This is a genomic window from Derxia lacustris, from assembly GCF_002105195.1.
In the GTDB taxonomy this organism is placed as follows: domain Bacteria; phylum Pseudomonadota; class Gammaproteobacteria; order Burkholderiales; family Burkholderiaceae_E; genus Derxia; species Derxia lacustris.
Genome location: NZ_MUHU01000002.1, coordinates 568467 through 626137 on the forward strand (window position 1 = coordinate 568467; position 57671 = coordinate 626137).

Sequence of the window (57671 nt, forward strand, 5' to 3'; positions counted from 1 at the left end):
TGTCGAGCACTGCGATCGTCGGCTTGGCGGCGGCGGTGTCGGCGTTGGGATACTCGGGCGCGCAGGCGCAGATCAGGTACTGGTGGTTCAGGAACGAGCCGCCGAACGCGCCTTCGAAGAAGTTGTCGGCCAGCACGTACTGCTGCGCCAGCTTGTAGAGCGCCGAGCCGCTGTAGTCGAAGTGGCCCATCGTCAGACCGCCGGCATCGGCCCAGGCGGCGAACATGTCGTTCTTGCCGCCATCGATCTCCATCTGGTTCTCGAAGAAGCGGTGATACAGGTCGCGGGTGACGGTGGAAGTCGTCAGCGTGGCATTGGCCGTGGCCTTGAAGGCGGTCTCGACCTGGAACGGCTGGTTGGCCAGGCCGGCGCTCTGCGCTGCGGTCACCACCGGCGAGATGCCGGGCGCGGTCACGCCGCCCCAGGTCTGCGGCAGCGTGGCCAGCACCGTCGTGCCGTTGCGGTCCTTCTGCGGCACATAGGCAGCGGTCGGCTTGCCGTTGGCATCGATCACGGCGCTCAGGCCATTGGCGCCCGGGAAGTTGCCGAACAGGTTGTCGAACGAGCGGTTCTCGGCATAGATCACCACGATGTTCTGGACCTTGGCCTTGAGCCCGTCATCGACGCTGGTCGTGGTGTTGTCGCTGTTGCAGGCGCCAAGCGCGAGCAGCGCCGCCAGCGAAATCAGCGTGCGACGCGGGAAGAAAGGGGTGGTCATGTTGGGCAGTCCTGTCGGCATGGGCGGATGAAAAGCGCCGAGCCTGTAGGCCAGCAATGACCGCGCAATGAAGACAGGTTTGCGAAAGGTGCAAGTCACTCCGGCGCTTTTTTCTGTCACGGATGTGAACTAGCTTCGCTGCCATGAAAAAAATCCTGAGCCTGCTATGGCTGCTCGCACTGCTGCCCGCGACTGCGCTGCCGGCGTCGTTCTACGGCACGCCCTTCGAGCGCCAGCCCAGCCCGGCCGAGCTGACCGAGCTGGGGCGCGCGCTGTTCTCGGATGCGCGGCTGTCGGCATCGGGGCGCGTGTCCTGCGCGTCGTGCCATGACCCGGCGCATGCCTACGGTCCGCCCGATGGCCGCGCGGTGCGGCTCGGCGGGGCCGATCTGCGCCAGCCCGGGCTGCGCGCCGTGCCCTCGCTCAGGTATCAGCAGGACACGCCGCCGTTCAGCGAGCATTTCAGCGAATCGGATGGCGACGACAGCGTCGATCAGGGCCCGACCGGCGGCCGCGACTGGGACGGCCGCGCCGCGTCGGCGCATGAGCAGGCGGCCGGGCCGCTGCTGTCGCCGTTCGAGATGGCCAATGCCAGCATGCCGGCGGCGGTGGCGCGGCTGCGGCAGTCGCCCAATGCCGGCCGCATGCGCGCGGCCTTCGGCGCCGGCCTGTTCGACGACGACCGCAAGGCCTGGAATGCGCTGCTGCTGGCGCTGGAGGTATTCCAGCAGAGCCCGCAGGACTTCTATCCCTACAGCAGCAAGTACGACGCGTGGTTGCGCCGGCAGACCGAGCTGAGCCCGGCCGAGCGGCGCGGGCTGGCGCTGTTCGACGATCCGGCCAAGGGCAATTGCGCGCAGTGCCATGTGAGCGCCATCAAGCGCGGCGCGTTCCCGCAGTTCACGGATCGCGGCTTCATCGCCACCGGCGTGCCGCGCAACCGCGCCATTCCGGCCAATGCCGATCCGGGCTACTTCGACCTGGGCCTGTGCGGGCCGCTGCGCACCGACCTGCGAGGCCAGACCGGCTATTGCGGCATGTTCAAGACGCCGACGCTGCGCAACGTGGCGACGCGCAGCGTGTTCTTCCACAACGGCGTGTTCCATCGGCTGGAGGATGCGGTGCGCTTTTATGCCGAGCGCGATGTGCATCCCGAGCGCTTCTATCCGCGCGCGGCCGACGGCAAGCCGCGCAAGTTCGACGACCTGCCGGCGGCCTATGCCGGCAATGTGAACCGCGAGCCGCCGTTCGACCGCAGCGTGGGCCAGCGGCCGGCGCTCACGGCGGCCGAGATCGCGGATGTGGTGGCGTTTCTGCGCACGCTGACCGACGGCTACCGGGCGCCGGCGCGCTGAGGCGGCGGGCGCCGCGCCAGTGCCGCGCCGGCCAGCATCGCCAGCGGCAGCAGCCAGGGCAGTCGCGCGCCCGGGCCGTCGCTGCCGCCGGCCAGCACATCGAAATGCACCGTGGCCAGCGTGGCGATGGCGGCAAAGCTGGCCAGCGACAGCGCGGCGCTGGCCAGCACCACCGGCCGGCGCGGCCGGGCCCGCGCGAAGTGGCACAGCGTGGCCAGCGCCGCCACGCCCATCAGCACGATGATGCCGAGCGTGCCCAGCGCCGACAGCAGCGTGAACAGCGTCAGCACCGGATCGGCGCCGGCCAGCGCAAACAGCCCCACCGCCAGCAGCGCCGAGCCGCTCTGCGCCAGCGAGCCGGCATGCGGACTGCCGTGGCGCGCATGGATGCGGCCCAGCCGCGCCGGCAGCAGCCGGTCGCGGCCCATCGCAAACAGATAGCGCGCCACCGCGTTGTGAAACGCCAGCAGGCTGGCATAGGCGCTGGTCAGGTAGAGCGCGCGCAGCAGCGCCGGCATGGCGCCGCCCATGTAGCGCTCGGCCAGCACAAACAGCAGCTCGGTCGGATCGGGCAGGGCGCGCAAGGCGTCGAGCGTGGCGCCGGCGCCCAGACCGGTCACCACCGCCCAGGCGGCAAAGCCGTAGAAGCCGCCGATCAGCAGCACCGAGCCCCAGGTGGCGAGCGGCACGCTGCGCGCCGGATTGCGCGCCTCCTCGCTGTAGAGCGCGGCCGCTTCAAAGCCCACGAAGCAGGCGAAGCACATCGTCAGCGCCACCGCCGGCGCGCCGGCCAGCGCCAGCGCCGGCGTGAACGGCCGCGCATCGATGCCCTCGGCGCCGCCGGCCCGCACGATGCAGAAGCCGAGCGCCAGCACCGCCAGGTATTCGCCCGCGACCAGCAGGCCGAGCAGCCGCGCCGACAGGTCGACCTGGCGATAGCCGAGCAGCGCGATCGAGCCCCAGGCCGCCAGCGCCGGCAGCCACCAGGGCAGCGCCGGCTCCAGCAGCGGCAGCAGCAGCCCGCGCGCGGCGGCGCCGAACAGGCCGTACAGGCTGATCTGCATGGCGCTATAGCCCAGCAGCGCCAGCAGACCGGTGGCGCCGGCCCAGCGCCGGCCCAGGCCGCGCGCGGCAAAGGCATAGAAGGCGCCGGCCTCGGGCACGTCGAGCGCCATGGCGGTGTAGGCGGTGGCAAACACCAGCAGCACCGCCGTCGCCAGCACGAACATGGCCGGCAGCCCGGGCCCGTTGCCGAACAGCATGGCCACTGGCAGGCCGCCGGCGATCGCCACCAGCGGCCCCGAGGCCGAGATGACGAAGAAGGCGATGGCAAACGGGCCGAGCGTGGCGTGGCGGCGACCGGGGCGGGCGGGAGTGGCGTGGGCGTCCATGGCTGCGCGGGAGCGGAACGGAATGTTCCGGGCCGCGAGCATGGAGCAAGTGCCGCACCGGCCGGGCGCCGGCGGTCGGGTGGACGGATGCGGTCGGTCGGCTTGGCGGCGGTCGGCGGCGGTCGGCGGTCGGCTGCGGTCGGCTGCGGTCGGATCGGCGCAGCGAACGCGCCGATGCCGCGCCGCCTGCCGCAGTTCAGCGCGCCGGCTTGAGCAGGCTGGCGCGCAGCGCGCGGTTGTCGGCCGGCGTGGGCTTGCGGTTGCGCGCGGCGTCGATGTCGGCCGGCGCGATGTCGAAGCCTTCGGGCGCGTCGTTGAGCACGGTGGCCACGTAGCGAAGGATGTCGGCCAGCTCTTCGCTGGAGCGGTTGCCGAATACCGGCATCACGCCGTTGTAGGCGTCGCCGTCGATGCTGCGCAGCGGGCCGTTGAGCCCGCCGACCACCACCTGCGCCAGATAGCCGGCCGCCTGCGGCGCCGCCAGATGCAGCCGCAGCGTGCGCGCCAGCGGCGGCGCCACGCCGGGCACGCCGGCGCCGCCTTCGCCGTGGCAGGCGATGCAGTGGGTGTCGAAGCCGGTCTTGCCGGCGGTCTGCGCCGGGGCGGGCAGGGCGGCCAGGCCAAGGCCGGCGGCGAGGACGAGGGAGCGGAGCGAGGGCATGGTCGGGCTCGATGACGGGAACAGGCGCCCAGCCTAGAAAACCGTCTGCCGCTGCGGTTAGCCGAAATTGGCAGCTGTGCCTGCTTGCCAATTTCGGCTAACGCCGGCCGCCGCGCGGCGCGCATATTGATGGGAATTGCATTCTGAAAATCCGCCGCGCCAATTCGCCCGGGCGCAATTGCATCGATTGTCGCTGCGGATTGATGCAATTCAGTTCAATTCGGCTGCGAGCCGAATTGGCAGCGGGCTTGCGACGGCGGTTTTCCGCGCTTGCCGCTGGCGGTGCCGGCCGGTTTCTCCTGCGGTGCATGCCTGCTTGCGGCTGGTGCGCCAGCATCGACGGAATTGCGCTGGGCGAAATGAATTGCGCCCGGCCAATGCCGATTGAAAGCCGGCCGATGGCTGATGAACGGAATTGCCGATTGGTGCAGTTGTTGCATGTCGATACGCGAATTCATTTCCGTCCGACATCACCGACATTTCCGCCATTGCCGGCGAGGCGCCCATGCCGTTCGACGATTCCGCCCTTTCCGATTGCCTGGTGCGCCACGGCGAATACCAGGAGCCGAACAGCAGCTGCGACTTCGTCGGCTGGCAGCTCGAGTACGACCAGCTCGCCGCCGGCCGCTTCCTGAGCCGGGCGCGCGAGCTGCACGTCGACGGCATCCAGATCTTCACCGAGTCGACCAACGCCTTGCTGGGCGAGCGCGGCTGCGGCCCGGCGGGCGATTTCATCTTCGGCTTTCCGCTTGGCTTTGCCGAAGGCGACGACTGCCTGCTCAACGGTCAGCGCTGGGGCCGGGGCGCGGCGCCGCTGTTTCGCGGCGGGGTCGAGATCGAGGCGGTGCTGCCGCCGATGGACCTGCTGGTGGTGAGCGTGCGGCAGGAGCTGCTGGCCGATTACGCCGAGGTCATGAGCGGCATCGCCACCCGGCACTGGCTGGCCGGCAGCCAGATCGCGGTGTTCGACAACGCGCCGCTGGTGCGCGCCGCCGGCAACGGCATTGCCGCGCTGGCGCAGACGCTGTTCGACGCGCCGGGCCGGCTGGCCGGTGCGCCGGCGCGGCGCCAGGTGCAGCAGGAGGTGCTCGGCGCGCTGCTGCCGATCGTCGAGCAGTCGCTCGGCCTGCCCGAGCTGGCGTCGTCGGACATGAACCGCACCCGGGTCGTGCAGCGGGCGCGCGATTACGCGCTCGGCCATCTCGACGAGCCGCTGCAAATCATCGATGTGTGCCGCGCGCTCGGCGTGTCGCGGCGCACGCTGCAATACAGCTTCGAGCAGGTGCTGGGCATGAATCCGCTCAGCTATCTGCGCACGCTGCGGCTCAACGGCGCGCGGCGCGATCTGCTGGCCGCCGCCGAGCGCGAGGTCAAGGTGAAGGACGTGGTCGAGCGCTGGGGCTTCTGGCATCTGAGCCGCTTCAGCGCCGAATACCGCGAGCTGTTCCACGAGCTGCCATCCGAAACCCTGGCCACCGCGCGCGACCTGCGGGTGCTGGCCCAGGCCGCCTGAGCGGCCCGGCCGGGCGCAGCGGGCCCGGGCGGGCCGGCCGCGCCCGGCGGTTCACCGCTGCGCGAGCGGCCCGCTGCGGCCGAACAGCAGCGCCCGGCCGTCGGATGCGGTCACCAGCGTGGTCAGCGTCGGCCGGTCGTCCCGCTGCGCGTGGCTGAAGCTCGCCCCCGCGTCGTCGCTGGCAAGCGTGTTGCCGTCGAGCGCGCTGGCGCGAATCTTCCGACCACTGGCCACGAGATCGGTGATGGAGCTGCGGATGCCGCTGTCGACCGGCTGCCAGCTGGCGCCGGCATCGGCGCTGCGGTACAGGCTGCCGCGCAGCCCGGCCACCAGCAGCGTGCCGTCGGCCAGCGCGGTGCCGGCCCACAGGCTGCCGCGATAGCCGGTGTCGAGATAGCGCCAGCTGGCGCCGCCGTCGGCGCTCCTGAGCACGCTGCCGCGCTCGGCGGCGATGTAGAGCGCGCCGTTCGGATCGGCGAACAGGCGGTAGAGGTTGCGGTCGGCGCGCCTGGCGCCGTCGGGCGCGGGCAGCGTCACGGTTTCCCAGTGCTGGCCGCCGTCGTCGGTGTGCAGCAGCAGCGACCACAGGCCGCAGGCCCAGCCGCTGCTGGCGCTGGTGAACAGCACCGAGAACAGCGGCTGGTCCACGGCGGTGTCGCGGCGTTGCAGCGTCCAGTGCTCGCCGCCGTCGGCGCTGGCCAACACCACGCCGTCATGGCCCACGGCCCAGCCGTGCTGCGGGTCGGCAAAGCTCACGGCGGTGAGCGTGCTGCGCACCGGCACGGCGGCGGCCTGGCGGTAGCTCTTGCCGTCGTCGTCCGACAGCAGCACCACGCCGCGTTCGCCCACGGCCACGATGCGCGTGCCGGCGCGGGCGCTGCCCAGCAGCAGCGAATGCAGCGCGTCGTCGCTGCGCCGGGCCGGTTGCGGCCGGTCGGCATCGGTTGGCGCGGCATTGGCGCTGCCGGCGCCGGCGGCGCTCGCGCCCGAGACCGGCGCGGCGCCCGCACCGAGGGCCAGCGCGGCGGCAAGGGCGGCGGCCAGGCCGGCGCGGCGGAGTTGGAGAGTCGGTTTCATGCGGGCCTCAATGGTTCATCAGGGCGCTGGCGCGCACCGGCTTGCGGCGCGGGAACAGGCGTTCGAGCCAGACCGCGAGCGCCGGCAGCGCGGTCATCGCCATCACCAGATTGACCACGAACATGAAGGCCAGCAGCTTGCCCATGTCGGCCTGGAACTTGAGCGCCGAGAAGCTCCAGGTGGCGACGCCGATGGCCAGCGTGAGCGCGGTGAAGATCGTGGCCATGCCCACTTCGCGGATCGCCAGCTCCAGCGCCCGGGCGATGTCGGCGCCGGCGGCCAGATGCAGCTGGAGCCGGTTGTAGATGTAGAACGCGTAGTCCACGCCGATGCCGACCGCCAGCACCATCACCGGCAGCGTCGCCACGGTCAGGCCGATGTCGAGTTCCTTCATGAACCAGTAGCCGATGAAGGTGCCCACGGTCAGCGGCAGGCAGCAGGCCAGCACCGCGCGCAGATCGCGATAGGCCAGCAGCACCAGCACCACGATGGCCGCATACACCCACAGCATCATCGGCAGCTCCGACTTCTCGACCTCGTCGTTGATGGCCGCCAGCACGCCGGCATTGCCGGCCGCCAGCCTCACCGTCACGCCGTCCATGCGGTCGTCGGCGCGGAAGGCTTCGGTGGCGGCGATCGCGCGGCGCAGCGTGCCGGCCTTGTGGTCGGTGAGGAAGAGATGCACCGCGCTCATGCTGCAATCCTTGCGCGTGTAGCCGCGGATGCGCGCGATCTCGGTGGCCAGCGCGGCGTAGTTGCCCGGGTCGGCCGGCACCACGTTCATCTTGGGATTGCCCTCGTTGTAGCCCTCGCTGTAGGCGCGCAGCAGGCCCGAGTACGAGGCCACCGACAGCACGCCGGGCAGATGCTCGGTGCGCGCCACGAAGCGGTCCTGGTAGGCGCCGATGGCGCTGTTCTCGCACGAGTCGGCCGGCGCCTCGAACACCACGGTGAGCCAGTCGAGCCCGGTGTCGTAGCCGGCGGCGATGGCCACCGCATCGCGGTTGAAGCGGGCATCGGCGCGCAGTTCGGGCGCGCCCGGCTCCAGGCTGCCGATGACGCGGTCGCGGCTCTGCCAGACCGCCATGCCGAACACTGCCGCCGTCACCGCCAGCACCACTGCCGCCGGCCCCGGCCGACCGATGTGCGACAGCGCTTGCAGCCAGCCGGCGCGCTGCTCGCGCTTGAGCATGGCGCGCTCGGCATAGTCGCGCGTGAAGTGCATCAGCGAGGCGCCGAGCGGCAGCATCACCAGATTGGTGAGGATCTTGTAGCCCACGCCGAGCGAGGCGGTGATGGCCAGCTCGCGCACCATCGGGATCGGAATCATCAGCAGCGTGATGAACGAGACCAGCGCCGTCACCAGCGCCAGCGTGCCCGGCAGCAGCAGGCCGCTGAAGCTGGCGCGCGCGGCGGCGTCGGTGGTCTTGCCGGCGGCGATCTCGCGCACGATGAAGTTGATCTGCTGCACGCCGTGGCTGACGCCGATGGCGAACACCAGAAACGGCACCAGCACGCCGAGCGGATCGAGCCCGTAGCCGATCAGCCGCAGCGTGCCGAACTGCCACACCAGCGAGGCCAGCGAGCAGCCGATCGGCAGCAGCGTGAAGCGCAGCGAATGGCAGTACCAGTACACCGCCGCGCCGGTCAGCAGCAGCGCGATGCCGCAGAACACCAGCACCGAGCGCGCACCGTCGGCGATGTCGCCGATCTGCTTGGCGAAACCGATGATCCGGATCTCGTAGTCGCCATCCTCGAACCTGCTGCGGATGCGGTCTTCGAGCAGCCGGTTGTAGGCGATGTAGTCGAGCTTGTTGCCGGCCGCGTCGAACTCGTTGAGTTCGGCGGTAATCATGGCGCTGGTCTGGTCGTGCGCCACCAGCGTGCCCACATAGCCGCCGGCGCCGGTCGCGCGCTGGATGTCGGCGATGGCGGCGGCATCCAGCCGCTCGGGCGTGACCGTGCCCGGAATCACCGGCTCGGCCCGAAAGCCGTCCTCGGTGATCTCGTTGACGAAGGCGTTCGGCGTCCACAGCGACTGCACGCCGAGCCGCTCCACATTGGGCAGGAAGGTGACCGCCTGGGTCACGTCGAACAGCCGGCGCAGCGCCTGCGGCGTCCAGATGTCGCCGTGGCGCACCTTCACCACGATGTTGAGCCGGTTGGCGCCCAGCACATCGTCGCGATAGGTGTGGAAGGTCTCGATGTACTCGTGACCGGCCGGCATCTGCTTCTCGAAGCCGGCATCCATGCGCAACTGGAGCGCGAACACGGCCATCACCGCCGTGAACGCCACGAACAGCGCCAGCAGCGGCCGGCGCCATGCGAATGCAACTCGCTCGACCGTGTCGAGCAGCCTGGGCAGGGACATGGCGGCGCTCAGAAGTTGCGCGACACGAAGGCGCCGACGAAGTCGCGGTCGGCCAGCGGCTGGTCGAACGAATACTTGCCGCCCCAGTAGGCCGTGTAGTTGATGCCGGCCTGCCAGATCGCCGGGTTCTGGTTGAACAGCAGATAGAAGTTGGCCGACTGCGCGCCCTGCATGAAGGTGGCGGCAAACGTCGGCGTGCGGCCCTTGATGGCGCGGAAATAGGTCACGCCGGGCGTCAGCTGCCAGCCCGGCAGCACCGTGCCGTCATAGGTCAGGTTGAAGTCGACGATGCCGCCATACGAGGTCTTGCTGCCCACGCCGAAGGTGCTGGCGCCGCCGTCGGCCGAGTAGTTCCACAGCCCGGCCGCCGGCAGCTGGGTGACCGTCACGCCGTCGGCCGTGGTGCGCGTGTACTGCGACTTGAGCCCCGGCACCGCAATGCCCACGCCCTCGATCGACAGCGCGCCGCCGTTGGCGCCGACCGCATCGAGCAGCCAGCCGTGATCGGCCGGATTGAGCGACAGCAGCCCGGTGACATGCAGCTGAAGCCGCTTCCGGTCGATCCATTGCTGGCAGTTGCCGGTGGCCGCCAGCGTCACGCCGGCCGCGCCGGGTTCGTAGCAGCCGCCGAGCGCCACCGCATCGCGCGGCCGATAGGACAGCTCGCTGCCCACCGCCCAGTTGCCGAGCGGCAGATTGGCGCTCAGGCCGAACAGCTTGCGGTTCTCCAGAAAGTTCCACTGCGCCTCGCTCTGGCCGTTGACGAAGGCCAGATTGGGCGTCTTGTCGTGATAGTTGAGCATGTAGGCGCCCAGGTTCAGCTGGGTCGATTCGGGCTGCCAGCGCAGCGAGGCGCCGTACTGGCCGTTGTTGCGCGCGCGCCGGTCGGCGGCATAGCCGATGGCGCTGCCCGGCTCGGCGCCGAGCGCGCCGGCCGTCTGCGGATCGAGGCCGACATAGATCGGCACCCGGCCCTTGTTGTAGTTGTCCGACGACGACCAGTAGCTGCCCACCGGCGCAAACCGGCTGCGGTTCCAGCCCAGCTGGTAGTACAGCTCGGCATTCAGGCCGCGCCCCAGGCCGCTCGCCAGGCTCACCATCGGCGCCGGCAGCGACACCTCCTTGAGCTGCACGCCGGGCGTCGACAGGCGCTGGATGTCCATCGCATTGGTGGCATTGATGCCGCCCGGGATGAACAGGCTTTCGCCCCAGTTGATGACCTGGTTGCCGACGCGCACCCGGGCCCGTTCCTCGCCCAGGTTGAAGGTCTGCGAGACCCACAGGTCGAGCAGGCGGGCGTCGTTCACCACCGCATGCCGGCTGTCTTTCGACAGGCCGCTGCGCCGGGTGTCGCCGGCGGTGAAGTCGTGCAGCCAGGTGCCGCGCGCCATCAGCGTGGTGCCGCCGTCCAGCTTGAGCAGCAGCTCATGGTTGCCCTTGAGATAGGTGGTGAAGAAGTCGCCCCTGCGGTAGTTGAGATTGCCGTTGTCGCCATTGCCCCAGCCGTACACGTCGGCGCCGGCGCAATGGCTGGCATCGCCCACCAGCGAGCAGGACGGATCGGTGGCGCGCACACCGCTGCCGAGCGTCACGGTCGAGTCGAGGCTGCCCTTGAAGCCCGCGCCATCGAAGGTGAAGGCGGCGGCCGGAGCGGCCCAGACGGCGGCCACGGCCAGCGCGACCAGGGCCCGGCGCGGTGCCACGGCGAGCGGTTTGCGCGCCACGCGGGCGCAGGCGGGCAGCGTGGCGCGAGCCACGGAGAAATGCGGATTCATGGGAAGGCTCCGGGGCTTGGGTTTCAGCGGTCGCTGATCGCGCGCAGGTTGTCGGCGGTGTAGAAGCCGGGCTTGTAGCGCTCGCCCTTGGCTTCGGTGACCCATTGCAGGTCGCTGCCGGTGCCGGCCGCATGCAGGTCGAACACATAGCGGCCCTCGGCCAGGTTGTATTGCACGAAGCTCTGCACATCGCAGCTGCCGGTTTCGTACACCGGCAGCAGGAAGCCTTCGCGCACCTTCCACAACTTGCCCTGACCGTCGTAGTCGTCGGCCAGCACCATGTTCCAGCTGTCCTCGTCCAGATAGAAGGTGCGCCTGGGCGCGAGATGGCGGGTGCCGGGCTTGACGCTGGCTTCCACCACCCACACCCGGTGCAGCTCATAGCGGCGATGGTTGCTGGCGATGAAGTCGGGGCCGGCCACGTCCTCGAACCTGGCGCTGAAGTCGTTGGCGCCAAAGGAGTTGTAGGGCACGTACAGCTCCTTCTTGCCGGCCAGCTTCCAGTCGAAGCGGTCGAGCGCGCCGTTGAACACCATCGGCTCGTCGAGCGTGTACTGGTTCTCCATGCCCAGCTGCGGCGAGTCGTAGGCATAGCTGGGCATGCGGCGCACGCGGCGCTGGCCCGGGAAGTAATAGAAGGTCTCGTTGGCCGGCTGGTCGAGCCAGGTGGTGATGGCCAGCGCCTGACCGGCCAGCGCGGCCGGCGTGTTGTAGGCGAAGTAGGTGTTGTATTCGACCGTGCCGACCTTGCTGAGCAGGTTGCTGCCCTTGGCGGCCCAGGGGAAGTACAGCGTCTGCTCGGAGCCGGCCTTGATCCATTCGCTGCCGCCCTTGCGCGGCGACACGGCGGTGATGGTGCTCTTCAGCTCCAGCGCCACGCCGCGATAGCGCAGCTTGGCGTTGTACATGGCCTCGACGCCGTTCTGCGGCAGCGGAAACGGGAAGCCGGGCACGACCGCTTCCTTCAGGCTCCAGCCGTCGGCGCCCAGACGGGCCGCGCCGGCGGCATTCCTGGCGGTGTTGGCATCGACGAAGTCGGGCGTGCCGCAGCTGCGATGCGACGGGTAGATGTCCATCCTGTAGCCGGGCAGCTGTCTGACCAGCGCGACCTGGCCGGGCGAGAGCTTGTCGGCGTACTTGTCCACATTGCCGGCGTCGATGCTGAACAGCGGCTTCTCGGCCTTGTACTTGAAGAAGTCCGCCCGCTTCTTGCCGAAGCTCCAGCCGGGCAGCGGCGCTTCGGTGCCAGTGAAGGCCGGAATGCTGCCGTCCTTGCTGGCGGCCTTTTCGGCGCCGGCGGCGGTGAGGTCTTTGCCGAGCCGGTCGGCATCGGCGGCGAAGGCCGTGCCGGCCAGGCCGGCGAGGGTGGCCGCGACGGCGGCGGCGAGGAGCTTGCGGGCGTGCGTCATGTGTCGTTCTCGGAAGAGGGTGCGGCGGATCAGCGGGCGGCGAGGCCCAGGGCTTCGAGCCGGGCCAGCACGCGGTCGCGCGTGGCCGGGATGTCGGCCGGCACGCTGGCGCGCAGCCGGGCGATTTCGGCTTCGGTGTAGGGCGCGGCGTCGGGCGGCATCTGCGCGGCGCTGAAGGCCGGCAGCATCCAGCCCAGCACGGCGGCGATCTCGGCACTGGACAGCGCCGAATTCACCACGCCCGGCACCTGCACCAGATAGGCACGGCCTTCAGGCGTGTGCAGATAGCGGCCGATCTGGCCGCGCATGTCGGGGATGCCGCGATCGGGCCGGCCGGCGCCATCGGCCAGATGGCAGCCGGCGCAGTGCAGCAGGTAGTTGATGCGCGGGCTGTTGCTGCGCCCGGCCGCCTCGTCGGCGGCAGCGGGCGCGGCCGGCAGCGCGCTGGCGAGCAGGACTGCAAGCGCTGTCGCGATGGCGGACCGGGCGCGCATCTCAGCCGCCGTCGGCGATGCCCACTGCCGCCACGACGGTGCAGTGGTACATCGAGTTGGTGTGGGCCATGCACCAGTTGACGTCGTTGTGCGAGCCGAGCCGGTAGCCCGGCTTGTCGCCGAGGTTGTTGTTGCAGCCGCACTTGCCGCAGGCGGTCACGCCGCAGCAGTCGTTGTAGCTGATGAGGTAGTCCTTGCCGTCGTTGGGATTGCGGCAGGTGCCGATCCAGGCCACGGCCGAGGGCTCGGTGCCGGGCGGGCAGCTGTTGATGCCGCCGCCGCAGCAGGTGCACAGAAAGCCGTCGATGGCGCAGTAGCGCCAGTAGTCGCAGCTGGTGGGGTCGTCATGCTTGCCGGCCTTGGCGGCCTGGCGCTCGGCGGCCTTGGCCGAGCGGTCGAAGGGCAGCACCGGCAGCACGAAGGCGCTGCCCACCAGCAGCCTGGCCATGCCGGTGATGGCGCTGCGGCGCGAGGTTTGATGGGCGACGTTGCGCGTGCCCTTGTCGAAGAGTCGGTCGAACCAGTTCATGTCGATTCCTGCGGATGGCGATGGCGGCGCTCAGGCGCGCGCGCCGAGGTAGTCCTGCACCGAGCCCACGCCCAGTTCGCGCGCGGTGAACAGGCTTTCGAGCTGCTCGCGCGAGTTGACGAGACCCTTGGCCTCGATGCGGCCGTCGGCGCCGATCAGCACCGCATAGGGCAGCTTGGAGACGTGGAAGCCCAGGCCCAGCTCGGTCGACAGCACATACGGAAACGCTTGCAGGCTGGCGCGCTGCACGAATTCGAGGTGCTCGGGCTGTTCGCCGTCGGAGGCCAGCACCACGCGGGTGCTGGCGGCTTCGCGCGCAGCGACCGACTTGATGATCGGCAGCAGCTTCTTGCACACCGGGCAGGTCGGCGAGAGGAAGAACAGCAGCGTGGCGCGGCCGGTCGCGGCTTCGTTGCCGATGACCAGATCGCGGCCGTCGAGCGTGCGCAGCGCGTGGCGCGGCGCGGCGTCGCCGACCTTGGGGCCGGCGTCGAGCATGAGTGCGCCCATCGGCGCGATGCGCTCATGGAGGATGCCGATCTGGCGTGCCAGCGCGAGGCTCACGACCACGAGCGCGAGCAGCGCAATCCACAAGATGACGTTGGAAACGAGCAGGGCTTCGGTCATGACGGTCTCCGCAGGGCGGCCAGCAGCGGTTGATTGGCCAGCAGTTGATGGGTGGTGAGGTAGAGCGCGAGCAGCAGCAGGCCGCCGGCGCCGACGGTGAGCGAGTCGATCCAGACCGCGGGGCGCGCCGTGACCGGCAGCGCGGCCAGCCCGAGCAGGGCCAGCAGCACCAGATTGCGCAGCGGCAGCGACCAGCTGAGCCGGCCGCGCTGGCGGGCGGTCGGGCCCCAGCCGCAGCCGCAGTCGATGTCGACATGGCCGCGCAGCAGGTTGGCGACCAGCGCGCCGGTGTAGAGCGCGAACAGCAGCGCGGCCAGCGCCAGGCCGGCGCCGTGGCTGGCGCCAAACAGCAGCGCCGTGCCGGCCGCGATCTCGGCCAGCGGCAGCGCGCGGGCCAGCGGCGCCACCAGGGCATCGGGCAGCAACTGGTGATCGGCCAGGGTGCGGGCAAAGCCGGCACCGTCGATGAGCTTGTGCACCGCGCCGGTCAGCAGCACCAGCGCCACGCCGGTGCCGGCGCAGCCCGCCGCCACGGGGTCGAGGGCCATCATCAGTTCACCCCCACCACGGTCGGCGCCTCGACCACGGCCTTGAGCCGGCCGGTTTCGCGCGGCTTGCCGTCGAGGCCGATGCGCACCAGATCGCCGGTCAGGCCGTCGAGCGCATACAGCCCGGGCACCGCCGTGCGGGTGACGCCGAGCGCGGTGGCGTTGAAGCCGGGCAGGCGTTGCACGCGCTTGCGCGTGGCCAGGTCGTAGACCCAGATTTCCTGCGCCGGATTCTTGTGCGTGCCCTCGGCGCCCTTGGGATGCATGCCGATGTAGAGCCGGTTGGTCGGCGCATGCACGGCATAGAACTGGTAGCCGCCCGGGCGCCAGCCCTGCTTGGCAGCGCTGGCGTCGAGCAGATTCCACGGCGCTTCGCTGGCGCGCGCGGTCTCGCCGGCCACGTCGATGCGCTGCGCCTTGCCGAGGAAGGAGACGAACAGATAGCTGTCGCCGAGCTGTTCGGCGGCGGTGTAGAGCGGATCGACATCGGGATCGAACAGCTTGTCGCTGCGCGCCTGGCGCACCGGCTTGCCGGCCTCGTCGAAGTCGACGGTGAGCATGCGACCGTCGCCGCACAGCGTGGCAAAGCGCCGCTCGACCGATTGCGCCGGGTACAGGCTCCAGCAGCCCGGCGTGGCGATCTCGCCCAGCACGCGGCGCTCGGCCAGATCGACGATGGTCACCGAGGTGGCCGGCGTGGCGTTGTAGACCAGCGCATAGCGGCCGCTGGCGCTGGTGCGCAGCAGATTGCGCACCGCCAGCGATTGCGCATGCTTGGGCGGGATGACGATCTCGGCCTTGCGCGCCAGCGTGGTGGCGTCATAGATGCCGAGCACATCGTTGCGCTCGCCGTGGTCGACCCGCGCGTGATAGGTGGTGGCGAGGTAGATCTCGCTGCGGTCGGGCGACAGCGTGTACAGGCCCGACATGCCGGCGCCGAGCATGCCGGCCAGCTTCATGGTCGCGCCGTCGACGATGAGCAGGCGGCCGTCGGCAATGTGGCTCAGCACCGCGTCGGGCAGAAAAAGGCGCTGCGACGCGTCGGCCGGCAGCCGGGCGGTATCCACCTGCTCGGGCTCGAAAGCCTGGCCCGGCAGTGCGGCGCAACTGATGCTGGCAGCCAGCAGAAGGCGGGCGAGGCGCGCGAGCGCGGGCCTGCCGCCCTGGGATCGGGTTCTTGGCATGGTCTTCCGGTCGGGGAATGTGGCGGACTGCCACGGGATGACCCCAAGCGTAAGAAGCCGTAACCCGCAGGCGTTAGCCGAAATCGGCAGCGGGGTGGCGGGGCGCGTTCATCGGCGCCAGACGCAGCGAGGGCCGGCGCCGATGAACGCGCGCCAGCCCTCGCAACTCACGCAACCTCAGTTGAAGAACTTCGCCGCGCTCACGAACGTGCGGTACACGCCCCACACCAGCGGAACCCCCACCGCCAGCCACGCCAGCACCACCAGCGCCGTGCCGCTCTGGTGAAAGCTCATCGTCACCGCATTGGGCTGCACCGCCACCGCCTTGTCGTGCGCGAGGCGCTTTTCCTCGGCCAGTTCGGCGTCGGTCATGAAGTGCTTGTCGGCCACCGGACGGATCAGCAGGTTGCACACCAGACCGACCATCAGCATGCCGGCCAGGATGGTCATGGTCTGGTTGTAGACCTGCTCGCGCGGAATGCCGAGGCCGAGCTGGTAGTCGCGCATGTAATTCACGACCACCGGCCCGAGGATGCCGGCCGTGGCCCAGGCGGTGAGCAGCCGGCCGTGGATGGCGCCGACCATCTGCGTGCCGAACAGGTCGGCCAGGTAGGCCGGCACCGTGGCAAACCCGCCGCCGTACATGCTCAGGATCACGCAGAACGCCGCCACGAACAGCAGCTTGCTGCCGGCCGCAGCACTCCCCGGCACGCTCAGATAAAGCGCGCCGCCGAGCACGAAGAACACGATGTAGGTGAGCTTGCGGCCCAGCTTGTCCGACAGGCTGGCCCAGAAGAAACGCCCGCCGATGTTGAACAGGCTGAGCAGCGCGGTGAAGCCCGCCGCCACGCCGGCAATCGCCGCGAGCTGACCCTTGTCGAGCTCGCCAAACTTGGCCGGCACGCCGATCAGGCTGCCGCCAAACACCTCCTGCAGCATCGGGCTCGACATGCCGATCACGCCGATGCCGGCCGACACGTTCATGCACAGCACCAGCCACACCAGCCAGAACTGCGGGATGCCCCAGACCTTCTTCACATGCACATGGCCGTGGGTGATGAGCTTCTTGCCGGCGGCGGCAGCGGGCGGCGTCCAGCCGGCCGGCGCCCAGCCGGTGGGCGGCACGCGGTAGCCGAGTGCCCCGCCCATCATGAAGACGAAGTACACGCCGGCCATCACCAGAAAGGTTGGCACCACGCCCGGGTCGGTGGGCGTTGCAAAGGTTTTCATCAGATCGGCCGCGAGCGGCGAGCCGATCATCGCGCCGCCGCCAAAGCCCATGATCGCCATGCCGGTCGCCATGCCGCGCCGGTCCGGGAACCACTTGATGAGCGTGCTCACCGGCGAGATGTAGCCAAGGCCCAGCCCCACGCCGCCGATCACGCCCGAGCCCAGCAGCATCAGCCAGAACTGGTGCAGATGAACGCCGAGCGCCGACACCAGCATGCCGCCGCACCAGCACAGCGCGCTCACCACGCCGGCCTTGCGCGGACCGGCGCGTTCGAGCCAGCCGCCCCAGATCGCCGCCGAGCTGCCGAGCAGCACGAAGAACAGCGTGTAGACCCAGCCTAGGGTGGAAATCTTCCAGTCGCAGCTGGTCGTGAACAGCTCCTGGAAGAAGCCGACTTCCGGCCCGCAGGCGATCGGCGCGGTCATGCCGAGCGCCTTGGACAGCGGCAGCCAGAACACCGAAAAGCCGTAGGCCATGCCGATGCACAGATGGATTGCAAGCGCTGCCGGCGGCACCAGCCAGCGGTTGAAGCCGGGCGCCGCGATGATGCGTTCCTTGCTCAGGAAGCCGGCCTCGCCGTGATGGATGGGCGGCGCGTCGGCGCCTTGGGTGATGGACATGCTGTCTCCTCGCGCATTGGCGGTGTGCGGTCGCTCATGGGCGGCGACCGTCGGGGCCACATCGTGGTGATGGCGCTGGCGGCCGGCAATATGACGACAGGCGCCGGAATATGTGCAGCCGGCTGCCTAAGCAACTTCCCTTGAAAGCGCGCCGTGGGTTTTCAGCGCAGCGAGAAGAACTCGGCCATCAGAAAGCGCTCGAGGTCGGCCTGATCCTGCGGCCGGGCGCTCAGGCTCAGCGTCTTGCCGAGGCGGTGGCTTTCCCAGGTGAAGTCGCCCTTCTCGTAGCGCCGGATGATCTCGATCATCTTGCGGGCGATGGCGGTCTGGATGTCGGGCGCATTGCCGACCGGCACCGTCACCGACTCGCTCCAGTTGCGCTTGAAGTTGCTGTTCCAGCCGCGGAACAGGAATTCGGCCTCGCGGCTGGTCACGCGCGTGACCTGGAACACGCCGCCGGTCTGGTCGACCGGATCGGGCCCGCGCCCGGTGATGCCGGCGAGATTGCGGCGCGCGTTCTCGTTGGCGATCTCGTTGGCGCTGCGTTCGGGCGCCGCCGTTGCGCTGCCGGCCGGCGCGTCGCGCTGGGCGCGGCGGGCCTGGAGCTGGCCGAACATGTCGTCGGCCGGCGTGTTGCTGGCCGGGGTGTCGGGCGGCAGCGGGGGCAGCGGCGGCAAGGGCGGCAGCGGACGCGGATCGGCCGGCACGCGGGTGCGGTCGGCCGGCGCGGGCGCCTGCGGTGCCGGCACGGCGATGATGCGCGGCGCCGGGGCGGGCGCTGGGCGCGGCGTGGGTTTGGGCGCCGGCCTGGGCGGTGCCGACTGGGCCGGCGCCGGTGCGGTCTGGGCCGGTTGCTCGGGGCGCGGCGCGGGCTGGCGCGGCGCCAGGCGGATGGCCATCGGCGCGCTCGCGCCCGAATGCATCTCGGTGCGCAGCGGCTGCTGGGCCGGCAGCCACCACAGCAAAAACACATGCAGCAGCAGCGACAGCGCAATGCCGATCCCGAGCGGATCGAGGCGCCCGAGCCGGCGCCAGCCGTCCGCATGCGGATCGCCGGGCGGGATCAGGCCGAAGTCGGTGGCTGTCGTCATCGCCGGGGCTGCCTCAGACCGCGTGCTGCTCCAGCTTCCAGGACGCGCCGGCGTATTGACCGAGCGTGGCCTTGAGCCAGGGCAGCGTGGCTTGCAGCTGCGCATGCAGCGTCCACGGCGGGTTGATGACGAACATGCCGCTGCCGAGCAGGCCGTAGCCGTCCTCGCCCGGCGGCGACACGGTCAGCTCGGCGTGCAGCCAGCCCTTGGGCGCGAGCCGCTTGAGGCGGTCGGGCAGCATCACCGTGTCGCGCCGCTTGAGCTTGGGATACCAGACCAGATAGGTGCCGATCGGGAAGCGGACCATCGCGTCCTTGAGCGTGGTGACGACGGCGTCGTAGTCCTTGCGCAGCTCGTAGGGCGGGTCGATCAGCACGCAGGCGCGCTTGCTCGGCGGCGGCAGCTGGCTCTTGAGGCTCTCGAAGCCGTCGGCCTTCTTCACCTCGGTGTGCTTCTCGCCCTTGAACATGGTCGTGAGCAGGCGGTTGTCGGTCGGATGCAGCTCGTACAGGCGCAGCCGGTCCTGTTCGCGCAGCAGCATGTGGGCGATGGCCGGCGAGCCGGGATAGTTGGCGAGCGCGCCGGGGCCGTTGAACTGGCGCACCACGGCGAGGTAGTCGGCCACCGGCTCGGGCAGGTCGTCGCGGGTCCAGAGGCGGCCGATGCCGTCCTTGTATTCGCCGTGCTTCTGCGCCTCGCCCGAGGCGAGCGAGTAGGCGCCGGCGCCGGCATGGGTGTCGACGAGCCAGTAGGGGGTGTCCTTCTGCGCCAGGTACTGCATGACCTGGACGAGCACGAGGTGCTTGAGCACGTCGGCGTGATTGCCCGCATGGAAGGCGTGGCGATAGGCGAGCATGGGCGGGGCCGGGATTGCGTAGGAAGCCCGGGAATGTAACCGCTCGGGGCTTGCAGACTGATTGCCGCGGGTGACGAGTGGTTGCGCGGCGCGGCCGCTGGTCAGCCGGCGTCGGCGAACAGGTCGAGCGTCCGGCCGCGCGGCGCCGATTCCTCGCGCGCTTGCAGCTCGGCCGCCTCGGCCAGCGGCACCAGTCCGGCCACGCGCACGCCCAGCAGCCGGATGCGCCGTTCCAGCGGCACGCGCTTGAGGCATTCCCCGGCGGCGCGGCGGATCGCCTTCGCATCGGCGACCGGCAGCGGCAGGCTGGCATCGCGGGTGACGGTGCGGAAATCGTCGTAGCGCAGCTTGAGTCCGATGGTCCTGCCCGCGTAGCCCTTGCGCAGCAGGTCGTCGGCCACCCGCTCGCAGAGCCGCGTGAAGATGCCGCCGAGCAGTTCGCGGTCGGCGCGCGGATGCAGGTCGCGCTCGAAGGTGGTTTCGCGGCTGATCGACTTGGGCTCGCTTTCGGTCACTACGGGCCGGTCGTCGCGGCCGTGGGCCACGGCATGCAGCCACAGGCCATAGCTGCGGCCGAAGCGCTCGACCAGATCGGCGACGTCGTGCCGCGCCAGATCGCCGACGCTGACGATGCCGATGGCCTCCAGCCGCGCCGCCGCCTTGGGCCCGATGCCGTTCACGCGCCGCGCCGGCAGCGGCCAGATGCGCGCCGGGATGTCGTCGAGCGTGAGCACGGTCAGGCCGTCGGGCTTGTCGAATTCGCTCGCCAGCTTGCTCAGCAGCTTGTTGGGCGTGAGGCCGACCGAGCAGCTGAGGCCGCCGGTGGCGTCGCGCACGGCGTCCTTCAGGCGCTGGCCGAGTTCGCGGGCGCGCGCCCAGCGGTCGGGGCCGCTGCCGGTCAGCTCGGTGAGGTCGAGGTAGATCTCGTCGATGCCGCGGTCTTCCATCTGCGGCGCGATGGCGGCGACGGCGGCCTTGAACAGCCGCGAATGGCGCCGGTACTGGTCGAAGTCGGTCGGCAGCAGGATGGCGTCGGGCGCGAGGGCGGCGGCTTTCATCATGCCGAGCGCCGAATGCACGCCGAGCGCGCGCGCCTCGTAGGTGGCGGTGGTGACGACGCCGCGCCCGACGTAGCCGCGCAGGCGCTGGAATTCGCGCCGGAGGCGGCCGTCGGGCAGGGCGGTTTCGCGCGGCGCGTGGTCGCGGCCGCCGCCCACCACCACCGGCAGGCCGCGCAGCTCGGGATAGCGCAGCAGCTCGACGGATGCGTAGAAGGCATCCATGTCGAGATGGGCGATGACGCGGTCGGCGGGCATGGCGCGCAGCTTACGGCCGGCTGCTGCCAGGGGATGTCAGCAGCCGGTGCGCTGCCGGTGCCTGGGCTTCAGTGCGCGACCAGCGTCTGCGCGCCGGTCCAGTGCGCGCCGGCGGCGAGCTTGACCGGCTTGCCGATGCTGGCCGACTCGATGCACAGGAAGCGCGCATAGCCGCCGGCTTCCAGGTCGCTCAGCGCCGCGCCCTTGACCGCGCCCGGGTTCCACACCACCGCGTCGCTGAAGCCGTCGCTCAGCACATGCAGGTCGCCGCCCTGTTCGCGCAGCGTGAGCGAGCGCGGCGCGTTGAGATAGATGCGGTCGACCTCGCCGCTGATTTCCACCGCGCCCAGGCCCTCGGTGCGCAGCGCGCCGCCGTCGGCGGTATCGCGGTATTGCAGGCCGTCCAGGCCCATCACCTGCACCAGCGCGATGTCGGACACGCGCAGATAGGTGTGCAGCGCGGCGGTAAAGGTGAACGACTTGGCGCCGGTATTGCGCACGCCCAGCGTCACCGCCAGCCGGTCGCCCGACAGCCGCACCGACAGCGTGGCGGCGAAGGGATGCGGCCACAGCGCATGCGTGGCCTGCTCCTGCGTGAGCGAGAAATGGGCGGCGGCCGCGCCGTCCTCCAGCTGTTCGCTGCGCTCGAACTTCCATTGCGCGGTGCGCGCAAAGCCGTGCTTGGGCAGCGGACCTTCGCCCGAAAACTGCGGAAAGATCACCGGAATGCCGCCACGGATCGCGGCGCCGGCGGCGAAATCGGCCTTGGCGCTCAGAAACAGCCGCTCGCTGCCGCCGGCCGGCGTCCACGAGAGCACATGCGCGCCCTGCTGGGCGATGCGGCAGCGCGCACCGTCGGCCGTCGCCAGCTCGATCGCCGGCAGGGCGAGGTGGGGCGCGGGGGCGACGGGGGTCGGCTTGGTCATGATTACGCTCGCATGCGAAGGGTAGGAAACGGGCGCCGATTGTGCCGCCCGGCTCGCGATAATCGATGAATGTTTATCGACACGCATTGCCATCTCGACGCGGCCGAATTCACGCCCGACCGCGACTCGGTCGCCGCCGCCGCACGCGCCGCCGGCGTGGGCTGGATGGTGATTCCGGCCATCGGGCGGGTGAATTTTGCCGGCGTGCGCGAACTGTCGGCACGCACGCCGGGCAGCGTCTATGCCCTCGGCATCCATCCGCTGTTCGCGGCGGCGGCCGGGCCCGACGACATTGCCGTGCTGCGCGCCGAGGTGCAGGCGGCGCTCGGCGATCCGCGCTTTGTCGGCATCGGCGAGATCGGGCTCGACCGCTTCGAGCCGGCGGCGCTGGCGGCATTCGACACGCAGCTGGCGGTGTTTCGGGCGCAGTTGCGCATCGCGGCCGACTTCGGGCTGCCGGTGCTGCTGCACATCCGGCGCGCCCAGGATCAGGTGCTGCGCGAGCTGCGCCGCATCGCGCCGGCCGGCGGCATTGCGCATGCGTTCAACGGCAGCCTTCAGCAGGCCGAGGCCTTCGCGAAGCTGGATTTGCGGCTGGGCATGGGCGGCGAGCTGACTTTCGAGCGCGCGCTGCGCATCCGGCGCATCGCCACCGAGATGCCGCTCGACCGGCTGGTGCTGGAGACCGACGCGCCCGACATCGCGCCGAGCTGGATCCGGCCCGGCCGCAATCTGCCGGCAGCGACGGCGCGGATCGGCGCGGTGCTGGCCGGACTGCGCGGGCTGAGCGTGGCGGCGCTGGCGGCCGCGACCACCGCCAATGCGCGCGCCGCGTTGCCCCGGCTGGCGGCGGCGATGGATGGGGCGGCGGTCTGGGCGGTCGATCCGGCCGCGCCCGCAGGCGGCCTGCCGCCCACCGCGCCATGACCGTCGCGCTCGCGCTCGCGTTTGCGGCGGGCGTCGCGCTGTTGCAGATGCGGCCAACGCTTGGCCCCGGCTGGCTCGGGCCGGCGAGCGCCGCCTTCGCGCTGGCGCTGCTGCTGCTGGCGCTGCAACCCGGCTGGCGCAGCGGCCGGTGCCGCTCCGCGCTGCTGGCGCTCGCCATCGCGGCCGCGTTTGCGCTTGGCCACGGCTGGGCCGACTGGCGCGCCGAGCGCCGCATCGCGCGCGGTCTGGCGCCCGAGCTGGAGCAGCGCGATCTCGACATCGTCGGAGCAGTGGCCGGGCTGCCGGCGGCCGCGCAATCCATCGGTGCCGACGGCCTGCGCTTCGAGTTCGTGATCGACCACGGCACGCTCGACGGCCGGCCGGTGACGCTGCCGCAGCGCGTGTCGCTGGCCTGGTACGGCAGCGAGCGCCGCGCCGATCCGGTGACCGTGCCGGCGCTCACGCCCGGCGAGCGCTGGCAGCTGCGGGTGCGGCTGCGCCGGCCGCATGCGCGGCTCAATCCCGACGGCCCCGATCTGGACTACTGGATGCTGGAGCAGGACCTGCGCGCCGTCGGCAGCGTGCGCAATGCCGCCGGCGCCAACCGCCGGCTGCCCGGCCGCAGCGCCGATCCGGGCCTGGCGGTGGACCGGGTGCGGCAGGCGGTCAACGCCCACATCGCGCGCACGCTCGGCAGCGCCGAATACGCCGGCGTGATCGCGGCGCTGGTCACCGGCGACCAGCGCGCCATCGGTGGAGAGTGACAAATAACTCGTGAACTGACTTCCCTAGGGAAAAGGCTTTGCGGCCCTCCGAAAGTGACAAATAACTCGTGAACTGAAAATTTTCGAGGCAAACAAAAATTGACAAATATGTCGTGAACTGAAGGCGTTCGGTTGAGCCATGCTGCGCTGCACAAGGCTGTTTGGCGCATGTTTGGACAGTCTCGTGCCTGAATGAAATTGCCGCTACAGTTGATGAATGAAGACAACTACTGACGGTTTGTCATTCAAACGCTTGCTCGCTGATTGGCCGCGTGGAGCGCCGCAGACCACCGCCCAGCTCGCGAGGCAGGGCGTCACCGCGTTTCGGGCATCTGCGCTTGCCCGCAGCGGCTGGCTTGAGCACATTGCCAGGGGTGTCTACGCGCTGCCGGGGGAGACTTTGTCTCGCGACGCGTGTCTCGCCTTGCTGGCAGAGCAGGTCGAAGGGCTTCACGTGGCGGGTAAGACGGCGCTGGACTGGCGAGGAGTGCGACATAACATCGCCATGCGGCCGCACTTGGTCTTGTGGGGCAGGCGCCCGACCCGGCTTCCCGCATGGTTCACCGAGCGATTTCCCTGCATATATCGAGCAACGCCCTTGTTCGATAGCGAGATGCCGGCGACCTTGGGACTGCAGCCGTTACCGAATGGGCGCAGCGATGTGCTGGTCTCGACTCCAGAACGTGCTGTGTTGGAACTGCTAAGTGACGTGGGCAAAGGGCAGACCTCGTCAGAGGCTCGCCAGCTCGTCGAAGTCCTGCCCGGCTTGCGTCCGAGCGTGCTCGACGAACTGCTGGCACATACGACTCGCGTGAAGGTTGTGCGACTTGTCTATTTGCTGGCATCGGCGGCACGGCCGCCTTGGTTAGCCGTCGTAACCCGACATAACTTGCGCCTGGGCGATGTTGGCTGGGTTTCAGTGACAAAATGCGGAGAGCGCATTGACCTCAGGCGTTCGCGAATAGGTTCGATACAGATGCTCTGACTAACACTGCAGTCCGATTCGCCGCATGGAACCTTCCGGCTTACCCAGAAATTTGTGCATTTGGCTCGCTCCCCGACTCGTCGCAAAAACATTCGGAAAATCAGTCGCAGCACAGCCTGACCGGCTAAGAACTACGTCGCGCGCATGTGCTTTGAGCTATGAGTTGAGCGAGCGTCGGCACGTTGGTCTTATTTGTCCCATTCGTTTGCGCTGTAGCTGTTTTTTGATGGATGGCAAAAAAGTAGATGCTTTGTCGGAGAAATAGACGTTTTTTGCGCCGAGCCTGCCAAATAGATAAGCGCGTGCATCTAACTAGCGCCCTGCCTAGTACTGGTGCATCTAGGAGGGAGAATGGTCACGACATCAAAACTCCATGCTGTCCCCAGCGGAGACGGCTCCCTCGCTTACGAACGCGTTGTACCCCTCGCCGTTGCTGGGGTTGAGTGCTCCGAGAGGAACAGCACCCCTTACCGATGTCCTTGTGTCTGCTATTCGCGGGCATAACCTTGTCATTCAAGGTGCCAAGGACGCTTTGGACGTGCGCGACTTGGGCAATCGCTGCGACATGCACCGCATGGCACGATTACTCGAGGCTGAGGGCGGCGCTCGCAGTCCCGCTTCAGGCGTCGTACATCGCCGCGCGGCGAGCTGCCAGCCGTGGTAGCTCCCAATCACCTGCAGCGTGGGTTAAACGCCCGGGGTTCCCTCAGTCCTGCGCGACCGACGTCACGTACCTGCGAACGTACGAGGACTGGCTGTACCTGGCGGGTCATCGCCCTCTGGTGGGCAGGCTGGTGGCCTGGTCCATAGGCCAGCGCATCGACACTTGCCTGGCCCATGAACGCGCTGATGGTGCCGTGGCAGCGCAGGCCCAGAAAGCAGGCACTGATTCACTCGGACTTGGGGCCGTCAATTCACCGGACATACATGCATAAGCTGGCGCGCCCACTGCTAAGACTGTGGCCGAGACATTCTTCGAGTTGCTCAAGCCCGCGCATCCACCAACAGATTTACAGCACACGCCAGGAGGCATCGCGCCGATGTCTTCAACTACATCGGATGTTCTGCAATCCGACGCGGCGCCATTCGACCGTTGCTGGCCTCTCGCTAGCGGAGTTCGAACAGCGGTATATCGAGGGGCTCATGGGTGTCTAGTAAATCCGGGGCAATTTTGGTGTCCCGCTGAGCGCACATCTTATTGAGTGTCGTGTATTGGTCCTACCGCTACGTTGTTGGTCCTCAGATGTAGGAGAGTCGCGCCGCAACATTTCGGTGTGCCACTCGTCCACAGCAAATCGACACATGAACGACAAGATGCAATCCTGGGGAGGGGGCACTTCCCTTGACCTGGCAACGGTGGGTAGCAGCACTTCCGCGCTTGATGCGGCTATGCGGTATATCCCAACAAGCGTTGCTGCGGAGTTCGCAGTGTTATCGGCCGCGTTCCGTCCCGTAGACGTTTTCAGGCAGCAACTCGAGGCTTTCGACCCCGCCTGCGGCATCTGGGCTGCAATTGAGCAAGCCAAGCTCGCTGACGTGCGCTTGAACGCAGTACGAGCCTTTGAATCATCGGAGCTGGAGCGAGTTCGTCGTCACGTTGAGATAGCGACCTCCGCATCACGGTTCGCTGCGCTCCATTCGGCCACGTTCGCAAGGACCAAGGCCATCGAGGAGTTGCTGTCTCCCAGTAGGATTGCTGCGAAGTACTTGAAGGACCTGACGAGTGGTAAGCCGCTCCGGTTGGCGGCCGAGCAAGCCGCAAGGTGGGCCAACCCGTACAGGGAGCTCGCCGGGTCCTTGGAACGCTTCAAGGAGCCTCTAGGTGCTTCTGCCATACGGGCCATCGTTGAGGGCATGGCAAAGGCCAGCGAGCCCTTGGACATCAGGCGGCTTCTAGAGCGTGCTACCGAAGAATATGAGCCACTGGCGGTGCATGAGGAGGCTGTCCAACTGGTTCAACAGGTGGCTGATGGCGTTTCGAGAGCGCTGACGCTACAGGATGCAGTGGTCCAGATTATTGAGGCCCTCAGTGCAATTAAGGAGCCGATGCTCCAGAGGATGCTTTCTACCGTCCTTGTGCCCCTCCTGATTGCAGTGGTGTTTGCGTTCGTGAATCCGGTCGGAGACTTCCTTGTCAAGAAGTGGCTCGAAGGAATGCCTAAGCAGGAGGCAACCAAGCAGGTGAAGGAGGCTGCTCGCGAGGCGGTCGGAGACTTGCGTGTGTTGAGCGAGTTGAGGTTCGTAAGTGCTCGGAACCTCGCTGTGAAAAGCAAACCTAAGGCCAAGGCTTTGGAAGTGGGGCAACTCCGGTTCGGCCAGACGGTCCGAGTTCTAGATAGGGGTCAAGACTTCACCTTGGTGTTATGGATGGGCGAAGATGGCAAGGCTGAACTTCAGGGATGGGTCTTCTCGCGCCACTTAAAGCGCTTCGAGTAGGTCACCCGCAGAAACCGCAAGGGTCGTGAAGCGGGATGCCCTATGAGGCTGTCTTGCCGTGCGGCAAGACAGCCAAGCAAATTGGATTTAGTCGCTGCTTTGCATTCCTAGGGCATGAACCGTCAGCTAAGAGGGGTGCAAATTACCTTGCGCCGCACCCTTCGGCTGGATGGTCACCGTTTACCTTGGTACAGATTGCGCTCTGAACGGCCTCCAGGTAGACGCCCGTTTCCCGATACATGAACGTGAAGATATCGCTCAGTTGCTCTTGAAGGACGGCCACTGGCTTGTACTCTTCCTTGGCACTTGCCTTTGGCAACCCCGCAGCGAGGAACCGGAGTGCCTCAGCGACACGCTGCATGCGCATTTCTAGTGGCGGATGGGTGCTCGAGCGACCTGGGTATGCAACAACGCCTGTTCGCTTCGTGAGGACATCGCATACGAACGAGTTTGCGTTCCGCTTTACCGTTTCCGGTAGGGTCGGAAACTCGGTTGGCACGAAGGACTTGTGGGGCTTCGGCTGGCTGATGAATTCCCGCTCAAGAGCCTCTTTGCGCCATGTGTTGGCTGCAATATTGAGTTGGTCTGCGCCCCAGAGCACAGACCCCTGTGGCGAGAACAGTGCTTCCCGATATGGCAGGGCCGGAAGGAGGCGCTCGAGAACCCGCACGGCATTTCGGTCTGCGTCTTCCTCGGCTCTTGTCAGCCCAGGCTCACAAGACGCCTGCAAGGTTTGCAGCTTTTCCTCGCGAGACTTCCTCATGTCAATGAGTTCGACTCGTCCCGCGTACTCGCCGGGCCGTCGCTGCTTGATGTGCCAGAGCTCATGGGCGAGCAAGTAGAGGAGCGCAGGGTTGGCCAACCCAGGCCGGTTGCCCTGTTTTCCGAACAACTGAACAGTGTTTGATGAACAGCGCACTTCCAGCCTATCGGAGGCTGCAACGCACCCTTCGCGGACGCTGATGGCGTCGAGCTCTTCTCCCTTTACCAGAGCCGGGCTGCTTCGAATGCACCTTTCCTTTGTGGTCGAGCTTGTTGACGCGTCGGAAAGGACATACACGCCAAGCGTCTTCGGAGCAAGCTGTGCTGACTCCGGATTGGCGACAACATCGTTGATTGGAAGTGGTGTACCGAGCTCGGCATACGCCTTAAGCGCCAACCCGATGGTTTTTGCGGCCGCTGCAGCTCCTTCCGCATCAAGTCGGCAGGTTGGCGGAGAGGGGGGCGATTGGGCTAGGCAGGCTCCTCCACCCAGCATGAGGCTTGCTGTGACAGCTGTCCGAGCAAAGCGCCGCATGGCTAGAGCCCTCGGCGGTCGACCAGTACTTCGAAGGCAACGCTCTCGCCATTGGTCGCCTTCATCAAAGGCCAGCGGCGAAAGGCGTCGTTGATAAGCTCTTGGGATGCCTCACGCGCTAATTGAACAGCGAGTTGGTAGCGGCTCCGGTTGTCCAGATGGGCAAGCTTCACCTTCCCGCTTGGTGTCGTGGCCTTGTCTTTTGCAAGGTCAGCATGCGAGAGAGTTCCCTTCGGGCATGCCTGAGGGAATCCCCAGAAAACGAAGCCCGACACGAGAGCCTTGCCAGGTGGTCTTCCTGCCAGCTCGTTAATGCGGTCCTTGCTGGCCTTCCGCCACGGAGCAATCACCTCGATGTCCGTGGACTTCTTGGCTTGGTCGACGCTCAGCTCGACGTAATTGCTGTGCGCATAAAAGTCTTGAACACCATGGAGGCTCTGTCCAAGCGCAAAAAACGCCTTCAGCATGGCGGCGTCAACCGCGGCGGAATCCCCGCGGACCTTTGACGCCTGTGCGGCCTGCACGTGGCCATCAACTTCTGACAGGAGGCTGTCGATGTAGCCTATCGCGTCACCGAACGCGCAGTTGTCGAAGTGGGCTTTGGACTCGAACTGGTGGTAGCTGTCCTGAAGGTACAGCGCCTTGCGCAGCTCGCCGATGTACTTATTCGACACGAGGTCTTCAATGACCTTCTCGTGCGTGCTGGTATCGAACGGCTGGTCGCAGTTCCCGCAAACGATGACTGCGCTTACCGTGCGCAGGTCTGGAACCTCGGCGCGGGGTGGAGGCGGCTTGGGAGGGCTTGCTCCTTGCCCTACAGCGCTAGCACACCAGGCTAATGCGCATATTCCCGCCAACAGTATTTGCCCAATGCTCATGGAGCCCCTCCCTTGGTTCGGCAAGTATCGACGGCCTGCGGCTGTGATGTCACCTAGGATGCGAACGCAAGGAACGCCATGCTGAAAGTCGGGCTTGGATTGCGCACGTTACTGTGTGCTTCGATGCTTTTCGCAGCGATTTGCAGTTACGCCGACCCAGTAGTCGAGCGAGGCTTTCAGCAAACTCTCGACGGACGTTCCTTGGCTGAGAACGCCATTGCCGTGGTCAACCTGCTGGTGGGTGACGCCGCGCTGGCCTTGGAACCGGCTTGGGTTGAGCTGCCGGGAAATGTTTCATCGCGAGTCGCGGTCTACGTTGTCGATGACCGGCAAGGCACGGTTGTCACGCCCGCAGCTGTCCCGAACGGTTGTCGGTGCGTCTTCATATTTCCTGCCGTGGTCACTGAGTGGGTGCGCAGGAACTCGGCAGGGCTGGGCAGGATTCAACTCGACGCAGAGCAGTTCCTTTCCTTCATCTTGCTGCACGAGGTGGGCCATCTGAAGATGGGCACTCCGGGCGCAGTGTTCCGCGAAGGCCGGCTATCTCAGCTGAATGTCGAGCCGAGCAGGGCCAAAGTCGCGGAAGAAGATGCAGACAACTTCGCCGCCGACTTGCTCAAGGCTCGAATGGCGAAAACGCCGGTAGGCGAAGTCTCGCTAGCGGCGAACTGGGTCGTACTGGAGCTCACGAAGCTAAGCTGGAACATGCAAGCTTTCCGAACGCTCGATGAATTCGGCTCCTTTGCGGTGGGTAAGCCATTGGTGTTTTTCGACGACGGGTACAGCCACCCAAACCTCGCTTGGCGAATCCTCCGTGTTGCGGACCGCATCCAAGGCTCGCAAGAGACGCGGTATCTATTGGATGCTTTTGAGGAGGCTCGTATACGTGGCGCAAACCCAGCGCCGCTGTATCAACGCCAGTAGGCGCTCCGTGTCTGCCTCCGGTCACGGTTTTGGACGGGACCATGCGTTGAGGCAGCGTGCAGCGGCTCACAGCAGGTAAGCGCGTTTGACGTCAAGAAGCGCTGCGCCCATGCGTGGGGGATGGAGGTTGCCAATGCCTCGTAAGCTAATTCCCTTAGGGAAGCGGCCATATGAGCCTTCCATAGCGACAAATTAGTCGTGAACTGAGTTGTGTTTTGTCGTTGTGATATTCGGACTGCTTGGCCGGGTACGCAGAAACCTCTCTAGGATGTCGCGTGTGGTCGTCCGCCTGAGTTCGGCTTTTAGGTGCCTAACTTCGTCGGATTTAATGGCCTAGGCTTGGCGCTCAGCCATTGGCACCTGGCGCTGCTTGAGCCACTGCCACCTGACGTATGGCTCCTCCCGGCTGCTGGGCGATATTGGCCACTCAGTGGCCGTTTTGCAGCACCTGCGCTACCGCTTCAGGCTTGAACTCTTCCGTAAATCTTGTAGTGCTCATTGCGCCTCCTCCTTCACCTCAAGCTCGAGGCACGCAGGCATCTACGATTTCCGGGGAAATCTACAGGGCGGCTAAAGAAAATGGTGATATGCCTTGTGCACCCAAGCTAAATCTCCGTTCATATAAATAGAGCTCGCTACTGAGACGACCTTATGAAGAAACTCAATCCCGCCGTAAGCCCGCTCGTGCTAACTGTGCAGGACTAGGCGACCGTGAAACTGACCACCCCTGCCGTGAGGGCAGTAAATAGCGTTTACCGAATCGGTACAGTTCAGCAGTTACTTCAGCCTAGTCGGTGTGTTGAGGGAAGCTCAGTCAAGTTCACCGTGAACAAGTATGTCGGGTTGAAGTTCTCCCCGGGAGATGGCGACCCCGATATCTACCTTTTCAGGAAATCTCCCGTTGGAGCGACGTTCCCTGACTCGGCTCGGGTCTTGGTAGGCAAGTTTGAAGAAGCTGACGCTGAACTTGACCTATCGGAAGCACATTGGTTCAAGCACGAACTGCTGGCACATGACAAGGCTATTGCGCTGGCCCCCAGCGCTCTGGCTGACGCTGCTCGAACTTCCTGGTTTGGTGCATTCCATTACGCCGAAGAGAATATCCCCGATGGGGTGGTCGGGCTGCGCAAGCCTCAGCTTGGTGCCCTCCATGCAATTCATGCACATTGGTCAATATCAACCGACATTGCGACAGTCGTCATGCCGACAGGAACCGGTAAGACAGAAACGATGCTCTCAACGCTTATTTCTACGGGTTGCTTGCGTGTCTTTGTCATCGTTCCGACGGATGCGTTACGCACCCAGATTGCCGGAAAGTTCGCAACACTTGGACTCTTAAAGGTAGCCGAAAACAGAATTTTGGATGAGGCGGCACACCGCCCAGTCGTCGGTGTCTTAACGTCAAAGCCAAAGACTGCGGAGGAGGTTCAGGATTTTCTACAGCGGTGCAACGTGGTTGTGACGACCGCGCACCTTGTAGGCGGATGCGATGAGTCAATTCGAGCAGAACTGGCAAAGCACTGCACTCATCTCTTCATTGACGAAGCACACCACTCCGAAGCGAAAACCTGGAAAGAGTTTCGTGACCACTTCATAGGCAAACCGGTTCTGCAATTCACTGCTACCCCGTTCAGAGAAGATAACCAGCCGGTTGACGGGAAGCTCATCTATGTCTACCCGCTTCGCAAGGCACAGGAAGAGGGCTACTTTCGTCCTATTCGATTCCATGAAGTCTATGAGTTCGACGCTGCCAAGGGCGACCGAGAGATTGCCCTCGCTGCCATTGCCGAGTTGGATGCAGACACAACCGGCAAGCATTTGGTTATGGCGCGAGTTGGAGGCGTTGACCGTGCTGGTAGTGTCTTGGTCGTCTACCAGTCCTTAGGTCGCTATGAAGCGGTAGTTATTCACTCGCGCCTCAAGCTGAAGGAACGTGATGCGGCGAAGGCCAAGCTCTTCGCTGGCGCAGCGAGAATCGTCATTTGTGTGGACATGCTTGGCGAAGGCTTTGACCTGCCTGAATTAAAAATCGCTGCCTTTCATGACATCCGAAAGAGCCTAGCTGTGACTTTGCAGTTGGCGGGGCGCTTTACCAGGGTGCGACACGACTTAGGAAATCCTGTGTTCATCGCGAACACGGCACTAATTGACGTACGTGAAGAGCTGCAGAAGCTTTATTCCCAAGACCCTGATTGGAATTCGCTTCTCCCAAATCTGACAGAAGAGGCTATCGCAGACGAGGTAACCTCCCAAGAGTTTTTGAGCGGGTTCCAGCCCTTTCTGGATGAATTACCGCTAAAAGACTTGCGGCCTGCGGCCAGCATGGTGGTCTACCGGACTCAGTGCGCTAACTGGCACCCCGACCGCTTCCGAAAAGGCTTCAAGGGCCTCACTGACCGCGACAAGCTGTACCACACGCTGAACGAACGGGAGAACACACTGGTCGTGGTAGCCGCAACCGAACAATGCGTCCGGTGGAGTGAGGTTGAGTCCCTGAAGGAGTGGCGTTGGGAGCTCTTCGTTGCAGTGTGGGACCGCGAGCATCAGCTGCTCTATTTGCATGGCGCCAACAACAGCAGCGAATACAAGGAGCTTGCGAAGTCCCTATGTGGTGACGACGTGTCCATCGTTGTCGAACCTAAAGTTTATCGTTGCTTTCACGGTGTCAATCGCCTTGTTATGAACAATGTCGGCCTCGATGAGCATCTTGGTCGTCAGATTCGATACACGGGCCGAATGGGCTCAGACGTCGAGTCTCGACTTTCCGAAGCAACTCGACAAGGCACCAAGAGAGCTGTCCTGGCAGGTAAGGGCTACGAGCGTGGGGAAAAGGCCTCCGTAGGTGCAGCAAAGCGGGGGCGGGTTTGGTCCAGTCAGCGGCTTCGCGTTGACACCTTCGCGAGTTGGTGTCGAGCTATCGGCGCTAAGCTTGTTGACGAGTCTATTGACCCCGACGAAGTGCTGTCTGGGACGCTTAAGCCTATTGCTGTCGGCGTTGTTCCGCACAAGGTCGCTATCGCAGCGGATTGGCCCTCGCTGATTCTGGACCGGCCAGAGGCAGCAACTATCATCAAGTCGCAAACTGGAAAGGAGTTTCCGCTCACGGAATTGGATATCGAGGTGATGCCAAGGGCCGACGATGCCCCGCTGATACTGCGTGTCTTTTCCGAAGACTGGGAGGCTAAGGTCAGGTTAAACCTTTTTGCTGCGGGCGACAGTTTTGACTACTCATTCGCCTTCGAGTCAGGGAGCTGGGCACAGGTTGGCCGGAGTTCCAACAGCCTCCTTACAGAATTTTTGACGGAGCAAGCTCCCACAATTTGGTTTGCGGATGGCTCTTCGCTCGAGGGATGCCATTACGTTGAATTACCTCCGATATCAACCCAGCCGTACGCACGTGAGCGGTTGCGCGTGCTGGATTGGACGGGGATAAATCTTCGAAAGGAGTCGCAAGGCATTGCACGCGCTTCGGACACCATCCAGTTTCGACTTATCGAGACGCTGAAGGCAGACCCAAGTTACTCACTAATCTTTGATGACGATGGCGCGGGAGAAGCGGCGGATGTCGTGGCAGTTCGGCTACACGACGTACCGGGGAAGAAAAGAATTGAAGTTGAGTTCTACCACTGCAAGTACGCCGTAGAGGATTTTCCCGGGGCACGGGTAGACGACTTGTACGTAGTCTGTGGTCAGTCTCAGAAGAGTATCTGCTGGCTCGGCAACAGGGACCGCCGTACTGACCTCTTTGTGCATTTGCTGAAGCGGGAGGCGAAACGCGTGGACCACGGAAAGCCTTCACGCTTCGAGGTCGGTGATAAGCGACTACTGGCGGAGCTCAGGGAGGCTAGCCGTCGATGTGAAGTCTCGCTGAATGTCTTTGCGGTTCAGCCAGGGATGTCTAAGGCTGGCGCCAGCCATAGCCAACTAGCATTGCTCGCGGTCACTGAACGCTACCTGACGGAGACTTATCAGGTTCCGTTCGCGGTCATCTGTAGTGAGTAACTCAGTCGTCGAGGAGACGGTCCTTCCGGGCAACACGACCGTCGAAGTCCAGCCCAAGTAGCAGCCCTTCGCTAACAGTGACCTCAAGCATCGCGCTTCCCCGGCCGTTGGCAGTTGGACGGGCATGAATCGCTGATGCATTCAAGCTAGAAGAAATCCGGTAAAAGAACGCGCCCAAGCACGTCCAGGTAACCGACACACGTCACGTCAACTCGAACTGGCGCACTAGCTATGACCGAGTAGGGCCTGAGACAACTGCGCTTACATGGAGAGGCGGACGAGGATGAGCGCTTCACTCGCGGAGGGGCAAGAACTCGCAGTGGTTTTGTCCGCAAGCGGGGACCCCGTGAACTGCATGCATTGCACGGCGCTTTAGGCAGAACAACACGAGAGGGCCATAAAGCCCCGGGCTCTTTTGTTGGCGTTATCTCTCTCGTGGCACCCAACTGACCGGAAAGCCAACAACGGCGAGGATTTCCGGTACTTCAACGATTCGCGAGCATCCCAAAATATCGACGCTCCCGTCGTTCGACTACTTGCCCCCACCCGGTCTCTGACACGCTGAGGTCGAGGGGCAAACGCTTGAGGCTACCGACCCGTGCGTAGCACGTCCGGGTCGCGCAGGCACAGGCCGTAGGGGCAGTTGGTCGCCAGTCATTCCTTCGGCTCGCCGGCTCGTCTTCTGCGCAGCACCCCTTGGCGCCAGCGCTCCAGCCCCGATTCCCCCTGCAGGTGCCACTACCGGCTCCCGCAGTGTCAAGACGGCTGTCTCTCGTGCCCCTCGTGCCCACCTCACTCACGCCCTCGCTGTGCTGTTGGCCGCAGGCGGGGAAGTAGGCGTGTCGCCCGAAAAGAAGCTGTGTTCTCGCGACGAACAAGTTTCGCGGACCGAAGTGAGCCCCTGTCGACAGGCACGCCAGACCTCAAAGAGCCCTCATGCAACGCCAATAGCTTGCCCGTGCTCCTCGCTAGCATTACTATTTATATGAAAGTAAGGAGTCTTCAATGGTTGAATCGACCATCACGGCCAAAGGCCAGACAACCGTGCCTGCCGAGGTTCGAGCGCAGGTCGGTGCCACTCCAGGCACGCGGCTGGTCTGGCACGTGCTGCCCGACGGCAGCATCCTGGTTCGAGCCAAGACAAAGTCCATTCTGGACATGGCCGGCTCGGTCAGCCCGCCGACGGGCACCCACGTGCCCGTCGAAGCAATGAACGCTTGGCGCTGATGCCGGCGCTTGACACCAACGTTCTGGTTCGATTTCTCGTTCAAGACGATGCCGCGCAGCTCGCGGCAGCCCAACGCCTCATCAATCGCTGTGTTCAAGCAGACGAACCGCTCTTCGTCCCCGTGACAGTCACGCTGGAGCTCGAGTGGGTTCTGCGCTCGAACTTCAAGCGGCCGAAGGTTGGGGTTCTCTCCGTGCTGTCGGACCTGCTTTCGACCCGAGAGCTCACGTTCGAATCGGAAGGGGCCATTGAGGTGGCCTTGCGGTCCTACGCCGACGGCACGGCTGACTTCTCTGACTGCGTGCACACGGCGCTCGCAATTCAGGCCGGCTACGCACCTCTGTGGACCTTCGACAAGGCCGCAGCCAAGGTCGAAGGCGCCTCGCTGCTGACCTAGCTGCCAGCTGTTTCGTCATTCATAGGCCGTATCCGCAAGGGTGCAGCCTTTTCACTGGCTGCTCGCCCTCGACAGGCATTCGGCACTAGTACCTCCAGGGTGCCATTGGGGCGATAACTTCCCTTTGATGTACCCAATCGGCTGGAAAGTCTGCAAGGCTTGGCTTTCCGGCATATGGGCGCATCACGAGGGGTCTTGGAGCCACCCAAGAGCGGGATGTGGCGGCGCCTTGCCAACAAAACGGCGTAGGAAATGATGGCGGCTCAGCCTAGCTTGACGGGGCTGAAGTCTTGACGCCGAGAACGCCATTTGCCGACCTCGCAGACTTAGGGGCGCGACGGCCATTCCGCTAAAACAGGGGGCCTCCCCGAGTTATTTTTCAGCAATACGGCGTCTCAGGTAATCGGCGAAATGGCAGCACGTCGTGGATTCAATGAGGACCACTTGGTCGTTGCTGAGCGGGGCCGCCAATTTGCGTTTGTGTTCAGGCAGCTTGCCGTGACCATCGACGATTGCGGCAATGAGCAAATTCAGCTGTGACTGGCGCATGTCCAGCCAGATTTCGAGGTCTCTCACCGTGGCATCGTGCGCGCGCAGATAGGCAACTTCTTCCTGCAAGTCTTCGTCGACGCAGCCCTTGACGCATTCAAGGACGAATTCGCAGAGCTCCGTGGCATCGAAGCAGGCGTACAGCCAGCGGGGCTGCGGCGACGTTACGTGAATGCTGTCGCTGTCCGCGTCCAGGCGGTACTCCAGAAGCTCGGTTGGTGGCCGCGAATAGCTCTTGAGCAGGGCGGCATACCGCGGCAGGTCCTTGAGCATTCGCGCCGATATCGGCAGCACCATTCCGGCGGGCGTGAAGCCGCTCTGGCGCAGCACGTGGTGCAGCAAGAAGCGATGCAATCGCCCGTTGCCGTCCCACAGCGGATGCACGAAGACCAGCCCGAATGCCGCGCACGCGGCAGCCAGTACCGGATGGAGCGTCCTGGCCGAGGCCATCCCTGCTACTTCGGCCACCCCGTCCATCATGGGCTCGACCAGGGTGGCTGGTGGCGGGATGAAGTCCGCGAGGTTGCGCGGGTGGCCGAAACGCGAAAGCCAGTTCTGGCCGTTGCGGTAGGCACTTTCGAACCGCAGCGATTCGACAATTTCGGCATGCCAAAGCATCACCTGCTCTTCGGTGAGCCCGCCTGGTTCTCCGGCTTGCTCGAGCAGGCGCCGGAACCGGGCCGCGCGGTTGTTGTCCGGTATCTCGTCTTCCAGCCCGTACGTGGAACGCGTTTCCGACAAGTACAGGTAGTCAATTGCACGGGCGAGCAGCTCGGGCTCGAGTCGTCCGAGCGCCGCTGAAATCTGGCTGCCCAGGTCTTCGGCCAGCAACGCATCGAGCTTGTCTGTCCGGCGAATCAGCGGACTGAACGCCGGCGTGCCCACCAGGTTGTGCGTCACGCCGAATCTGGGATTCGGCACGGACGGCCCCGGAACATAGCGCCGCGGGTCCAGCAGCGGCACTCGCGGAACCCCGGCCGGAAGCTGGTAGTGGAACCGATAGTCCGTGAGCCACTCGGCCAAGTGCCCCGCGATGCGCGCATATTTCGACGACGGTTTGGCTTCGAGCCAGGCCTGGATTCCTTGAAGCACGTCCTCCCGCTCGAACAGCGCGCCCAGCACGCAAAGGTTCAGCGGCTCGCGCTTGAGCGCGAAGGTCAGCTGGCCCACCAGACTGTCCGTATCAGTGAGCCGCAGCAGGGGCAATTCAATCCGCTCAGTGCCTTCCGTCGCCGTGATGCGGCGTTCGACCGCTCGGTCCACTCCGCAATACACCGTCCGCAGCGAAGGAACGCGAAGCGAATAGCGCCGGATGAGCGCTTCGTATCCTAGATGGACCGATGCAGCAGCCGGTGGAGCGCAGGACAACTTGGAGTTCATGGCGGCAGCAAGTGAAGCCTTTGATTTGATGGGGCATCACAAATCATCTACTTCCCGGCATACCGTCGCCTGATTGTCTTCTCAATTCCGAAAACGTCTATTTTTTTCAACTATTGCAGTGAAAACCATCTACGTCGCTTTTGGTGCAAGCAGGTGTTAGTTGAACTGGTGGACCAGCAGTTACTGATACAGCTCCTCCAGAGCCAAGGAGCCCATTGAATGAAAACGCGGTTTTAGTTGTTCTTATACGTCAACTATGGGCAGAAATTCATTCAACCGACGGACTTCGAAGCAGGTCACGGTGGTCAATGCGCCCGACTAGGCGCTTGTTTGAAAACTTAATTGGCTACTCCCGTGGCGTCGTCAGTAGCTTCTTCAACTTGGAGTATCAAGGCAGGTCGGTTCTTCGGGCCAGGGACGCCTACTTCTTCAGGGAAACAGCATTCGATAATGTCTCCCAGTTTCGGCCTCGGTTTCCAGTAGGTTCCGCTCACAGCAGTGAGCCGAGGACCTTGCCTTTTTCTATCGGTTCGGCTTTGGCGATGGCCTGGTGCTGCGTTTTGATAAGTGGCATAAATTTCTCCATGTCCTGGCCGACGAAAACCTCGTCTCTGAGTCTAGCGAGGGCATAAAGGACAGTTTGGGTTTCGTTGAGCCCCAACTTATGGGCAAGCGCCGTCAGCGCGTCTCGCGACACCGTTGTCAATGTGTCTTCTTTGAAGTTCAGCTTCATCGGTCGTTGCCTGGCAGCAGTAGGCATAATGTGCTCTTCTGTCATAGGGGTATTGCGTATATATACTATATGTATATTTTTAGAGAATCAGTCAAGCCATATGTTTCGAATCGTGGGGTTCCGCGCCGCCGGAAGTTGGTTCTTTGTTTGCGAAGTAAAAGAAACCAGACACCGAGGCGCCCGCTTGAGTTCGCTTATAAGCGCGGAGAGTTATTCGCAGCCATCGGTTCTTCGGCGTCCGCCACGACGACTTCTCCCAAATGAATCACCCCAGAAATTGTAGACACCTGTGCGCCTCAAAATTGAGATGACGCAGGAGGTGCGATGAACACGAAGAGATTTACGTCCAGTAGCGGCCTGAATCCCGAATGAGCGGGTCAACAGCGCCTAGCTTCTCGCGGGCGGTGACGAGTTGTTCGTCGATGAGGGCCGCGAGCTTCTCCAAGCGTTCGATGTCGCCGGCAGCGCAGGTGCAAGACTCGACCAAGTCCTTCTGAAACAGGAGAGGAGCTTAGTCATGGACGAATAATTGGTTTGACGTGCGGCACAGTGGGGCACGCCAAGTTGGAGTTGGCGCAGTATGTGTCCAACCCGTGAAGGTCTCCAAAGCGACGCATTTCTCGGGCACATCGGTGCAATGAAGCCAATAATGAACTCTTCGCGGCTATTTACCTTTTTTCCAGTATTTTCAAAATCCGCTCGAAATCACCTCGCCTTTTCCAGCGTCGGTAAGCCTGTGCCGCGTCATTCCAGTTCCCGGTTCTATATGAATGCTTTTCCCAGCTCACATTCTCGGCGAGCTTCCCAAGTACATCATTAAGTCGATGCCGCAGTAACTGTGGGCACGTGCCTGCTCGGCGCCTGAGAAATGGCTCGATGACCTGCCATTCTTGGTCGCTAACATCTACGCTTGAGTCACTATGGCGAGGAATGGTCGGCAAGTTGTATTGATGTTGTCCACTTTCGAAATTGTCATGGCCATCGTGGTAGCGAATGACAGACTTGAGTTTCTTGAGTTGATAGGCGGGCTTGTCAAGGGGCGTGACGGAGATGATTCTAATGCCGGTGACAAACCGTCGCCCCCCATATTCTACGAAATCGAAATTGGCTTCGAGTTTGGCTTTCGGTAACGTCAGTGCGCATCGTCCTTCTAAGGCATGTTGATGCACACTATCGAGCATATGCGTTGCACTCGGGTGAGCCATAAACCATCTGAATGGATTTTCCCAATTGGCATAGCGGTGCCTGTGACTCGGATATGCCCACAATGCGTAAATTATAAGTTCCGGTGCCTCATCATTGGGTTCCCAGCGCAGATGGCATGCCCGCTCAAGCGCATTGTTGAGAAAAATATCAGGCAGAACGAGGACTGCCGGCTGGAATAGCGCGCGCATCAGCACCAGCGCTGGTACGAAATAGATATTGTTGTTTTCCTTAAATTCGAATACCTGATGATTGTCGCAGATGTCTTCCGGTAGTTCGATGCAGAAGCACTGTCGGTACTCATGACTTGGGCGGGGACGAAACTCCTGAAAGTTCACGCACACCTTGGTGCGTGAGGTGCGCAATGCGGTCGGCACGCCTCGCCGATGTAGGTCCCTGAGGCTGATGGTCGTACGCCGCCTGTCTTCGTTCACTGCAACAGCCTCAAGACGCCCCGCCTCCATCGCAAACCCGCAGACCCATTCCATGTTCGACTCCAAGTGAATGGAATCGATAGGTCTTGTGGTTTAGCCGCCGACCGTAGGGCCGCTACCCGCTTCGTATTTTTGCTGTCGTACGACTACAACTACGACTACGACGGCGCGGTTACGGCCGGTCGGTGCGTGATTCCCGCAGCTTCAAGGGGAAATGCATTTACGCAAATCGATTGCGTGCGGAACTCCCAATCGATTTGACAACGCTGGCTGAAACCTGACTCATCTTTCTAGTCGGTCGCCGGTTCGAGTTTGACCCACCTGGGTGGTGAAATCGTCTAGCCCCGTATCAGCCCATTAAGGCTGATACGGGGCTGGGTCTGTCCGACCGGCTTCCTGTCCTTGAGTTGATAGCTATCGCCAGTCAGCTATACAAGGGGCGAGTGACGTAGCCGCCTGTCGAGCAATGCGGCGGTTGGCGTGGCGTAGTTATCCGGCGCAGTGGCCCATTGAACAAATGGCAGGCTCGACGACAATGCGGCGAAATCCTCTCGGCGCAAAAACTGCATCAGCGCAGAGGCTTAGAACTTGTTTGAAAACTCAAAATCAGCGGCCAGCGGTAGGACTCCAGTGGCATTTCGCAGCGAAATTACCTAATTTTTGTGCAAGAGCAGTGCGATTGAGGCTGTAGCCAAGCCATTTTTCAACGGTCAATTGAGTTTTCAAACAGGCTCTTAGAGCCTGTTTGAAAACTTAAAAGCAGCGGTCGACGGTGGCACTTCAGCGGCATTGCCCGGCAAAAATTGCCTAATTTCTGTGCAAAAACAGGGCGATTGGGGCCGCGTCCAGGCCGTTTGTCGACGCTTCATTGAGTTTTCAAACAGGCTCTTAGAGAATTCGCCTACAACCTAACTGCCTACGAGTCCGTTTTTTGTAACGAGGTCGAGCACCTTGCCTCCCGGCTTAAGGCTGATAGATGCATGCCGGTGAGCAAGAGCGACGGGAATTACTGCGTTCTCATATAGGTCCAACTCAAAGTGCCGCACTACGTCAAAAGCTCGCCCGAGGTCGGAGCCGTAGCGCGTTAAGTCTGACTTCAACCGCGAAAACTCTTTGGTTCCGGACTTCTTCGCTGCTGGGTACGGCAAGCCGACGGTGAAAATATTCCCCTTCTCTGTTTTGAAGATAAAGTCTTGACCGAAGTACGTCTCCGTGCCGAAATTTTCGTTGTTGACTGAATTGATATATGCGTCGCGATATTCATCGTCAACAACATGGAATGTGCCGTTCGGCAGGAAGCGAGCGATGGAGCGGGCGTGCTCCATGACCTGACCGTCCTTCTGCAATCCGATGACGATTGGCGCCCGCAGTCCGCGCCGACGCAGTTCCTCTCGGATTCGGTGATAGAACGAGACAAGGGTGAAACTGATAGACGCGGGCTGCCCGAACACTGCAAGTGGCCCGTCCAAGATGAAGGCCATCTCTGCCAGGATTTGCGGATGGTGCTCTGCCAGCATTCGCACGAAGGTCGCAATGAGCAACTGCTCCACTGCGTTCATGAACCGTGTCACTGCTGACGTACAGTCGCCGTAATCGGTAACCTGTTCGTGAACGCGAAGGGTGTCCGTAAGGTAGACCTCCGCGTTGCACGCCGGACAAACTTGAACCTCTCTCCCGGCAGTGAAGACAAACAGGTCGTGCGCAAGGCCCTGAGGGTGGACAGCGCTGCATGAAGGACACTTCTTCAGCCCTGCCTCACCGTTCTCAAGCGCGAGCAACGTTCCGCGTACTGTGAAGTCGCGACTATGCGGGTGAAATGACGTTCGCTCATCCGACAACTGGTCCCACACAGCCCGACGGAACCCGTCCTTTACAGAAGCCGAGCCCTTGTATCGAATGTTGCTTCCTGGGAGAGCGAAAGAGTACGAATCAGCGTTCCGGTGAAGGGCTGCAAGTTTGAACGGGTCGACGAACCGCGAGCCCGGGGGAGACAGGTCTTGAAACTGCCTCACATCGACAAGGACGAGACTGGCCTTGACGTAACCTACTTGGGTGCTCGGAAACTTGTCGTCAATAGGGTCTGCATAAGGGCTCGCATCGGAAGCGACCACCTTTAGAGGCAGCGAACCCGAAGTGGGTGCCGGCAAGTAGGCAGACGCGATGCTCCGAGCTTCGTCGTCGCTAGGCTGCTTTAGAAACGCACAGTCGTTGAGAAATGCCTGGATGTCAGGGTTCCTCACCAAGTCGCTGTGTCCGCCTTTGGATGCTGTTTCTCGTTGATATGGCATTCTGCACGCTCACTTCATCGGAGCATCTGAAACCTCGCGCAATTGCGCAAGTTGAGCCTTCAGCTCGTCCGGGGTAAACCGCTTAATTTGGGTGGGCAGCACAAACGGAGAAGACAGTGTCTTGATGCGCGCAAAACCGACGTCTTGCGCCGACTTCAATGATGCTTGGAAGTCCGCGAAGTCATAGTACTTGCTCAGCGCCCGCAGTTCGTCGTCGTTGTTTAGGTGCGTGACGAACCAATTCTCGGTATTCGAGAGAATGTTGGGGTGAATCGACGACGGCTCTTGAGTAGCATAAACAAAGGCGATTTTGGCCTTTGCGCCTTCTTTGGCTAGTCGTGGCCACGTATCCGTGAGCTCGTCCTTCTTTCCAATCAAGTTGTGAGCCTCTTCGACGTACACAACGATATTTTCAGGGACCTTGCCCTCGTTCATCGTTTTTAGTGATGCATTGAAGATGGCCTGGGCAATCTTTTTCGCAAGAACAGTACGCACCGTATCCGGCCCCACGCTGAGGTCTAGGATGACGATTTTCCCTGCGTGCAAGTGCCCCAAGACCTCCTTCACCACATCACCGCTCCGCTTCGCAGAGTGGTAACCGCGATAGCCAGTAATGGCTCTCCATCCGCCGAATGGCTGTTCGCGTGAGTTCTCTCGCATCAGCATGTTCAGATAGGCCTCCAGGTTGGCATCGACCCAGGGGTTTCCCTTCGTGCTTGATTGAATACCAAGTATCGGCTGGCTGTTACTTTTTTGGGAGGCCTTCAGGAGCAGATTGAACTTGCGAATGGTCTCAAACCATTGGCAGGCGTCTTCCAAAGACACCTTTTCCGAGGTTGGAATGGTAATGGCAATTTTCGGGTTCTGGGTATCGGCGAAATTCCGCAGCTGCTTAACCAAGTTGTCGCTTAAGGGAATATTGACGATGTGTCCTGCCGGAGCCTTGTATCCCGCTTTATGCAAGAGACACTGCCAGACTGCGGTGAGCACCTTCCAGCGGTTATGGTCGCCCCTTGACGTTGCATCGGGCTCTTCAAGACTCGTGCCAAGAAAGGTATCCAAGTCCTGGCCGGAATACGGTGGGGGGTCCTTACGGAATAGGTCAACGATAAGCGCCAGTCCTTGCGCCGGCTCCTGATAGAAGTTGAGGCGGAGGTCCTCAAACCCAGCGGTGTCTGCCGCGCGATAGCGACAGCAGTCTTCGCCAAATACGTCAGCAATCGAACTCCCGTCGTCCTGATGATTTGCGTTGGCGTATTCACCATTCAGGTCGAAGATGATTTGGCCTACCTTCACACCTCCGCCTGCCGCTGCCAGACTAACCGCAGCCACGGTAGTTTTCACGGTGTTAGATTTGCCTGTTCGAGTCATGCCGAGCACTGCAGTACGCCGCGCCAGGAAGTCGGAGGGCTGAATGTGGACTTTCACGAGAGGCTCGTTCGGACCACGATGAAGACGAGCTGTTGAGGTGTACCGAACGGTCCCTATTTCGAGCGGAACTGGCTCTTTTTTAAAGCCGGATTTCTCTGCGTTTTCGCGAAGTGCCTTCTTCGCTTCCGGGTTCAGATGATTAACAATTTTTTCTAAGGCGTCGCCGCGCGGTTTGAAAACCCTCAGCTTCGTTGAACTAAAGTAGTTTTCCAAGTCGCTTCCGAGTTTCAACTCGCCGTCCTCGACATAGAACGTCCCAAGAATGCGGCAACGGAGCGCACCATACTGCAGCTCACCATGAGTCATCGGGTCTAGGCCGTCGCGTGCGTCCTTTGGAAACAGCTCGTCCTCGGTCCTGCGTTGGTTGTGCTCCACGCGGGTGCGCAGCATATCTGCATCGGTTGGTAGCGGCGCCGGCTCAAGAACCCGGAGTAGCACCACCTCTTTCTCAAGTTCTGTTGCTTGGCCCATTTTCTCCGGGTCGAACGCTGCGGCAACAAGGAAGCTGTTATGTGGGATGCCAGCGACTCTCTCCTTCCAGGCATCGTTCGTCAGCACCATTGCTTCTGAAAAGTTCATCCCGTAGACGAAGCCTACGTGGCTGTTCTTCGAATCGCCGAGAAGCGCAACCAATGGGCTGCTTGCAAGAACTTGGTTAATGATGCTCATGGAATGGTGTACCCCCTTTAGTCTGTTATTTCGACGGCCGCTTGCGTCCAAGGAATTCGGGCGGCGGACTCGCTTGCGCGTTTTCTCTTTTGGTATTGTTTAACTGACATGCCAATATGGGTGCAGCCATCCTCGTCAGGAGAGGGCAGCTTCTTCATGTTTGAAAAGAACAATTCCCTGCCAACGAAGGATGCCCCGCCGATTGGATGGGCTGAGTATGTGCTATCAATTACACGAGCAGATACTCTTAATGGCTTATATAGCTCGCGAATTTCACGTGCATCGTCATAAGACAACAGCCAGGGCACCGTGAGCTCCTCTACGAAGTCGCGGAAAGCAATGTGTTCAGCCAAGTTGAAGTAATGCCCGTAAAGCTGCTCAGCCTTGTGAAAGTACGGGGGGTCAAAGTAAAGGAAGACTCCGTCATCTTGCTTCAACTCGTCGACGAAATCGCGCCAATCAAAGCATCGAATGGAGCGAACACGGTCGCTAAGGTCTGACAACTCCAAGATGCGATTGGCCAACTTCTCCCGAGGAAACCGTACATCCAAGGTGCGATTGGTTTGGTTCCACCCGCCGAGCGGTCCTGATTTGTGGAGAATTCCGTTGAACGAAGTTCTGTTTAGGTAGAGCGCTTTCAGCGCGAGGTCTCGGTCGCTCGTAGGTGTCGAGGCCTTCAGCCGCTTCCATTCGTCCACACTCAGAGGAACAACGCGTACTTGCTCCGCAAGCCACTGCGCATCTTCTGAGAAGACGACTCGCCAGAGCGCTGCGATGAGAGGGTCGGAGTCGTTAAGCGCGACAGAGTCGACTTGTCCGGCTTCCAACAGAGAGATAGCCACGCCGGCACCGCCGCAGAAGGGCTCTGCAAACACGCGAACGCGAGCCTTGTTCAGGCTCAGTGCCTCTTGGATGAACGGAGCGAAGCGAGTTTTCCCCCCGGGGTAGCGCAAAATGCTTCTTGTGTAGGCCACTACAAGGTCTTCTTTGTCTACAACTCCGTCTCCCACGGAGCGGGCTTCCGCCAACTAACTATAGTGGCGGCCACCCAGGTATAAGGCGACCGTTTATCTTGCGGCAAATCTGACCGATAGTACGTCGGCTCGAGCACAGACGATGCGGTATTCGTCAACATCATGCATGCTTGAGGCAGCGCCTTCAGCGTAGCAAGGCCATAAGTTCACACGACTTTTCAGCGGCGCTGACTTGAGCGTCACGCCAGTTGCCCGCACCCAGTTCACACGACCGTGTTCTCGTACCAGCGCTTGCGCTCCGTGGCGGTCTCGAACGAAAGGTAGAGCTTGGTGCAGACCATCCTCCCGCTATTGTCCGTCGAGTCTCACTCTGGCGTCAGCTCCTAAAGGACCGCTTGAAGGGGCGCACTCGGGTTGCCGCGAGCTCGGTAGCGTCTCTTCCAGGCTGCAACCGCGTCAATGCGACCTAGGTCGACGTCGGAGTTACACAGCCGATTAGCCTCATAACCGTCAGCCCTGGTAAGACATTGAACGGTTTTTTCGCTAGGCCTCCCGCGTCTCAAAACTCGTTTGTGGCCCTGAGCTCTTGGCTGACGAGTTCGCTTAGCGAGCTGCCGACACTTCGTCGGTAGCCTCATCAATTCCTTGGGTTGGCGAATAACGGCTGGGATGGCGCTGCCTCCAGTAGCTACGCCCGCCAACTTGACGCTCTGCCTGGTTTGATGTCCGAAAGTCGTCAAGCGTTGCTCGCGTCGCAGGAAAGTTCTCGCGGTCGTGCCGAAAAGCGGACCAGACGCCAGCGTCGGTCAGCAATGCCTTGATGGATGTCCGCCCGCCAGCCTCCACTACCTGCTGGATACGCTTCTCGATTCGAGTAACTGTCGCCTTGTCCAACCTGGCGTAGTCGCGAGTCTTCTTGCCCGGCGGTTGGTACAAGCTCGTCACGTCGTCCGGAGCTTGAATGCCTTCATCCAAAAACACATCGAGCACCACATGCTTCGGAGTCGCAAACGGGGTATCAATTCCAGGACGGGTCATCAATGCCGGCCACGTGTCCGAACATGTTCTCGGCAGCGGGCAGCCCATGGACTCAAGCAGCGGCTGGCCGAAGTAGCTGCGAAGTTCACCGGCAAGTGCCGCGCCTGCGACCGCCCCGGGTGACAGCTGATAGTCGAGTGCGAGCACTCGAGTCCGATACGACTCGCGCCAGTCGTTACCGACCTGTACCTGTCCGACCAGCGCCTGTACTGACCGTTCAGTGAGCTTCATGCGAAGTGCCGCGGATGCGGGCAATCGCGTTGGAAGCAGCTCTGCCTGATGCGGAAGCGTTATGTCCTTCATGGACGTCCTGCCACGCAAAGGCAAATTGGCGATTTTGAGGGGCTTGTGATGGCGGAGGCAAACCAGAGCGCCTGGCAGGAGATGTGCCCTTCGCCAGTACGACTCGCCGTACATGCGCAGGTCCTGCCGGACGCAGTCGGGACAAAAGCGGCGGTAGGGAACCCCATGGGACACTGACTTGGTCAGCGAGCCAAGACATTCCTGGCCAGGCTGCAGGCTGAGCGCTTTCGTACGAAAGGCGGCTTTGACATCGCGCGTCATATAAGCCACTGCGTACGGGAACATCGTGTGTTGGCTCAGCAGTTCATCGGCGTCCACCCCGGCGAAGTACGCGACGCGATGGAGTTCACTCGTCATCAGAAATGAATGAGACCCGCGACCCGAAAAGATGGAACCAAAAAGCGTCTTTAGTGGCAAGCCAGCCTGAATGGCCGCGCGAGCGAACACGCTTCCGATGACCTCATCGTCATAAGGCTTGGGAAGCAGCGGCATCAGGTCAAGTCCACAAGCGCTTCGAGAGGCCGTGCCATGCCGAGTTCACGCATCCGCTGATACACCTGTGCGCTTGTGTCGGTGGCGGACTGGATTGCCTGGCGGTAGTCCTCTGGCCGGTCTTCGAGCGACGTGACTGTCTCGGTCGCGTCGCGTACTGCAGCGTCGGCTGAGCGTTTGCCCGAAGTCTTCTTGTTTGACCGGTGTTGAGTAGCCGATGCAGCAGCAGTACCGCCCTGTTGATGCGGTGTCGGTACTTGAGCCGTACTCAGGACTTGCGTGCGGCGCCCGACGCTTTCAGCCAGTGCGGCAGTTGAGATGGGCGCGACATCATCGTAAAGAGCTAGAAGCTCTGACTCGTTGCGGCGTAGTGCATCGACCATCGGATGCATCAATTCGAATTCGGTCTCAAAGACCTCATGAATGAGCTCAGCACTCAGACGTTCAGACCCGTCGCGCATTGCACGAGCTTGAGCGGAAGCGAAGAGCTTGATGGCAATGTCGATGACGCCCTGGCTGTAATGGTGCATCAGAGCATCGAACTGGGCGTCGAGTGCTACGGGCTGGCGAGTCCACTGGAAGGACCACAGGGTCTCCAGGAAATTGCGCCACTCGTTCACACCATCGGTGCTCTCTTCGTTCGATAGCCGGTCCCAGTGCCGAATGCCTTGCCCACACGACCGGCGTGATTGCCTGAAGTCCTGATTGAAAACCTTTGCAGCCTTGTTCGTGCCGATAAAGAGGATGGGGACCCCAAGCTCGTTGCAGGCCGAGACGAGTTCAGTCATCACCGTCTGCTTGCCCTTGTGAGCATTGGCGAGGTTCTGGATTTCATCCGCTACCAAGAAGCCCACGAAATGCATGTTCATGACTCGAGCGACCCCGCGCATGAGCGCGTCAGCGCCTGTCCTGCCGCCTTTGGCGTACGTCTCGTAGTACTGCGCGCCAGGTATTAGCCTGTCGACTGCATGAAGAATGGCGTGGCCCAGCCCCTTGATACTCGAGCCGTCGCTGGGCATCTCGATGTGCAGACGAGGTATCTGGTAGGTGTTTGTCGCCCGGTGATAGATGACGTCAGGGAACTGCGAGAACCAGCGTTTGACCACCGTAGTCTTGCCCATCCCAGGTATCCCCATCAGCAATGCCGACAGCTGCAGTGACGAACTAGAGAACGATGCGCCACTCCGTGCTCCGTCGTATATCGACTGACATCGGCGCATGTACTCAGGGGTACGCGGCATGCGGCCCACATAGCCAGAGCGCAGCATCGAATCCAGCGTTTGAGCCAGTTCAATGTGACGCTGAAGCGGAACAACAAAGCTGCGCAGCGTGCCAAGCATGTGGAGACGGTCGTCGGTAGCCCATTGACGTTGCTCCGGCTCAAAGCCCGGTCGCACGCTTAAAAACTCGAGCAGCTCGTCGGCACTCAAGGTCGCTGGTAGCGCTTCCACCATCGGGTTGCCACGGTATTGAGGCAAGTGGTGGGTTTGGTAGGTAGCCTCCACGGCCCCAAAAGCAGAAAGTTCATCCATTACGCATCTTCTCCTGCGCCAGTCGCAGCTTGTCTGCGAGGCTCGGGGCGCGTGGTTGGGGACTGGTCGCTGGGCTCATGTCTGCCGATGCCAGCAAGTCATTAGAGAGTTGGACGGATGCCTCTTTACGGCTGCTCTCGGCCGCGCGCTCGATTGCACTCCGAGCGGGGCGCAGCGGCAGGATGTTCGAGCCACGTGCGGGCTCGCCTTCGATGGGCCGCTTGGTCCCCGGGAAGCCATCCGGCGGCGTGAGCCGCATGGCTGGTCTCAATGCTTGGCGTTCCAAGCGACGTTCTTGCTGCCGGTCCTCGGCAATGTCGGCACGACGCGCAGTGCGAGACTTCTTGGTACCCGCTGCTGCCAGCTTGGCCGCTGCTGCGGAGACGATGCTCTCGGTTGTTGCATGCAAGTCTGCTCGTGCTTGAGCTTGCTGATGCTCAATCTCGTGACGCATCCGAGCACGCCCGCGCTCAAACGCCTTCACCTCGGCGAACGATAAGCCGCGGTACTTCTCAGCACGGGCCGACAGAATGCCGACGTACACCGCGGCTTTGCTTGGCGCGTGAATGTAGACAGTGTCCACGAGCCGGCTTTCGTACGACACCACAACTTTGAAGCGACGCTTTCGTCCATCGACAAACCATCCGCGCGCAATTGCTTCCTGGCAGGTATAGACGCAGCCTTGGAACTCGATGCCGTGCTCGGTGACGGTCGCTTCTGCTCGGGGCAATAGCGCCATGCGGACACGTTCTTCCGAGAACCGCGTAAGCAGCCCAGCGCGACTGCCGATGTTGTGATTCCAGAGGGCAATGGGAGACGGAAGAACGTCTGCCGCAATTTCCGCCAGGCTGCAGTCGTAGTCCCGCATCGGTCTGCGGTTGTGTTCGATGATGTGCGCGAGCATCACGGCGGTGAAGTCGCGAAGCGTCAGGCAAGCATCTTTCTCGTAGTGCTTACCTTGTCTGCGCTTGGCGTTCTCCGGCGGGTCAAAGCCGGGTGTGCCGTCCTGTAGCGTCATGCGCGTCTGCTTGAACTGCGTCTCAACGACTGGCTTGTGGTCGGGACGCTTGGCCGAGACATTGGCAATGGTGCAGTTGAGCTGTTCGATGACCTGGTCACTGCTTTGAGTCAGAAGTTCGCCGCGGTCTGCGATGATTTCGGACGGGAACACTTCGTGTGCCGGCCAGTCCCTGGGGTCATACCCAATCCCGTATTGCTCGCACAGCGAGCGCTTGTCTGCAGAGATGGTGACTAGCGCTTGCAGCGCGCAAATCCAACTCGCGTTTTCAAGGCCGATGTACCAGCCGACGATGAGCCGCGACTTACGGTCGACAATGAGGTAGAGCGTCGGCTTGCCGATGATTTTGCGTGAGTCGCTTGATGCGACGAGAAACACATCGACAATCGTGGCGTCGGCTTCGTACTGGTGACCAACGCCAAGGCAATCTTGAAGGACTGTGCCCAAGACCGCACGGTGCTCGCGCTCAAACTCCTTGTCGCCTTTGCGCTTGCGCAGCACGTGCTCGGCTCCGTAGTTTTTTAGCACGTAATGGCGGAGCTGCTTGATGGTCGGTCGCTCGCCTGGCGGCCGTAGTCGATGGATGCCGTTTCCGTCCATCGTTTGGTAATGCGCTTCCAGCAAGCGTTGATACGTGTGTGCCAGTGTCCTGCGCTCGTCACTGAAGTAGTACCGCTCAATCGCGGCCTTGAACCGTTCGAGGTCGGTTGTTTCAAGCTGATAGACAGCGACGTCAACAGGCGAGGGGCGGCCACGACCAGCGGTCAAGCCGATGCGTTTGCGCTTTGTCTGGTCGAAGTTGCCGAGTAGCGCAGAGGGAACTTGCCCACCTTGCCAGTACCGCCTTAGGTGCTTGTAGATGACGACCTTCGAGCAGCCAGCTGCAACACGTTCATCTACAAGTCGGGCACGTTGGTGAGGCTCGAAAATATCGGGAATTTTGTTCTGGATATCGCCAAGCGCCTTCAAAGCCTCGTCCCGCACACGTCGCATGGCGGGCGTCATCTTGCGAAATGTTGGGTTCCAGTGCGTGTCGTTCGCACGATGTGGTTCGAGCCTCGAAAGCACGTGCCAAGCGCACTTCTGAGGCAACGCATTCGGCTCCCCCAGGACGATGACCCACGCGCAATTCGTTTCTGCATTGGCGCCGAGCAAGCGGTACTCAATGCCCTCAGCAAGGAAGATGTCATTGCGAGTCAGCATTACGCACCTCCGACAGGGCGTAATTGCGGTCGCTCGAGGGATGTCCGCTGAAATGACGTAAGGGGTGCATCTGCGAGGGAAGGCCCTTCCAGGTCAGGAACCAGCCAACGGTCGAGTAGGAGCATGCGAGCTGCCTTCAGACCGGTACCTCGTTCTGCGCCCTGACTGGCGTCGAAGTGGGCGCAGTGCTCGGCGAGCGTGCAGGCAAGACCGGACTGTGGCCATGACGCAGCGAGACGCGCCTTAATGTCGTCGAAGTAGCCCGGGTAGGGCTCGCGCTCACCGTCTTTCAGGTAGCCATCCCGAATCCATCGGATGTTCGAAATCTTGCGTTTAGGCAGGTCGTCATGAAAGACGAGGTGATGCGGGATGGCGAGCAGTCCAAACGCCGCGCGCTGAATTTCGAGTTTTTCGAGAGACCGGCGGTCGTTCGCTTCTTCGGTGCGCTTGGCGTTGAATGCGACCAGCTGCACTGTGCTGTCGCGCATGCGCGTGCACAGAAAATCGACTGTCATTACTGTGGGCACATGGGTACCGGGATAGCACGGATGCTTGATACCCAAGGAACTGGCGACCTCGGTCGTGATATCGCGGTCGAGCGGGTACTGCTCGCGGATGTCCGTGATTTCCTGAGACCACTCGAGAGCGACGAACAGGTCGTTCTCGACGTTGGACAAGAGGTGATGAACGCGGTTGGTTTTTGGGCTGTAAATGCGTCTGGACATCCCAAGACTGCTCACATCGCGCACGTCAATCCACGGGGTGTAAGCAGCGCCTATTCCACTCCCGCAGCCCTGCGCTACCAATGCAGCGATGCGCTCTTCTGTCCATTTCATAACGCCAGCCATTTGTTCCTCATCTCATGTCTTGTCAGCGCGTGGTACGCCTGCCTGTCTTCGCCCGGCAGCCGTGTCGACGGCTGCTCATAGAACCGTCAGCACGTTGTTTGGCGGCACTGGCCGACGGCTAAAGCGTTGGTTCCGGACGCGTTTAGAGACGAGTTCGCCGTAGAAAACTTTTAGAATGAGAAAATAATTTCCATGAAGAACTTTTCTCATCAAAAAACATGTTCTTAGGTCGAGCGAATGAGCACACCAGGTGAGAAACCGGACTACTGGGAAAAGCAGGCAAGCCGTGTCTTGCGCGCCCTCATGGTTCGGCACGGCGTTGACTACAAGGAACTCACATACGCGCTGACGCATAACGCGTCGGAAGTTGCTGTCCGGCAGATGAGCAATCGAATCCGCGGCGGAAAATTCCCATTGAGCTTTTTTTTGCGAGCGCTTGCAGCAATGCGCCTGAAAGAGGCCGAAGTCGTACTGGCCAAGCCGGTACCCAGCGCCTTTCAGGAACTGGCGCCACGAGGACGTCAGAAGTCCAAGCGCGCAAATTCCAAAAACGAATCCAGCGATGAGGGCTAGGGCTGCCATGACGGTCACGCTGAATCGGATTTGGAAGTTGCGGATTGGATAACCTCCCAGATAGCTGCCGTGACAATGTCCGACTCGGCGTCGTTCTCAGTCTTCTCTTGCAGTGCTAACCAGCGTTGCCAGGTGTAGTCCGCGTCTAGGTTTCGCCCAGGCGAGTGGAGAAGGCGATACCTGCGCCCTGACGTCGTGAACGCGGTCGCTGTGCCGAAATCGAAGCGTTCGATTGCGCTGGAGACGCGTCCTTCTCGGTTCTCGATGCAGTAACCAACGACATGCTGTGTGCCTTGGGCAGTCACAGCAATGCGCCACGAGTCAACGCGCAGCATTGGTTGTTGGTCAAACGGCGGAACGGACCAAATTGGCATTTCGTATCTCCAGAACGAACAACGTCCTCGCAGCCAACTTGGCCGGCGACTGCAAAACAACAGGCAAGCCCTGTCTAATCCGCCGGCGCAACGAACACCAGAGGTGGGCTTGGTTTAGTGAGATGCCGCTAGGAGGCGGCGGAGACAGGCAGCTTCGTGGTCACCTCCGCATGCGCCGGAAGGACCCGATGACGACGCCAAGGATTTCGAGCGAGCCCTTGGGATGGATGTCGGCGAAGTCTGGATTTGCCGCCTGCAGGAAGTAGCGGTCCTGCGAGCGCCGCAGGTACTTCACCGTCAGGTCGCCATCCACAACTGCTACCACCACGTCACCCGGTGACGCTGGGGCATTGCGCTCGACTACGGCGATATCGCCGTCAAGCAACCCTGCGTCACGCATCGATTCCCCCCGAACCCGGCACAAAATGGACCTGTTCGGGTCATCAACGAGGTAATCGTCAATCGTCACGAGCTCCAATGCTTCGTCCGTTGCCGGCTGCGGCACCCCGGCGCGTACAGCACCAAGGAGTGGGCGTGCGAAGAACCGCTTGGTGGGCGCGATGCGGCCTTCCACGCGCTCCAAGTAGCCGGCGTCAACGAGTCGGCCAACTAACGCGAAGACGCTAGACGACGATGAGAGGCCGACAACCTCGCATAGCTTGGCCATCGCCGGGAACGCCTGATGCGCCTTCCAGTAAATCCGCAGTGCTGCTAGGTGCTGTTCGTCTCGCATACCGCCTCATCGAATGGTTGTTCGATGACAAGGACTGTATGAATACTCAGTACGATGGTCAATGTATGCCGTACCGTGATGCGCAATCGGGCTCTCGAACCGACGAGCGGCTGGTATCGCGGGAGCGAAGCTAGCAGTGACCGAGCGCGGCAGATATCGTCATGCGCAAGCACCGTGTGGTCGCGGTTCAGACTGTGGTCGCAGCCATCGCCCGTATGTACTTCGCCTGCGTGTTCCAGCCACGCTTGGCGACATGAGTTGCAGCTAGCGCCGGCGCGGCGCCCATTCCCCCGCAGCGTTGTAGTTGCGCGAACCAGGGAAGCCGGCAGCCTGCCAGACTAGGTCGAAGACAGGCTTGAGTGCTTGCTCCGGCACGACTCCCGACTGCGCAAGAACGTCCGGCAGCAAAAGTGCCCGTCGGTCAAAAAAGGTCTGGTGGTCTTCCAGGAAGTCGTAGGTTGCCTCGACGCCGAGTTGGGCATCGTCCGCGCCAAGAATGGACAGCATCACCGAAAGCTCGGGCTCGATGCTCAAGTGGATTAGCTCCGCCCGGAATGCACCCAACAAGGTGATGAGCTGCTCTTCGTAGCTCAAGCTCCCAAGATGCGCTTTGCCTGCGGGGTTGCGTCCAGTAAGCACGTGGGTCGACTCGAAAAAACCGTTGCGGAAGAACTGGGAATAGCCGTGAGTACCGGCAGGCCCGGAGTTCCGAACGTAGAGCGCCCCATCTATGTTGAGCCGGGCCCGGCCAGACATCGCTCCCAAGACGGGTAGGTTGCGACGGTCTGAGTACGGCACTGGGTCCACCTGCACAAGTCCAAGGGCCGCCTGCGTGGGGACAAGATGGACTACCAGTAAAGACCCGGGGACGAGCCGATGCGGCGCTTCTCCCGACAGTATCTTTCCCAGACGGTCGACGCGGAAATCACGCACGCGCTGCGCTTGGCTCTCCGAGCGCAAGAACAGCCCTCGAATTTCCGGTACGTCGAGCTGGCGGTTCCGCAGACCGTCGCGCACGTAAAAGTGCAAGTTTGGCTTGGAGCGATGTGGGCCAGCCCAGCTCTGCGGGATGCGAACGATGACCGCATGCCCGCTTGTGCCGGCGCCAGTCACCGCTACGGCATGTACCTGTGTGCCGGGCAGCCTTGGCTCAGCCAGGTTGAGAATGAAGTCTTGGATGCGCCGAACTTCCTCGTCGGCACTGACTAGGGTCTGCGGGACGATTACTGATGCCTGTGCGTCAGCGGTCTCGTCCATGCCGAAAATGATGTCGCCACCTCCAGCGTTGGCGAACGCGGTCACGTCCGCCATGAACTTCACTTTCGACCGGTCGTCCCACGCCGCAGGCAGCTCCCGTTTGAAGTCTAGGTGCGGGCCTTCTTGCGACTGTGCCGCAATGAGCTGTTCCAAGTGGGCTTGCGTCGTTTGCAGGATGTTTGCCGGGAGCATGTTGGGGTCAATCAGAACGAGTAAGCTCGCGCGTAATGAGCTAGCGCCGCATCTTTACAGCAGGGCCTTGGCGCACGCCGCCAGCAGCACCTCCAAAGCAGCCTTGGTTTCCGCAAGCGCTTCATGATGCGGTGTCGCGTGGAGAGCGGATGCTCTAGCGAGGAGCAAGTGAGCCGATTGCCATGTCTGGCTTGGTCAGCAGCGGCCAGCCCAAGTCAGTGGGCTGCTCAAGCTCTCGAGTTGCCCATGACTGTGGCACGCACTCAACCAGAGCTCGAAAAACCTTTTGGGTGTTGCTGATTGGCAAGGGATACTCGTTTTCCGGACTACCACAGCAGCTCAACTGCCGTTGCGCGGCGGCACTGAGATGGTTCGACCGCTCATGCTGAAAAAGGCTCGCCTTTGCCTTCCCCTGTGAAAGGTGGCTGCTTGTAAGGTTGCTTGCCAGTACATATACTGTACATATACACAGATAAGGCCAGCTCAGCTGCGGCTGGGCAAGGAGAAGGCGCATGCGAAGAACGTCAACATCACTTGCTGTGTCGTCGCCGACTTGCTGCTTTTGCGGCCGCTCTTGGCTGCCAGAAGAAGGTGTGGCAGCTAGTCACGCCTACTGCGACCACTGCGCAGGGGAGCGGCGAGCCGCGGCTTTGAAGGCGTTTGGTGGCCGCACGCCAGCTGTTTTCGACCCTTCGGGTGCCTACCTGTTGCCGCGACACCTGCGGCCGAGTCAACGCTAAGCCCGCTCGAAGAAGTCTTCGAGTTCGGCGAGGGTCTTACTCCGCGACTGGGCGGCAGAAGAGCCACCCAAGGTTCTCTTCCTCCCCGTTGTACCCAGTGGTTCGGACCACGCGGTCCATTCGTGCTTTCGTGGCGATTGCCAAGACCACTCCACCACCTTCAAGCGGTCGCCTGCCGCAAGCTCCCAGCGGACGGAGTCGGTGTCCACCTCCGCGGTCCAATGCGGCGTCTCCAAGGTCGAAAGTGCGCTGAGCACCTGCTGCGCGGATTGGTAGCGCCGGCTGGTGTCGTCGTTCAGCATCTTGCGAATCATCCGCCGCCAGCCGGCGGGGATGTGAGGAAGCCAGCGCAGTTTGTCGGCATAGGCACCGGCGGGCACAGTTGCGGCGGGAGACAGTCCTGCTTCGTACCACTCTTGCCCATGCAGCAGGCGATAAATGGTCATGCCCAACGCCCAGATGTCCGACTTGGCGCTTGTCACCCGAGTCGACCATACCTCGTAAGCGATATGGTCCTTGTAGCCAGCTATTGAGCCGTAGCCATTAAGCAGACGGTCTGTGACCAAGCCGAAGTCGCCCAGCAGAGCGACGCCGCTCGCATTACGCAGGATGTTGCTTGGCTTGATGTCCCGGTGCAGCATTCCCCTTGAGTGAAGGGCATCCAAGCCGAGTGTGACGTTGGTTGCGATTTCGCGGACGGTGTCCAGCGGCAGCGGACCTTTAACATACGCGTCCTGCAGGGAACCGCCGGCACAGAACGCCATGCACAACTGGATACTGTCGCCGGTAGCGTCCTCGGAGATGCTGTGCACTCGAACCACGTTCCTGTGCTCGGCCGCCGACAGGCGTTGACCCTCTGCAAGTAGGCCAGCTTTGCGTTGGTGCCAGTCAGCCGCACTCTCGCCAGAGGCGCGCGTCATGACCTTGACGGCGACACGACCATGAACGCTATCTTGCCCTTCGAAGACCTCGCCAAAGGCTCCCGCGCCCAGCTTGCGCCCGAGCGTCAGGGGCGGAACGACGGTCGCCATTAAGCCTCCCGGGACGCGATGATGAGCATTGCTGCTTCGCGGCTTCCTTTACGCAACCCGTTGCCAGTTACCTTGTCTTGCCAGAACGCGTCATCTTTCAGGTACTCGTCGACCTTGCGGTCGCCGTACGTGCGGCTGACGACCCCCTTCGTGAGGGACCGAACCTGGGCTTCTGAAGCAGCTGCCGCTATGAGGACGCCGCGAACCTCGGCACTTTGAAGCAGGGCGAGCGTAGCCGTGGAGCGCGGGACCGCACTCGCTTTCAGGACGACAGACTTAATTTGCTGTTCCTTGAGAAAATCTGCGCATCGCTGGTGCAGCACATAAAGGGCTGGCTCCCTTGCGCCCGACTGCAGATTCCAAGTCTGGTCGTATTCGATGGAAATGGGGTCTTTCAGGTCCGTCGGGACCTGCGCCACGACAACTCCTATGGACTCTCCGGATACAACGAAACTAGCAATTTTTGTCATCTTCTTACCCTATGTTGCCAAGATGGTAACAAGGGGGTTCGTATTCATACGGCTAGTCTTCGCCATTGTTGCGCGGGCGCACTGCGGTCTCATGAAGTCCGCTTCCTAGTTTGAAGTCAGAGTACGGAAGATGAACGTGAATGCCGCTTCGGGACTCTGGGTTCTGTCGGCTCCAACGTGCAGCTCAAGTTCCACGGGTGCCGATTGCCCTCGTCCCTTACCGGCAGAAGCACTTGCAAGGCATAGGCGACCGCCTTACTACGAGCACGTTCAGTCTTTGTTGGTCAAGATGGTCAAATCGAAGGGCTTATTGCGTAATTGGTTTAGAAAGCGCGGGCGACGCTAATCCATTTGGTGTTAGCAATGCAGAGCCATGATTGCGCTATTTTTCTAGGGCTCATTCGTAGTAATGCGCCTTCTCGCATTGTGCTGACAGTATGGCGGGCTCCGCATCAACCATCATTTTAATTAGAGATGCTCTTCACAATCTCGTATTTTCCGCCCGTCGAATCCACAACCCATTGATTTATATAGGTGGCGAACATGGCGAAGGTGGTTGTGAAGACGTTCTTTAGAAAGGCGCGAAAAATGTTGTTGGTGTAGGGGATGTGCTAATGCATATTTTTGGAGGGCATATCGTTCGAAATTATGCGCCAGCCATTCGTGGTGTGGAGGT

45 protein-coding genes (1 of these 45 only partly in view) are annotated in these 57671 nt (G+C 62.7%); 10 read left to right on the forward strand and 35 right to left on the reverse strand.

The genetic code is table 11. The features are described 5' to 3' along the window. Positions 1–718: the 5' end (the start) of an acid phosphatase gene (gene acpA / locus B9P64_RS04325; RefSeq protein WP_085314972.1), read on the reverse strand. Its footprint begins 965 nt before the window's first position; the window shows 718 of its 1683 coding nt (coding positions 1–718); it begins with the start codon at positions 716–718; its stop codon lies beyond the left edge, outside the window. 143 nt (positions 719–861) lie between these two features. Here acpA and B9P64_RS04330 point away from each other — a divergent pair, with 143 nt between their 5' ends. Further along, entirely contained in the window at positions 862–2073 is a 1212-nt protein-coding gene (locus B9P64_RS04330) for a cytochrome-c peroxidase (RefSeq protein ID WP_085314973.1), read from the forward strand. On the opposite strand, the gene B9P64_RS04335 is transcribed toward B9P64_RS04330, so the two are convergent. The 3 genes from B9P64_RS04335 to B9P64_RS23525 form a co-directional block, all read right to left on the reverse strand. Further along, on the reverse strand, positions 2052–3464 hold the full coding sequence (locus tag B9P64_RS04335) for an APC family permease (RefSeq protein WP_085314974.1): 1413 nt from the start codon (positions 3462–3464) through the stop codon (positions 2052–2054). The two genes, B9P64_RS04330 and B9P64_RS04335, sit on opposite strands and share 22 nt — an antisense overlap. 196 nt (positions 3465–3660) lie before the next feature. Continuing rightward, positions 3661–4125 (reverse strand): c-type cytochrome, encoded by a 465-nt coding sequence (locus tag B9P64_RS04340; protein ID WP_085314975.1) that lies wholly within the window; start codon positions 4123–4125, stop codon positions 3661–3663. A 215-nt stretch (positions 4126–4340) separates the two neighbouring features. Further along, on the reverse strand, positions 4341–4583 hold the full coding sequence (locus tag B9P64_RS23525; RefSeq protein WP_139826130.1) for a hypothetical protein: 243 nt from the start codon (positions 4581–4583) through the stop codon (positions 4341–4343). Between the two features lie 47 nt (positions 4584–4630). Here B9P64_RS23525 and B9P64_RS04345 point away from each other — a divergent pair, with 47 nt between their 5' ends. After that, on the forward strand, positions 4631–5638 hold the full coding sequence (locus B9P64_RS04345; RefSeq protein WP_085314976.1) for a helix-turn-helix domain-containing protein: 1008 nt from the start codon (positions 4631–4633) through the stop codon (positions 5636–5638). Between the two features lie 51 nt (positions 5639–5689). Here B9P64_RS04345 and B9P64_RS04350 read toward each other — a convergent pair whose 3' ends face one another. From B9P64_RS04350 to B9P64_RS04420, 14 genes are all read right to left on the reverse strand, one after another. After that, positions 5690–6715, reverse strand: a complete 1026-nt coding sequence (locus B9P64_RS04350; protein ID WP_085314977.1) for a WD40/YVTN/BNR-like repeat-containing protein — start codon at positions 6713–6715, stop codon at positions 5690–5692. Between the two features lie 7 nt (positions 6716–6722). Then, positions 6723–9086 carry an efflux RND transporter permease subunit gene (locus B9P64_RS04355; protein ID WP_085314978.1) on the reverse strand — a complete coding sequence of 788 codons (2364 nt, stop codon included), beginning with the start codon at positions 9084–9086 and terminating at the stop codon, positions 6723–6725. 8 nt (positions 9087–9094) lie between these two features. Continuing rightward, positions 9095–10861, reverse strand: coding sequence for a DUF1302 domain-containing protein (locus B9P64_RS04360; RefSeq protein ID WP_085314979.1), 1767 nt, complete (start codon positions 10859–10861; stop codon positions 9095–9097). Between the two features lie 23 nt (positions 10862–10884). Beyond that, positions 10885–12270, reverse strand: coding sequence for a DUF1329 domain-containing protein (locus tag B9P64_RS04365; protein WP_085314980.1), 1386 nt, complete (start codon positions 12268–12270; stop codon positions 10885–10887). 29 nt (positions 12271–12299) lie between these two features. Then, entirely contained in the window at positions 12300–12764 is a 465-nt protein-coding gene (locus B9P64_RS04370) for a c-type cytochrome (protein ID WP_085314981.1), read from the reverse strand. Position 12765: 1 nt separating this feature from the next. Further along, positions 12766–13293, reverse strand: a complete 528-nt coding sequence (locus tag B9P64_RS04375; protein ID WP_085314982.1) for a methylamine dehydrogenase light chain — start codon at positions 13291–13293, stop codon at positions 12766–12768. A 30-nt stretch (positions 13294–13323) separates the two neighbouring features. Then, on the reverse strand, positions 13324–13920 hold the full coding sequence (gene mauD, locus B9P64_RS04380) for a methylamine dehydrogenase accessory protein MauD (RefSeq protein ID WP_085314983.1): 597 nt from the start codon (positions 13918–13920) through the stop codon (positions 13324–13326). Further along, on the reverse strand, positions 13917–14471 hold the full coding sequence (locus B9P64_RS04385; RefSeq protein ID WP_085314984.1) for a MauE/DoxX family redox-associated membrane protein: 555 nt from the start codon (positions 14469–14471) through the stop codon (positions 13917–13919). The genes mauD and B9P64_RS04385 overlap by 4 nt, the downstream gene beginning before the upstream one ends. After that, positions 14471–15652 (reverse strand): amine dehydrogenase large subunit, encoded by a 1182-nt coding sequence (locus B9P64_RS04390; RefSeq protein ID WP_085314985.1) that lies wholly within the window; start codon positions 15650–15652, stop codon positions 14471–14473. The genes B9P64_RS04385 and B9P64_RS04390 overlap by 1 nt, the downstream gene beginning before the upstream one ends. A 177-nt stretch (positions 15653–15829) precedes the next feature. Continuing rightward, entirely contained in the window at positions 15830–17503 is a 1674-nt protein-coding gene (locus B9P64_RS04395) for an OFA family MFS transporter (RefSeq protein ID WP_085314986.1), read from the reverse strand. Positions 17504–17664: 161 nt separating this feature from the next. After that, positions 17665–18594, reverse strand: a complete 930-nt coding sequence (locus tag B9P64_RS23530; RefSeq protein ID WP_139826131.1) for a hypothetical protein — start codon at positions 18592–18594, stop codon at positions 17665–17667. 13 nt (positions 18595–18607) lie between these two features. Beyond that, entirely contained in the window at positions 18608–19450 is an 843-nt protein-coding gene (locus B9P64_RS04410; RefSeq protein WP_085314989.1) for a 23S rRNA (adenine(2030)-N(6))-methyltransferase RlmJ, read from the reverse strand. A gap of 101 nt (positions 19451–19551) precedes the next feature. Next, on the reverse strand, positions 19552–20766 hold the full coding sequence (locus B9P64_RS04415; protein ID WP_085314990.1) for a Y-family DNA polymerase: 1215 nt from the start codon (positions 20764–20766) through the stop codon (positions 19552–19554). Positions 20767–20834: 68 nt separating this feature from the next. Beyond that, on the reverse strand, positions 20835–21692 hold the full coding sequence (locus tag B9P64_RS04420; protein WP_085314991.1) for a D-hexose-6-phosphate mutarotase: 858 nt from the start codon (positions 21690–21692) through the stop codon (positions 20835–20837). A gap of 69 nt (positions 21693–21761) precedes the next feature. On the opposite strand from B9P64_RS04420, the gene B9P64_RS04425 reads away from it, so the two are divergent. The 4 genes from B9P64_RS04425 (at position 21762) to B9P64_RS04440 (ending at position 26804) form a co-directional block, all read left to right on the forward strand. Beyond that, the gene (locus B9P64_RS04425; RefSeq protein WP_085314992.1) at positions 21762–22619 is read left to right on the forward strand and encodes a TatD family hydrolase; all 858 of its coding nucleotides are present in this window, start codon (positions 21762–21764) and stop codon (positions 22617–22619) included. Next, positions 22616–23383 (forward strand): ComEC/Rec2 family competence protein, encoded by a 768-nt coding sequence (locus B9P64_RS04430; RefSeq protein WP_085314993.1) that lies wholly within the window; start codon positions 22616–22618, stop codon positions 23381–23383. The genes B9P64_RS04425 and B9P64_RS04430 overlap by 4 nt, the downstream gene beginning before the upstream one ends. Before the next feature lie 217 nt (positions 23384–23600). After that, positions 23601–24368, forward strand: coding sequence for a type IV toxin-antitoxin system AbiEi family antitoxin domain-containing protein (locus B9P64_RS04435; RefSeq protein ID WP_085314994.1), 768 nt, complete (start codon positions 23601–23603; stop codon positions 24366–24368). A 1302-nt stretch (positions 24369–25670) separates the two neighbouring features. Further along, the gene (locus B9P64_RS04440) at positions 25671–26804 is read left to right on the forward strand and encodes an SH3 domain-containing protein (RefSeq protein ID WP_085314995.1); all 1134 of its coding nucleotides are present in this window, start codon (positions 25671–25673) and stop codon (positions 26802–26804) included. 142 nt (positions 26805–26946) lie between these two features. Here the strand turns inward: B9P64_RS04440 and B9P64_RS23535 are convergent, their stop codons facing one another. Next, positions 26947–28101 carry a hypothetical protein gene (locus B9P64_RS23535; RefSeq protein WP_139826132.1) on the reverse strand — a complete coding sequence of 385 codons (1155 nt, stop codon included), beginning with the start codon at positions 28099–28101 and terminating at the stop codon, positions 26947–26949. Positions 28102–28103: 2 nt separating this feature from the next. Continuing rightward, positions 28104–28979 carry an HET-C-related protein gene (locus B9P64_RS04450; RefSeq protein ID WP_139826133.1) on the reverse strand — a complete coding sequence of 292 codons (876 nt, stop codon included), beginning with the start codon at positions 28977–28979 and terminating at the stop codon, positions 28104–28106. A gap of 78 nt (positions 28980–29057) precedes the next feature. Here B9P64_RS04450 and B9P64_RS23540 point away from each other — a divergent pair, with 78 nt between their 5' ends. From B9P64_RS23540 to B9P64_RS04470, 4 genes are all read left to right on the forward strand, one after another. Further along, on the forward strand, positions 29058–29903 hold the full coding sequence (locus B9P64_RS23540; protein ID WP_139826134.1) for a hypothetical protein: 846 nt from the start codon (positions 29058–29060) through the stop codon (positions 29901–29903). A 711-nt stretch (positions 29904–30614) separates the two neighbouring features. Further along, positions 30615–33905: a DEAD/DEAH box helicase gene (locus B9P64_RS04460; protein ID WP_085314999.1), complete on the forward strand. Its 3291-nt coding sequence runs from the start codon at positions 30615–30617 to the stop codon at positions 33903–33905. 1005 nt (positions 33906–34910) lie between these two features. Further along, on the forward strand, positions 34911–35132 hold the full coding sequence (locus B9P64_RS04465; protein ID WP_085315000.1) for an AbrB/MazE/SpoVT family DNA-binding domain-containing protein: 222 nt from the start codon (positions 34911–34913) through the stop codon (positions 35130–35132). Then, positions 35132–35530: a PIN domain-containing protein gene (locus B9P64_RS04470; protein ID WP_085315001.1), complete on the forward strand. Its 399-nt coding sequence runs from the start codon at positions 35132–35134 to the stop codon at positions 35528–35530. The genes B9P64_RS04465 and B9P64_RS04470 overlap by 1 nt, the downstream gene beginning before the upstream one ends. A gap of 372 nt (positions 35531–35902) precedes the next feature. Here the strand turns inward: B9P64_RS04470 and B9P64_RS04475 are convergent, their stop codons facing one another. The 15 genes from B9P64_RS04475 to B9P64_RS04540 all read right to left on the reverse strand — a co-directional run bounded on the left by B9P64_RS04475 (position 35903) and on the right by B9P64_RS04540 (position 56944). Then, complete coding sequence (locus tag B9P64_RS04475; RefSeq protein WP_085315002.1) at positions 35903–37459, reverse strand: Fic family protein; 1557 nt, start codon at positions 37457–37459, stop codon at positions 35903–35905. 490 nt (positions 37460–37949) lie between these two features. Further along, positions 37950–38192 carry a hypothetical protein gene (locus tag B9P64_RS04480; protein WP_085315003.1) on the reverse strand — a complete coding sequence of 81 codons (243 nt, stop codon included), beginning with the start codon at positions 38190–38192 and terminating at the stop codon, positions 37950–37952. Positions 38193–38860: 668 nt separating this feature from the next. Continuing rightward, positions 38861–39883 carry a transposase gene (locus B9P64_RS04485; RefSeq protein WP_085315004.1) on the reverse strand — a complete coding sequence of 341 codons (1023 nt, stop codon included), beginning with the start codon at positions 39881–39883 and terminating at the stop codon, positions 38861–38863. 854 nt (positions 39884–40737) lie between these two features. Further along, positions 40738–41388, reverse strand: coding sequence for a hypothetical protein (locus B9P64_RS25975; RefSeq protein WP_217808638.1), 651 nt, complete (start codon positions 41386–41388; stop codon positions 40738–40740). A gap of 738 nt (positions 41389–42126) precedes the next feature. Continuing rightward, positions 42127–44217, reverse strand: a complete 2091-nt coding sequence (locus B9P64_RS04495; protein ID WP_085315006.1) for an ATP-binding protein — start codon at positions 44215–44217, stop codon at positions 42127–42129. Between the two features lie 17 nt (positions 44218–44234). Further along, the gene (locus B9P64_RS04500; protein WP_176256712.1) at positions 44235–45191 is read right to left on the reverse strand and encodes a DNA adenine methylase; all 957 of its coding nucleotides are present in this window, start codon (positions 45189–45191) and stop codon (positions 44235–44237) included. A 603-nt stretch (positions 45192–45794) separates the two neighbouring features. After that, positions 45795–47024 (reverse strand): TnsD family Tn7-like transposition protein, encoded by a 1230-nt coding sequence (locus tag B9P64_RS04505; RefSeq protein WP_085315008.1) that lies wholly within the window; start codon positions 47022–47024, stop codon positions 45795–45797. Beyond that, positions 47024–48556: an AAA family ATPase gene (locus tag B9P64_RS04510; RefSeq protein WP_085315009.1), complete on the reverse strand. Its 1533-nt coding sequence runs from the start codon at positions 48554–48556 to the stop codon at positions 47024–47026. Before B9P64_RS04510 ends, B9P64_RS04505 begins: the two co-directional genes overlap by 1 nt. Further along, complete coding sequence (locus B9P64_RS04515; protein ID WP_085315010.1) at positions 48549–50777, reverse strand: Mu transposase C-terminal domain-containing protein; 2229 nt, start codon at positions 50775–50777, stop codon at positions 48549–48551. Before B9P64_RS04515 ends, B9P64_RS04510 begins: the two co-directional genes overlap by 8 nt. Continuing rightward, complete coding sequence (locus B9P64_RS04520) at positions 50777–51454, reverse strand: TnsA endonuclease N-terminal domain-containing protein (RefSeq protein ID WP_176256713.1); 678 nt, start codon at positions 51452–51454, stop codon at positions 50777–50779. The genes B9P64_RS04515 and B9P64_RS04520 overlap by 1 nt, the downstream gene beginning before the upstream one ends. A gap of 246 nt (positions 51455–51700) precedes the next feature. Beyond that, the gene (locus B9P64_RS30670; RefSeq protein ID WP_217808639.1) at positions 51701–52207 is read right to left on the reverse strand and encodes a hypothetical protein; all 507 of its coding nucleotides are present in this window, start codon (positions 52205–52207) and stop codon (positions 51701–51703) included. Between the two features lie 525 nt (positions 52208–52732). Continuing rightward, positions 52733–53305 carry a LexA family protein gene (locus B9P64_RS04525; protein WP_085315012.1) on the reverse strand — a complete coding sequence of 191 codons (573 nt, stop codon included), beginning with the start codon at positions 53303–53305 and terminating at the stop codon, positions 52733–52735. 264 nt (positions 53306–53569) lie between these two features. Further along, positions 53570–54715 carry an AlbA family DNA-binding domain-containing protein gene (locus tag B9P64_RS04530; protein WP_176256714.1) on the reverse strand — a complete coding sequence of 382 codons (1146 nt, stop codon included), beginning with the start codon at positions 54713–54715 and terminating at the stop codon, positions 53570–53572. Between the two features lie 775 nt (positions 54716–55490). After that, positions 55491–56525 (reverse strand): serine/threonine-protein kinase, encoded by a 1035-nt coding sequence (locus B9P64_RS04535; RefSeq protein WP_085315014.1) that lies wholly within the window; start codon positions 56523–56525, stop codon positions 55491–55493. Next, the gene (locus B9P64_RS04540) at positions 56525–56944 is read right to left on the reverse strand and encodes a hypothetical protein (RefSeq protein WP_217808640.1); all 420 of its coding nucleotides are present in this window, start codon (positions 56942–56944) and stop codon (positions 56525–56527) included. Before B9P64_RS04540 ends, B9P64_RS04535 begins: the two co-directional genes overlap by 1 nt. Positions 56945–57671 lie beyond the last annotated feature (727 nt).

Excerpts from the sequence above, each read along its gene's own strand:
- B9P64_RS23530 (WP_139826131.1), bottom strand. The coding sequence starts at position 18,594 with ATGACGACAGCCACCGACTTCGGCCTGATCCCGCCCGGCGATCCGCAT.
- B9P64_RS04505 (WP_085315008.1), bottom strand. The coding sequence starts at position 47,024 with ATGCCGCTGCTTCCCAAGCCTTATGACGATGAGGTCATCGGAAGCGTG.
- B9P64_RS04355 (WP_085314978.1), bottom strand. The coding sequence starts at position 9,086 with ATGTCCCTGCCCAGGCTGCTCGACACGGTCGAGCGAGTTGCATTCGCA.
- B9P64_RS04330 (WP_085314973.1), top strand. The coding sequence starts at position 862 with ATGAAAAAAATCCTGAGCCTGCTATGGCTGCTCGCACTGCTGCCCGCG.
- B9P64_RS04485 (WP_085315004.1), bottom strand. The coding sequence starts at position 39,883 with ATGGAATGGGTCTGCGGGTTTGCGATGGAGGCGGGGCGTCTTGAGGCT.
- B9P64_RS04525 (WP_085315012.1), bottom strand. The coding sequence starts at position 53,305 with ATGCGAGACGAACAGCACCTAGCAGCACTGCGGATTTACTGGAAGGCG.
- B9P64_RS04345 (WP_085314976.1), top strand. The coding sequence starts at position 4,631 with ATGCCGTTCGACGATTCCGCCCTTTCCGATTGCCTGGTGCGCCACGGC.
- B9P64_RS04495 (WP_085315006.1), bottom strand. The coding sequence starts at position 44,217 with ATGAGCATCATTAACCAAGTTCTTGCAAGCAGCCCATTGGTTGCGCTT.
- mauD (WP_085314983.1), bottom strand. The coding sequence starts at position 13,920 with ATGACCGAAGCCCTGCTCGTTTCCAACGTCATCTTGTGGATTGCGCTG.
- B9P64_RS04515 (WP_085315010.1), bottom strand. The coding sequence starts at position 50,777 with ATGCTGACTCGCAATGACATCTTCCTTGCTGAGGGCATTGAGTACCGC.
- B9P64_RS04360 (WP_085314979.1), bottom strand. The coding sequence starts at position 10,861 with ATGAATCCGCATTTCTCCGTGGCTCGCGCCACGCTGCCCGCCTGCGCC.
- B9P64_RS04470 (WP_085315001.1), top strand. The coding sequence starts at position 35,132 with ATGCCGGCGCTTGACACCAACGTTCTGGTTCGATTTCTCGTTCAAGAC.
- B9P64_RS04435 (WP_085314994.1), top strand. The coding sequence starts at position 23,601 with ATGAAGACAACTACTGACGGTTTGTCATTCAAACGCTTGCTCGCTGAT.
- B9P64_RS04340 (WP_085314975.1), bottom strand. The coding sequence starts at position 4,125 with ATGCCCTCGCTCCGCTCCCTCGTCCTCGCCGCCGGCCTTGGCCTGGCC.
- B9P64_RS04430 (WP_085314993.1), top strand. The coding sequence starts at position 22,616 with ATGACCGTCGCGCTCGCGCTCGCGTTTGCGGCGGGCGTCGCGCTGTTG.
- B9P64_RS04395 (WP_085314986.1), bottom strand. The coding sequence starts at position 17,503 with ATGTCCATCACCCAAGGCGCCGACGCGCCGCCCATCCATCACGGCGAG.
- B9P64_RS04475 (WP_085315002.1), bottom strand. The coding sequence starts at position 37,459 with ATGAACTCCAAGTTGTCCTGCGCTCCACCGGCTGCTGCATCGGTCCAT.
- B9P64_RS04370 (WP_085314981.1), bottom strand. The coding sequence starts at position 12,764 with ATGCGCGCCCGGTCCGCCATCGCGACAGCGCTTGCAGTCCTGCTCGCC.
- B9P64_RS04480 (WP_085315003.1), bottom strand. The coding sequence starts at position 38,192 with ATGAAGCTGAACTTCAAAGAAGACACATTGACAACGGTGTCGCGAGAC.
- B9P64_RS23540 (WP_139826134.1), top strand. The coding sequence starts at position 29,058 with ATGCTGAAAGTCGGGCTTGGATTGCGCACGTTACTGTGTGCTTCGATG.
- B9P64_RS04510 (WP_085315009.1), bottom strand. The coding sequence starts at position 48,556 with ATGGATGAACTTTCTGCTTTTGGGGCCGTGGAGGCTACCTACCAAACC.
- B9P64_RS04535 (WP_085315014.1), bottom strand. The coding sequence starts at position 56,525 with ATGGCGACCGTCGTTCCGCCCCTGACGCTCGGGCGCAAGCTGGGCGCG.
- B9P64_RS04450 (WP_139826133.1), bottom strand. The coding sequence starts at position 28,979 with ATGAGCATTGGGCAAATACTGTTGGCGGGAATATGCGCATTAGCCTGG.
- B9P64_RS04415 (WP_085314990.1), bottom strand. The coding sequence starts at position 20,766 with ATGCCCGCCGACCGCGTCATCGCCCATCTCGACATGGATGCCTTCTAC.
- B9P64_RS04465 (WP_085315000.1), top strand. The coding sequence starts at position 34,911 with ATGGTTGAATCGACCATCACGGCCAAAGGCCAGACAACCGTGCCTGCC.
- B9P64_RS04365 (WP_085314980.1), bottom strand. The coding sequence starts at position 12,270 with ATGACGCACGCCCGCAAGCTCCTCGCCGCCGCCGTCGCGGCCACCCTC.
- B9P64_RS04390 (WP_085314985.1), bottom strand. The coding sequence starts at position 15,652 with ATGCCAAGAACCCGATCCCAGGGCGGCAGGCCCGCGCTCGCGCGCCTC.
- B9P64_RS30670 (WP_217808639.1), bottom strand. The coding sequence starts at position 52,207 with ATGGCAGCCCTAGCCCTCATCGCTGGATTCGTTTTTGGAATTTGCGCG.
- B9P64_RS04425 (WP_085314992.1), top strand. The coding sequence starts at position 21,762 with ATGTTTATCGACACGCATTGCCATCTCGACGCGGCCGAATTCACGCCC.
- B9P64_RS04385 (WP_085314984.1), bottom strand. The coding sequence starts at position 14,471 with ATGATGGCCCTCGACCCCGTGGCGGCGGGCTGCGCCGGCACCGGCGTG.
- B9P64_RS04375 (WP_085314982.1), bottom strand. The coding sequence starts at position 13,293 with ATGAACTGGTTCGACCGACTCTTCGACAAGGGCACGCGCAACGTCGCC.
- B9P64_RS25975 (WP_217808638.1), bottom strand. The coding sequence starts at position 41,388 with ATGAACGCAGTGGAGCAGTTGCTCATTGCGACCTTCGTGCGAATGCTG.
- B9P64_RS04350 (WP_085314977.1), bottom strand. The coding sequence starts at position 6,715 with ATGAAACCGACTCTCCAACTCCGCCGCGCCGGCCTGGCCGCCGCCCTT.
- B9P64_RS04420 (WP_085314991.1), bottom strand. The coding sequence starts at position 21,692 with ATGACCAAGCCGACCCCCGTCGCCCCCGCGCCCCACCTCGCCCTGCCG.
- B9P64_RS04335 (WP_085314974.1), bottom strand. The coding sequence starts at position 3,464 with ATGGACGCCCACGCCACTCCCGCCCGCCCCGGTCGCCGCCACGCCACG.
- B9P64_RS04410 (WP_085314989.1), bottom strand. The coding sequence starts at position 19,450 with ATGCTCGCCTATCGCCACGCCTTCCATGCGGGCAATCACGCCGACGTG.
- B9P64_RS23525 (WP_139826130.1), bottom strand. The coding sequence starts at position 4,583 with ATGAATTCGCGTATCGACATGCAACAACTGCACCAATCGGCAATTCCG.
- B9P64_RS23535 (WP_139826132.1), bottom strand. The coding sequence starts at position 28,101 with ATGCGGCGCTTTGCTCGGACAGCTGTCACAGCAAGCCTCATGCTGGGT.
- B9P64_RS04440 (WP_085314995.1), top strand. The coding sequence starts at position 25,671 with ATGAACGACAAGATGCAATCCTGGGGAGGGGGCACTTCCCTTGACCTG.